Source organism: Pantoea sp. S18 (genome assembly GCF_045689705.1).
Lineage (GTDB): Bacteria > Pseudomonadota > Gammaproteobacteria > Enterobacterales > Enterobacteriaceae > Pantoea > Pantoea symbiotica.
This window is the reverse complement of sequence record NZ_CP142689.1, coordinates 1-57,461: the sequence shown is the minus strand read 5'-3', so window position 1 is coordinate 57,461 and position 57,461 is coordinate 1. Positions and strand designations below refer to the sequence as shown.

General features: G+C 52.2%; 54 protein-coding genes. 17 read left to right on the top strand and 37 right to left on the bottom strand.

Annotated elements, in window-relative coordinates:
* Positions 1 to 403 precede the first annotated feature (403 nt).
* The 3 genes from VIJ98_RS20290 to VIJ98_RS20280 all read left to right on the top strand — a co-directional run bounded on the left by VIJ98_RS20290 (position 404) and on the right by VIJ98_RS20280 (position 3,832).
* Entirely contained in the window at positions 404 to 1,639 is a 1,236-nt protein-coding gene (locus VIJ98_RS20290) for an oligosaccharide flippase family protein (RefSeq protein ID WP_323271257.1), read from the top strand.
* Between the two features lie 5 nt (positions 1,640 to 1,644).
* Positions 1,645 to 2,514 (top strand): ATP-grasp fold amidoligase family protein, encoded by an 870-nt coding sequence (locus VIJ98_RS20285; protein ID WP_323271256.1) that lies wholly within the window; start codon positions 1,645 to 1,647, stop codon positions 2,512 to 2,514.
* Positions 2,515 to 2,752: 238 nt separating this feature from the next.
* Positions 2,753 to 3,832: a mechanosensitive ion channel family protein gene (locus tag VIJ98_RS20280; protein WP_154156678.1), complete on the top strand. Its 1,080-nt coding sequence runs from the start codon at positions 2,753 to 2,755 to the stop codon at positions 3,830 to 3,832.
* Positions 3,833 to 4,024: 192 nt separating this feature from the next.
* Here the strand turns inward: VIJ98_RS20280 and VIJ98_RS20275 are convergent, their stop codons facing one another.
* From VIJ98_RS20275 to VIJ98_RS20240, 8 genes are all read right to left on the bottom strand, one after another.
* Complete coding sequence (locus VIJ98_RS20275; protein WP_323271255.1) at positions 4,025 to 4,351, bottom strand: gamma-glutamylcyclotransferase family protein; 327 nt, start codon at positions 4,349 to 4,351, stop codon at positions 4,025 to 4,027.
* A 142-nt stretch (positions 4,352 to 4,493) separates the two neighbouring features.
* Complete coding sequence (locus VIJ98_RS20270; RefSeq protein WP_407330502.1) at positions 4,494 to 5,357, bottom strand: DMT family transporter; 864 nt, start codon at positions 5,355 to 5,357, stop codon at positions 4,494 to 4,496.
* A gap of 5 nt (positions 5,358 to 5,362) precedes the next feature.
* Positions 5,363 to 6,733, bottom strand: a complete 1,371-nt coding sequence (locus VIJ98_RS20265) for an amidase (protein WP_323271253.1) — start codon at positions 6,731 to 6,733, stop codon at positions 5,363 to 5,365.
* The gene (locus tag VIJ98_RS20260) at positions 6,726 to 6,932 is read right to left on the bottom strand and encodes a hypothetical protein (protein WP_323271252.1); all 207 of its coding nucleotides are present in this window, start codon (positions 6,930 to 6,932) and stop codon (positions 6,726 to 6,728) included. The genes VIJ98_RS20265 and VIJ98_RS20260 overlap by 8 nt, the downstream gene beginning before the upstream one ends.
* A gap of 9 nt (positions 6,933 to 6,941) precedes the next feature.
* Complete coding sequence (locus VIJ98_RS20255; RefSeq protein WP_323271251.1) at positions 6,942 to 7,958, bottom strand: ABC transporter substrate-binding protein; 1,017 nt, start codon at positions 7,956 to 7,958, stop codon at positions 6,942 to 6,944.
* Positions 7,959 to 7,960: 2 nt separating this feature from the next.
* A complete protein-coding gene (locus VIJ98_RS20250; protein WP_323271250.1) occupies positions 7,961 to 8,797 on the bottom strand; it encodes an ABC transporter permease in 837 nt (278 codons plus the stop codon).
* 18 nt (positions 8,798 to 8,815) lie between these two features.
* On the bottom strand, positions 8,816 to 9,598 hold the full coding sequence (locus VIJ98_RS20245; protein WP_323271249.1) for an ABC transporter ATP-binding protein: 783 nt from the start codon (positions 9,596 to 9,598) through the stop codon (positions 8,816 to 8,818).
* A complete protein-coding gene (locus tag VIJ98_RS20240; protein ID WP_323271248.1) occupies positions 9,591 to 10,508 on the bottom strand; it encodes a carbon-nitrogen hydrolase family protein in 918 nt (305 codons plus the stop codon). The genes VIJ98_RS20245 and VIJ98_RS20240 overlap by 8 nt, the downstream gene beginning before the upstream one ends.
* Before the next feature lie 135 nt (positions 10,509 to 10,643).
* Between VIJ98_RS20240 and VIJ98_RS20235 the strand changes: the two genes are divergently transcribed.
* Both VIJ98_RS20235 and VIJ98_RS20230 read left to right on the top strand, forming a co-directional pair.
* A complete protein-coding gene (locus VIJ98_RS20235) occupies positions 10,644 to 11,303 on the top strand; it encodes an XRE family transcriptional regulator (RefSeq protein ID WP_323271247.1) in 660 nt (219 codons plus the stop codon).
* A gap of 347 nt (positions 11,304 to 11,650) precedes the next feature.
* Positions 11,651 to 12,112 (top strand): OsmC family protein, encoded by a 462-nt coding sequence (locus tag VIJ98_RS20230; RefSeq protein ID WP_323271246.1) that lies wholly within the window; start codon positions 11,651 to 11,653, stop codon positions 12,110 to 12,112.
* Position 12,113: 1 nt separating this feature from the next.
* On the opposite strand, the gene VIJ98_RS20225 is transcribed toward VIJ98_RS20230, so the two are convergent.
* The 3 genes from VIJ98_RS20225 to VIJ98_RS20215 all read right to left on the bottom strand — a co-directional run bounded on the left by VIJ98_RS20225 (position 12,114) and on the right by VIJ98_RS20215 (position 16,264).
* Positions 12,114 to 13,190, bottom strand: a complete 1,077-nt coding sequence (locus tag VIJ98_RS20225) for a diguanylate cyclase (protein ID WP_323271245.1) — start codon at positions 13,188 to 13,190, stop codon at positions 12,114 to 12,116.
* 171 nt (positions 13,191 to 13,361) lie between these two features.
* On the bottom strand, positions 13,362 to 15,197 hold the full coding sequence (locus VIJ98_RS20220) for a methyl-accepting chemotaxis protein (protein WP_323271244.1): 1,836 nt from the start codon (positions 15,195 to 15,197) through the stop codon (positions 13,362 to 13,364).
* Between the two features lie 149 nt (positions 15,198 to 15,346).
* Positions 15,347 to 16,264 (bottom strand): LysR family transcriptional regulator, encoded by a 918-nt coding sequence (locus VIJ98_RS20215; RefSeq protein WP_323271243.1) that lies wholly within the window; start codon positions 16,262 to 16,264, stop codon positions 15,347 to 15,349.
* Between the two features lie 110 nt (positions 16,265 to 16,374).
* Here VIJ98_RS20215 and VIJ98_RS20210 point away from each other — a divergent pair, with 110 nt between their 5' ends.
* Positions 16,375 to 16,815, top strand: coding sequence for an ester cyclase (locus tag VIJ98_RS20210; RefSeq protein ID WP_323271242.1), 441 nt, complete (start codon positions 16,375 to 16,377; stop codon positions 16,813 to 16,815).
* 303 nt (positions 16,816 to 17,118) lie between these two features.
* Here the strand turns inward: VIJ98_RS20210 and VIJ98_RS20205 are convergent, their stop codons facing one another.
* The gene (locus VIJ98_RS20205; protein WP_323271241.1) at positions 17,119 to 18,168 is read right to left on the bottom strand and encodes an NAD(P)-dependent alcohol dehydrogenase; all 1,050 of its coding nucleotides are present in this window, start codon (positions 18,166 to 18,168) and stop codon (positions 17,119 to 17,121) included.
* A gap of 111 nt (positions 18,169 to 18,279) precedes the next feature.
* Between VIJ98_RS20205 and VIJ98_RS20200 the strand changes: the two genes are divergently transcribed.
* Complete coding sequence (locus VIJ98_RS20200) at positions 18,280 to 18,711, top strand: helix-turn-helix domain-containing protein (protein ID WP_323271240.1); 432 nt, start codon at positions 18,280 to 18,282, stop codon at positions 18,709 to 18,711.
* Here VIJ98_RS20200 and VIJ98_RS20195 read toward each other — a convergent pair.
* On the bottom strand, positions 18,653 to 19,477 hold the full coding sequence (locus VIJ98_RS20195) for a helix-turn-helix transcriptional regulator (RefSeq protein ID WP_323271239.1): 825 nt from the start codon (positions 19,475 to 19,477) through the stop codon (positions 18,653 to 18,655). The genes VIJ98_RS20200 and VIJ98_RS20195 overlap by 59 nt on opposite strands.
* 103 nt (positions 19,478 to 19,580) lie before the next feature.
* On the opposite strand from VIJ98_RS20195, the gene VIJ98_RS20190 reads away from it, so the two are divergent.
* Positions 19,581 to 20,468: an SDR family oxidoreductase gene (locus VIJ98_RS20190; RefSeq protein WP_323271238.1), complete on the top strand. Its 888-nt coding sequence runs from the start codon at positions 19,581 to 19,583 to the stop codon at positions 20,466 to 20,468.
* A gap of 90 nt (positions 20,469 to 20,558) precedes the next feature.
* Here the strand turns inward: VIJ98_RS20190 and VIJ98_RS20185 are convergent, their stop codons facing one another.
* The 6 genes from VIJ98_RS20185 to VIJ98_RS20160 all read right to left on the bottom strand — a co-directional run bounded on the left by VIJ98_RS20185 (position 20,559) and on the right by VIJ98_RS20160 (position 26,649).
* Positions 20,559 to 21,767, bottom strand: a complete 1,209-nt coding sequence (locus VIJ98_RS20185; RefSeq protein WP_323271237.1) for a DUF6421 family protein — start codon at positions 21,765 to 21,767, stop codon at positions 20,559 to 20,561.
* Positions 21,768 to 21,778: 11 nt separating this feature from the next.
* The gene (locus tag VIJ98_RS20180) at positions 21,779 to 22,306 is read right to left on the bottom strand and encodes a hypothetical protein (RefSeq protein WP_008109138.1); all 528 of its coding nucleotides are present in this window, start codon (positions 22,304 to 22,306) and stop codon (positions 21,779 to 21,781) included.
* Between the two features lie 23 nt (positions 22,307 to 22,329).
* Positions 22,330 to 23,580 (bottom strand): ATP-grasp domain-containing protein, encoded by a 1,251-nt coding sequence (locus tag VIJ98_RS20175; protein WP_323271236.1) that lies wholly within the window; start codon positions 23,578 to 23,580, stop codon positions 22,330 to 22,332.
* A complete protein-coding gene (locus tag VIJ98_RS20170; RefSeq protein ID WP_323271235.1) occupies positions 23,537 to 24,484 on the bottom strand; it encodes an EamA family transporter in 948 nt (315 codons plus the stop codon). Before VIJ98_RS20170 ends, VIJ98_RS20175 begins: the two co-directional genes overlap by 44 nt.
* A 582-nt stretch (positions 24,485 to 25,066) precedes the next feature.
* The gene (locus tag VIJ98_RS20165; protein WP_008109141.1) at positions 25,067 to 25,888 is read right to left on the bottom strand and encodes a Cof-type HAD-IIB family hydrolase; all 822 of its coding nucleotides are present in this window, start codon (positions 25,886 to 25,888) and stop codon (positions 25,067 to 25,069) included.
* A 122-nt stretch (positions 25,889 to 26,010) separates the two neighbouring features.
* A complete protein-coding gene (locus tag VIJ98_RS20160) occupies positions 26,011 to 26,649 on the bottom strand; it encodes a TetR family transcriptional regulator (RefSeq protein ID WP_154156659.1) in 639 nt (212 codons plus the stop codon).
* Positions 26,650 to 26,740: 91 nt separating this feature from the next.
* On the opposite strand from VIJ98_RS20160, the gene VIJ98_RS20155 reads away from it, so the two are divergent.
* Positions 26,741 to 27,409 (top strand): O-methyltransferase, encoded by a 669-nt coding sequence (locus VIJ98_RS20155; protein ID WP_323271234.1) that lies wholly within the window; start codon positions 26,741 to 26,743, stop codon positions 27,407 to 27,409.
* A gap of 34 nt (positions 27,410 to 27,443) precedes the next feature.
* Here the strand turns inward: VIJ98_RS20155 and zigA are convergent, their stop codons facing one another.
* The 3 genes from zigA to VIJ98_RS20140 all read right to left on the bottom strand — a co-directional run bounded on the left by zigA (position 27,444) and on the right by VIJ98_RS20140 (position 30,793).
* Positions 27,444 to 28,664, bottom strand: a complete 1,221-nt coding sequence (zigA, locus tag VIJ98_RS20150) for a zinc metallochaperone GTPase ZigA (RefSeq protein ID WP_323271233.1) — start codon at positions 28,662 to 28,664, stop codon at positions 27,444 to 27,446.
* A gap of 153 nt (positions 28,665 to 28,817) precedes the next feature.
* Positions 28,818 to 29,924, bottom strand: a complete 1,107-nt coding sequence (locus VIJ98_RS20145; protein ID WP_323271232.1) for an ABC transporter substrate-binding protein — start codon at positions 29,922 to 29,924, stop codon at positions 28,818 to 28,820.
* 116 nt (positions 29,925 to 30,040) lie between these two features.
* Entirely contained in the window at positions 30,041 to 30,793 is a 753-nt protein-coding gene (locus VIJ98_RS20140; protein ID WP_008109148.1) for an IclR family transcriptional regulator, read from the bottom strand.
* Positions 30,794 to 31,184: 391 nt separating this feature from the next.
* Here VIJ98_RS20140 and VIJ98_RS20135 point away from each other — a divergent pair, with 391 nt between their 5' ends.
* The 6 genes from VIJ98_RS20135 (at position 31,185) to VIJ98_RS20110 (ending at position 36,002) form a co-directional block, all read left to right on the top strand.
* Positions 31,185 to 31,577 (top strand): RidA family protein, encoded by a 393-nt coding sequence (locus VIJ98_RS20135; protein ID WP_008109150.1) that lies wholly within the window; start codon positions 31,185 to 31,187, stop codon positions 31,575 to 31,577.
* A 142-nt stretch (positions 31,578 to 31,719) separates the two neighbouring features.
* Positions 31,720 to 32,556, top strand: coding sequence for a transporter substrate-binding domain-containing protein (locus VIJ98_RS20130; protein WP_008109152.1), 837 nt, complete (start codon positions 31,720 to 31,722; stop codon positions 32,554 to 32,556).
* Between the two features lie 50 nt (positions 32,557 to 32,606).
* On the top strand, positions 32,607 to 33,344 hold the full coding sequence (locus VIJ98_RS20125) for an amino acid ABC transporter permease (RefSeq protein ID WP_323271231.1): 738 nt from the start codon (positions 32,607 to 32,609) through the stop codon (positions 33,342 to 33,344).
* Positions 33,341 to 33,985, top strand: a complete 645-nt coding sequence (locus VIJ98_RS20120) for an amino acid ABC transporter permease (RefSeq protein ID WP_154156654.1) — start codon at positions 33,341 to 33,343, stop codon at positions 33,983 to 33,985. Before VIJ98_RS20125 ends, VIJ98_RS20120 begins: the two co-directional genes overlap by 4 nt.
* Positions 33,982 to 34,719, top strand: coding sequence for an amino acid ABC transporter ATP-binding protein (locus tag VIJ98_RS20115; RefSeq protein ID WP_265301859.1), 738 nt, complete (start codon positions 33,982 to 33,984; stop codon positions 34,717 to 34,719). The genes VIJ98_RS20120 and VIJ98_RS20115 overlap by 4 nt, the downstream gene beginning before the upstream one ends.
* An 11-nt stretch (positions 34,720 to 34,730) precedes the next feature.
* Positions 34,731 to 36,002, top strand: coding sequence for an alanine racemase (locus VIJ98_RS20110; protein ID WP_323271229.1), 1,272 nt, complete (start codon positions 34,731 to 34,733; stop codon positions 36,000 to 36,002).
* A 100-nt stretch (positions 36,003 to 36,102) separates the two neighbouring features.
* Here VIJ98_RS20110 and VIJ98_RS20105 read toward each other — a convergent pair whose 3' ends face one another.
* Positions 36,103 to 36,792: an aspartate/glutamate racemase family protein gene (locus VIJ98_RS20105; protein WP_154190755.1), complete on the bottom strand. Its 690-nt coding sequence runs from the start codon at positions 36,790 to 36,792 to the stop codon at positions 36,103 to 36,105.
* Between the two features lie 15 nt (positions 36,793 to 36,807).
* Entirely contained in the window at positions 36,808 to 38,865 is a 2,058-nt protein-coding gene (locus VIJ98_RS20100; protein WP_323271228.1) for an FUSC family protein, read from the bottom strand.
* Between the two features lie 254 nt (positions 38,866 to 39,119).
* Between VIJ98_RS20100 and VIJ98_RS20095 the strand changes: the two genes are divergently transcribed.
* Entirely contained in the window at positions 39,120 to 40,067 is a 948-nt protein-coding gene (locus tag VIJ98_RS20095; protein ID WP_323271227.1) for a sulfonate ABC transporter substrate-binding protein, read from the top strand.
* A 37-nt stretch (positions 40,068 to 40,104) separates the two neighbouring features.
* Here VIJ98_RS20095 and VIJ98_RS20090 read toward each other — a convergent pair whose 3' ends face one another.
* From VIJ98_RS20090 to ssuD, 9 genes are all read right to left on the bottom strand, one after another.
* Positions 40,105 to 40,305 carry a hypothetical protein gene (locus VIJ98_RS20090; RefSeq protein ID WP_008109162.1) on the bottom strand — a complete coding sequence of 67 codons (201 nt, stop codon included), beginning with the start codon at positions 40,303 to 40,305 and terminating at the stop codon, positions 40,105 to 40,107.
* Between the two features lie 317 nt (positions 40,306 to 40,622).
* Positions 40,623 to 41,837 carry an acyl-CoA dehydrogenase family protein gene (locus VIJ98_RS20085; protein ID WP_323271226.1) on the bottom strand — a complete coding sequence of 405 codons (1,215 nt, stop codon included), beginning with the start codon at positions 41,835 to 41,837 and terminating at the stop codon, positions 40,623 to 40,625.
* Positions 41,834 to 43,273 (bottom strand): MFS transporter, encoded by a 1,440-nt coding sequence (locus VIJ98_RS20080; protein ID WP_258145537.1) that lies wholly within the window; start codon positions 43,271 to 43,273, stop codon positions 41,834 to 41,836. Before VIJ98_RS20080 ends, VIJ98_RS20085 begins: the two co-directional genes overlap by 4 nt.
* 177 nt (positions 43,274 to 43,450) lie before the next feature.
* Complete coding sequence (locus VIJ98_RS20075; RefSeq protein WP_323271225.1) at positions 43,451 to 44,326, bottom strand: MetQ/NlpA family ABC transporter substrate-binding protein; 876 nt, start codon at positions 44,324 to 44,326, stop codon at positions 43,451 to 43,453.
* Positions 44,323 to 45,021, bottom strand: a complete 699-nt coding sequence (locus tag VIJ98_RS20070; RefSeq protein WP_154156646.1) for a methionine ABC transporter permease — start codon at positions 45,019 to 45,021, stop codon at positions 44,323 to 44,325. The genes VIJ98_RS20075 and VIJ98_RS20070 overlap by 4 nt, the downstream gene beginning before the upstream one ends.
* On the bottom strand, positions 45,018 to 46,037 hold the full coding sequence (locus VIJ98_RS20065; RefSeq protein ID WP_323271224.1) for a methionine ABC transporter ATP-binding protein: 1,020 nt from the start codon (positions 46,035 to 46,037) through the stop codon (positions 45,018 to 45,020). The genes VIJ98_RS20070 and VIJ98_RS20065 overlap by 4 nt, the downstream gene beginning before the upstream one ends.
* Entirely contained in the window at positions 46,034 to 47,428 is a 1,395-nt protein-coding gene (locus tag VIJ98_RS20060) for an LLM class flavin-dependent oxidoreductase (protein ID WP_008109171.1), read from the bottom strand. Before VIJ98_RS20060 ends, VIJ98_RS20065 begins: the two co-directional genes overlap by 4 nt.
* Before the next feature lie 74 nt (positions 47,429 to 47,502).
* A complete protein-coding gene (locus tag VIJ98_RS20055; RefSeq protein WP_323271223.1) occupies positions 47,503 to 48,909 on the bottom strand; it encodes an FAD/NAD(P)-binding protein in 1,407 nt (468 codons plus the stop codon).
* Between the two features lie 14 nt (positions 48,910 to 48,923).
* A complete protein-coding gene (gene ssuD, locus VIJ98_RS20050) occupies positions 48,924 to 50,096 on the bottom strand; it encodes an FMNH2-dependent alkanesulfonate monooxygenase (protein ID WP_154156643.1) in 1,173 nt (390 codons plus the stop codon).
* A 274-nt stretch (positions 50,097 to 50,370) separates the two neighbouring features.
* On the opposite strand from ssuD, the gene VIJ98_RS20045 reads away from it, so the two are divergent.
* Positions 50,371 to 52,302 carry a sigma-54-dependent Fis family transcriptional regulator gene (locus tag VIJ98_RS20045; RefSeq protein ID WP_323271222.1) on the top strand — a complete coding sequence of 644 codons (1,932 nt, stop codon included), beginning with the start codon at positions 50,371 to 50,373 and terminating at the stop codon, positions 52,300 to 52,302.
* Between the two features lie 449 nt (positions 52,303 to 52,751).
* On the opposite strand, the gene VIJ98_RS20040 is transcribed toward VIJ98_RS20045, so the two are convergent.
* The 4 genes from VIJ98_RS20040 to VIJ98_RS20025 form a co-directional block, all read right to left on the bottom strand.
* Complete coding sequence (locus tag VIJ98_RS20040; RefSeq protein WP_008109175.1) at positions 52,752 to 53,723, bottom strand: ParB family protein; 972 nt, start codon at positions 53,721 to 53,723, stop codon at positions 52,752 to 52,754.
* Between the two features lie 7 nt (positions 53,724 to 53,730).
* The gene (locus VIJ98_RS20035) at positions 53,731 to 54,930 is read right to left on the bottom strand and encodes an AAA family ATPase (protein WP_008109176.1); all 1,200 of its coding nucleotides are present in this window, start codon (positions 54,928 to 54,930) and stop codon (positions 53,731 to 53,733) included.
* Between the two features lie 853 nt (positions 54,931 to 55,783).
* Positions 55,784 to 55,972: a hypothetical protein gene (locus tag VIJ98_RS20030; protein WP_154156640.1), complete on the bottom strand. Its 189-nt coding sequence runs from the start codon at positions 55,970 to 55,972 to the stop codon at positions 55,784 to 55,786.
* A 559-nt stretch (positions 55,973 to 56,531) separates the two neighbouring features.
* Positions 56,532 to 57,461 carry a RepB family plasmid replication initiator protein gene (locus tag VIJ98_RS20025; RefSeq protein WP_007886110.1) on the bottom strand — a complete coding sequence of 310 codons (930 nt, stop codon included), beginning with the start codon at positions 57,459 to 57,461 and terminating at the stop codon, positions 56,532 to 56,534.

Genomic DNA, 57,461 nt, shown 5'->3' with positions numbered 1-57,461 from the left:
CCGGGCATAGCTGCCCGGCGCTTCTTGTTCATATGCTCCGCAGTTCCAAAATATTAGTAAATATCGTCTGCAATCCTCATCAGGAAGTGCTGGCGCTATTAAAAAAGATCTTCGTCACATTATCCACAGTCGAGCAGCATTAAATAATGGACTCATTATTTGAGAATGCACGTCATTAATCTGATTAATCAAAAAACTCTTCACTAATTCTATTTCAGCAGCCACACTGTCAACCAAATTAATTAAGTATAAATAAATAATATGACATTGAGCGCTGCTCATATATGAGCATGCTGCAATAAAACATAACATTAGCGCATATAGCAAAAAAGTTTCATATTGCTGATGATTCATTACACGCGCTGAACATCATCAATACTGCTATGGATATGAGAAACGAGCAATGTACTCTAACTCAATATGGATCATGTTAGAAAAGTCGGTAAATATCATCGGGCTCATCTATATCAATGCACTGATGGCAAAATACATTGGCCCTGAAGACTTTGGTAAGATCAACATTTCAACTTCTCTATTTATATTTGTGCAAACGCTGTCGTGGTTTGGTGGTCAGAACATCCTGTTTAAGCGCATGAGTGAAAATACTAAGTCAGGAATTGCGTTAGCGATGCACACGCAAAATCAACGGCGTATTTTCTTCCTGCTGTCATCAAGCTCAGTGTTGATCTATCTCTATTTTTTCACAGACATCATTGTTTTTTTATTTGGTGTGGCCAACGGTATTGCCACCTACTATATCGTGATGGACTTCTTTTCCATCTACAACAACACCCAGTTAAAATCAAAAATCAACACCATCACTAATGTAATTGGCTTATCTGTTGCTCTGGTGATTCGGTTCTATATCTCACACTTTAAACTGCCAGTGTACTACTTCACCCTGCCGATTATTCTCATCCCGCTGATACCTTACATCCTGCGTCTCCTCTATTTTAAATACACCACAAAAGTACACGAGAATCGTAAGGGCGCCGGAATGTATAACCGGCATATGCTGTTTACCGGGGGAGCGCTGATCTTATCGAGTCTTTCTGCGGACATCTACACACAGATATCGAGTATCTTTCTGGCAAAAATCCTTTCTTACTCAAACCTGGGCGTTTATAGCGTCGCGTTAACCATAGGAGGTGCCTGGTCATTTATCGTGCTGGCATTAATAACAAGCTTCTTCTCAAAGATCTACAGCGAAAAAGATCAAATCACCGTTGAAATGCTGCTGATTAAAATCAATCGCATTGTCATCCTGTTTTCGCTTATTGCGTTAGGTGGATTCTATATTTTTGGTGATTACTTTATCCATTTACTGTATGGCGATAAGTATATGGATTCGGTAAATATCATTCCCATTATTATCATTGGTACGATGTTCTCTGCATTAGGCACAATTTGCTATCGCTATATGATAAAAGAGTCCGGATACAGTTACCTGGCTAAAAAGATGTTTTTATGCTGTGTCTTAACCATACCACTATCCTGGCTAATGATTAATGCTTACGGGATTAATGGGGCTGCATACTGTTTTTTGATCGTTGAGATTTTGTCTTGCACTTTACTCAATTACTTTTTCAGAAATAAAACAATCATCAAAATGCATCTTAACATTTTCAAACTGAGATAATTTTAATGAAAATGATAAAACACACAGTCAAATCCGCATTAAAAATCAGCGCTCACATGTACCCAGAATTTTGCGCAAAAACTCACTATTATATTAAGTTCAAGAAAAAGCTTAACTTAACCAACCCGATCAATTTCAATGAAAAAATTCAGTGGCTTAAATTCAATGAGTTAAATGGTGACATTTATACATTGTGCGCGGATAAGTATAAGGTGCGGGAGTATGTTACAGCGAAAGGGTGTGGTGAAATACTTAACCAACTCTACGGCGTGTATGATGATCCGCAGGAAATAGACTACCGCGCATTACCCAATAAGTTTGCCCTCAAGTGTAACCATGGCGCAGGCTATAACATCATCTGTGACAACAAAGCTTCACTGGACATTGAACAAACCAACAAGCAGCTTAATAAATGGTTAAAGCAGGATTTCTCAAGCCATTTTATTGAACCCCAGTATAAGAAAATAGATCGCAAAATCTTATGCGAGAAATACATTGAGAATGAACGTGGAGGTTTTCCTGAAGATTACAAATTTTACTGTTTCAATGGAAAACCTTATGCGGTGATGGTTTGCATGGAGCGAGAAAAAGGCAAACCTAAGTTCTATTATTTTGATATGAACTGGAACCCGCTTCCCTTTGAAGATACTGTTGAATTAATCAATTCCAACAATTATCCGAAAATGCCCGAAGGTTTTCATAAAATGAAAGAGTATGCTGTTAAACTGGCTTCGGATTTTAAATTTGTCCGCGCTGATTTTTACCTTCTCAATGGTAACGTTATTTTTGGCGAATTGACCTTTACGCCGTCTGCAGGACTCGATGTTACATTGCAGGAAGCCGATGCTATTTTAGGCCACCAGCTAAAGTTGTAGTGTCGAAAGTGATTGATTTTCCTTCTATCGAAACAGGTGCGCATCAATGCGCACCCTCCAATCCTTCGTAGGGTCGCCATTTATGGCGGCCGATGAACTTGCCGCCCATCCCCTCCAGCCACAGCGTCTATACTGATATGCGTAAAGAAATAATCCGCAGATAACCGATAAAAGAATGGTTACTGATTTTTTAACTTATCTGACAACCCAGGTTGTTGGCTTAATAAAAGGGAAAGTAATGCCATTATTATTTGATGAGTTATCGGGTGCGCCGACGTGGGTGCCTGCTGTATTACTTGTCACGCTCTCACTCGCAGTGGGTTTTCTGGCACGGTTTATCCTGCTCAGATTCATTCGCTACTGGCAAAATCGTGACAGAAAACTGTTCAAATCACTGGAAAAGCATCTGCGTGGCTCGATGTTTCTGTTCATACCTTTGCTGTTAATCAGTGCAGGGCTTAACTCTGTTAATATCCAGCCTGGATCCCTGAGTTTTATCACTACCACCGTTAATATATTTATTATTCTATCCTTCTGCTCTGTGATAATTCGGTTGATTAATGTGGCGCAGGATATGCTTTTCATTCGCTATGATATCAATCTCTCGAATAACCTTCGCGCGCGAAAAATTCGCACGCAGATAATGTATGTCAAAAAAGTCGCTATCGTCGTATTGGTGACGTTGTGTCTTTCACTGATTCTGCTTAGTTTCCCTGGCGTCCGAAAATTCGGCACCACCATTCTCGCCGGTGCCGGTGTTGCCGGTATTATCATTGGTTTTGCGCTGCAGAAGTCGCTGGTCAACTTGTTTGCAGGTATTCAGATCGCCTTTACGCAGCCAATAAAAATTGATGATGCCGTGGTGGTAGAAAATGAATGGGGTTGGATTGAAGAGATCAACCTGACTTATGTTGTTGTGCGTATCTGGGATCTGCGCCGTTTGGTTCTGCCCATTACCTACTTTACTGAAAATGCCTTCCAGAACTGGACGCGCAATAACGCCCAAATATTAGGCTCGGTGTTTCTTTACCTCGATTACTCCATGCCGTTAGAACCGCTGCGCAGGCATTTTGAAAGAGTGCTCAGCGAAACTAAACTTTGGGATCAGCAAACTCAGGTGCTTCAGGTTACGGATACGACGGACAAAACCATGACGATACGTATGTTGATGACGGCACAAAACTCCCCCACCGCCTGGGATCTGCGCTGTTACGTGCGGGAAAAGATGATTGAGTTTATTCAGCAAAATTATCCGCAGAGTCTTCCTCAGGTCCGGGCGACACTGACTGATGCCGGGACTCGAGAAGCTAGGGATTAAGGTTGTCGTGGCAAATCTTATACAGCACATGCTCAGCAAGAGCGTGATCGGCTGGTAATGCGGGATGCAGAAATGTTTTTTGTTTCTGCATCCCCAATCGCTTCATCAGATTCTCGGACGGAGTGTTACGAAAAACGCGCCAATCCTTTGTAGGGTCGCCATTTATGGTGACCGAAAGACGCAATATTGACGTTACTCTTTAAGCATATAAATGCATGATTTAACGGTTAAACCTTCTTCCGTTACGACATCGACCGGTACTCGCTCATATTCATCGCCCTCGAACTTATCAAGCAAATCCCAGTTTTTCGCCAGATTTTCAGAAGAGAATAAAAATCCTTCAACCCGGTTGCCTGAGTCATCAAGTACGATACCCGGATAGCCCATTTCCGCCCCCCACCCTTTTTCCTGCAGAGAACCGCCAACATTTCCCTTCTGCCAGGAGCCTCCTATGTTTTCCAGAATATGAGCGTTTGGACGGCCAGGTCCCAAAGTTCCATAAACAAATAAGCTTTCCATTCTTTCTCCTGGATTGAAAATGTTAATAGTAACTGCTCATTAATTTATTGATTAACATAGATAACGGATGATTTGAAGCAACAGAAGTTAAATAATCCGGGCGTTGCAAAGCGACCAGTAGTATATTTGCGAGCGCGTTCTTTCAATCAGTAACCAGTCGAAAAAACTGCACTCGCACCACCGCCAGCAAAATGCCGCCAACAATCAGCAGCGTACCGAGCACTTTACTGTGATCGAGGGATTCATGCAGGATCGCCACGCCCATCAGCAGCGCCAGCGCAGGGCTAAGCAGCGACCAGGGTAAGATCTGGCTGGCAGGATAGCGTTTCAATAAGCCGTACCAAAGCGAATAGGCGAAGACCGACGAACCCAACGCGCTGTAAATCACGCCCAACCAGCCGCGCCAGCCCGCCTGCATCAGCAAGGTGAATTGATGTTGCTCGGTTAGCAAGGAACTGATGCCGACCAGTGGAATGGCAAACAGCGATAACCAGCCGGTCATTGCCAGCGGCGCAATCGGCGGTAGACGTTTGATAATCACCGTGCTGCATGCCCAACCACAGGCGCTGATCAGCAGCCACATCATGCCTTGCCAGTTCGTCAGCGCCGGGCTGCCCGCCAGAATAATCACGCCAATAAACGCCACGCCCACGCCACAGATTTGCCGATAGCTAAGCCGCTCTTTGAGGCAAAACGCCGCTAATAGCATGGCGATTGGCGTACCCATCTGGATAAACACAGCAGTGGTGCCGGCATCGGCGGTTTGCATGCCGATCACCATCAAGCCGAAATGCACAAAGCCGAAAGTGAAGGCCAGCAGCAGCATGCCCGGTATCTGGCGACGCGTCAGGCGGTGAAACGGCAGCAGGATCGCCGCCACCAGCATGAAACGCAGCGTCAGCATAAATAGCGGCGGCAGTTCCATCAGGCCAAACTTCATGGCAATGACGTTGAACGCCCAACCGTTGACCACCAGCACCAAAATCAGTACATCGCGTAGCGGCACTGCTTTCACGCGCGCAACCGCGTTGGGGTTTGCAGATGATAGTCGTGGTCCAGCTGGAAACGGCGCGCCAGTGCCAGCAACTGACGTTCGGCGCCGTCGCGTCCAATCAGCTGCATACCAATCGGCATGCCGTCGCGATCAAATCCGGCGGGATGGCTGATGGCCGGTAACGCCGACAAACTCGCCAGCGCGTTGTAGCGCATATTGCCAGTCAGCACGCTCTCTTCGCGGTCGCCCATCTGAATCGCTTCCAACCCTTTATGCGGCGCGGTAAACGGCAGCGTCGGCACCAGAATCACATCCACCTGATTAAGGTGTTGCAGCAGCTGCATGCGTAAACCAGTGCGGAAGCGCTGCGCCTGCAAATACTCCACCGCGCTGATGCCTAAACCGGCCTGCAGCAGTTTGCGCACGTCGGCGCCATACTCTTCTTGTCGCTCTGCCAGCCACGCCGCATGCAGCGATGCCGGTTCGGCGAGGTTGATCAGTACCAACGCGTTAACCGCCTGATCGAGCCCGGTGAAACTCAGCGTCTGGCATCGCGCACCTGCCGCGCTGAACCACTGCACCATTTGGTCGTAAGCGCTGGCAACGTCCGGCTGCACCTGCTGATGCACATCAGGCAGCAGACCGATGCGCAAGCCAGCCAGTTCCGGCAAGGCGCTCAGTTTTCCTGCCTGGCCATCAAGCACATCAAACAGCACTTCGCACTCTTCGGCATAGCGCGCCAGCGGCCCAACGGTATCAAGGCTGGAGGCCAGCGGGAAAATGCCTTCGGTGGAAAGCCGTCCCACGCCAGGCCGCAATCCGGTGATGCCATTCATGGAGGCCGGTAAGCGAATCGATCCGCCGGTATCGGTACCGAGCGAGGCCAGCGCGCTGCGCACCGATGCCGCTACGCCCGAGCCGCCGCTCGATCCAGCGGGAATGCGCGTGTCATCCCACGGATTGCTACTGGCGCCATAGTGGGGATTATTAGTGGTGCCGCCCCACGCAAACTCATGCATGTTGGTGCTGCCGATAATCAGCGCACCGGCCTGCTTCAAACGCTGTACCACCCGCGCATCACGGGTGGCGATGTTGCCGCTGAGGATTTGGCTACCGGCATGCATCTCTTCCCCGGCCAGATCGATATTGGCCTTAATGGCGATCGGCATGCCGTGCAACGGCCCAAGATCGTAGCCCTGTTCCAGCAGGCGCTGGCTGGCTTTGGCGGTTTGACGCACCTGCGAAACATACACTTCGTTAAACGCATTAAGATCGTGCGTGGCTTCTTCGCGCGCCAGGCAGGCTTCCACCAGATCCGGCACGCTGGTTTGCCGCGTGCGCAGCTGCTGCGCAAGAGTCAGCATCGAGACATCAATAAATTCACTCATGCGGCAACTCCAGCGGCGGTTGCAAAGCCGAAACCCAGGCGGTTGCCGGTAATAAGGTCGGCGGGAAATGCGTGGCGGCAAAGGCGCCGACGCCCGCCGCGCGCGTTTCACAATCTCTGAGTAAAGGCAGTAACTCGTCAGCATCGGCCGCGCAGTGGCGCTGAATCAGCGCCAGTCGCAGTGCAATCGGGTCGATCATGGCGGCTCCTTATTTATCACCCATCGCATCCACCGCCGCTTTGGCTTTGGTTGCCAGCTCGGCGTTGACGTTGTTTTGATAAGAGGTGGCTTCCGACGGATAGGCTTTGATGTTTTTGGCGTACAGCGCGATGTTCATGTTGTTGTCCCACGCCTTCTGCGACACCAGCACATTCTCCGGATAGCCTTTGGCATCAATCTCACGCTGCACTGCTTTCTTCACCACCGCTTCCGGCAGCGCCGGGAAGTATTTGCGGGCGATCTGCACCGACTCTTCCTGATGCTTATAGATGAAGCGCGATGCCTGCTCGAATGCCGTCACCACCGCCTGCGCCGCCTGCGGATTTTTGTCGATGTACTGCTGCGTGGTGGTCAGGCTGGAGAAAGCAAACGGATACCAGGATTGCGCCGCCGAGAACGAATACACCACGTGCAAACCGTTCTGTTGCTCAGCCATGGTCACCTGCGGTTCCGCTGCCAGTGCGTAATCCGCTCGCCCCGCCGCCACCGCTGGAATTTCATTACCGATCGCCACATGCACCAGCTTCACGTCTTTCAGGTTGTTTTGTTTGATCAGATAACTCATGAACGCCCAGGTAGTATCGGGCTGTGGGCTGGTGACCACGCGTTTACCTGACAGCAGCGATAAGTTGTCCTGCAGTGAAGCCGCTTCTTTGCCGAAGACAAAGATGGTTGGCGCGTTCTGCACGCCCGCCACCACCACGCCTTTGCCGCCGTTTTCACGGGTTTTCGGCACAAACACCGGATCCTGAATCGAGAAATCCGCCGAGCCGCCAATCACCGCCGCCCAGGATTGCGCCCCGCCGCCGCCGGTGCTGATTTTTACCTCAACGCCCTGCTGTTTGAAAAAGCCCTGCTCCTGCGCCACGTACAGCGGCAGATAGAGCAGAGACTGGAAAGCCTGATTAATGCGTACCGGGGTGTCGGCAGCCAGCACCGTATGCACACTGACCAATGAAGCTAAAGAAACTGCGGCAGAGATCGTAGCGAAGCGAAATGTTTTCATGATTATTTCCTGTCCCAGGAGAGAATGAGGCGTTCAAGAAAAGCCACCAGCGCGTTAAAACAGAGCATCATCAGCATGACCAGCACGATGCCAGCCAGCACAATGTTCATACCGAAGTTGGAGCTGCCGAGCAGGATCATGTGTCCAACGCCCGCATCGGAAGAGATGTATTCGCCAACGATGGCGCCGACCAGCGCAAAACCGACGTTGAGGCGTAAACCGGACAGCACCCACAGCATCGCCGACGGCACCACCAGCTTGAAGAAAATGGTGCCGCGTCCGGCGTTGAAGGAGCGCAGCAGATTAATCAGATCGGGATCGGTGCGCATCGCGCCTTTATAAGAGGTGGTCAGCGATACGACCACGCAGGAGAACGCCACGATCACCACTTTCGACAGCATCTCGGTGCCGAACCAGATGATGGTCATCGGCGCAATCGCCAGCACCGGAATCGAACCAATAGCGGCAATAAAAGGTGCTGCTAAATCCGAGATAAAGCGCGAGTACCACAGCAGCAGACCGAGAATCGATCCACCAATTGCGCCGACCGCAAAGCCAACCAGCGTTTCCAACGCCGTCACGCGGATGTCGGTGAGCATTTCCCCGCTGTTGAAACGCTGTACCAGTACCTCCCACACCTGCGACGGGCTGGAAAACAGAAACGCATTGATATTGCCGCTGCGCACACCAAGTTCCCAGCCGCCGAGCAGCACCACCACAATCGCGATCTGTAACACCAGCAAGGTGTAACGACGCGCGTTAGCCGAGCGGAAGAAGGTTTCGCGTGTGCTGCGGTTGGCGGTCGCAGCGACCGTTGGGCGCGTAGACACCGTATTCATCACCATGACATCCTCTTGTTAGTTAACCGGCTCGGGCTGGGTGCCGATGCTGCGCCAAATGCGCTCGTAATATTCGTTAAAGCGCGGCGCTAAACGGCGCTCGGGAATCGATAGGCTGTCGGTACCGAGATCGACCTCAATCTCCTGCACAATTTCACCCGGACGCGCTTTCATCACGTAAACGCGATCCGACATCGTTACCGCCTCTTCGATATCGTGGGTGATGAAAATCACCGTCTTGTGCTGCTGCTTCACTACGCTGAGCAGCTCGCTTTCCAGCGCGATTTTTAGCGGGTAATCCAGCGCTTTGTAGGCTTCATCCATCAGGATGATTTCCGGGTTGGTCACCATGGTGCGCATCAACGCCACGCGCTGGCGCATACCGCCGGACAGCTGTGAAGGATACTTCTGTTCGTAGCCGCTCATTTTGTAGAGCTCGAACAGTTCACGCGCTCGGGCACGCGCTTCGGCTTTTGCCGTGCCACGCACTTCAAGGCCGAGAATCACGTTGTCGATCACCGTGCGCCACGGGAACAGCAGATCCTTTTGCAGCACATAACCAAGTTCCGCCGATGGCGTGCCGGTAGTTTCACGGTTTTTCAGCAGAATACTGCCGCTGTCGGGCATCAACAGGCCGGTGATAATGTTGAACAGCGTCGATTTACCGCAGCCGCTCGGCCCCACAAATGAGACAAATTCGTTGCGATTGGCGTGGAAGTTGAGGTTGCGTAGCACCGTGACTTCGCCGCCTGGCGTGGGATAACTTTTATGGATGCCTGCGGCTTCCAGAACCTTACTCATGGCTTTCCCCCAAAGGTCGCGCGTGGCGATTGTGAACCGTTAACGGCGAAGGCGGCGCCTGCACCGGAACGTAATCTTTCAGGAAGTGATAACCGAGATAATCGCTGCTGCGCGCATGCAGAATGGCGGATTGGATCTCCACGTTGGCGAGCGCCATGCCTTCGGTGGAGCCGCTGTCGGCGATGATATTACCGAGCGGATCGATAATGCGGCTGTGACCGTGATAGTGCAGATTGCCATGCGTTCCGCACAGGTTGGATTCGACCATCCAGCACTGATTTTCCAGCGCACGAACCCGACCAAACAACGTGTAGCTGTCCACCATCGGATCGGCATCGCCCGCGCTGCCGTCACCGCCGTAACCCCATGCGGTGGGCATGATCATGATATCTGCGCCTTTTAACGCCAGTTCGCGGGTGCTTTCCGGGAACACTTTGTCGTAGCAAATCAGCATGCCGATGCGGCCCAACGGCGTGTTAAACACCGGGAAGTCGCTACCAGGATAGTAAACGTGCTTTTCATCGCCCGGCTGATGTACTTTGCGGTACACACCGACCAAGCCTTGCGGCCCGAGCAGCACCGCGCTGTTAAACAGCACTTCGGCGCGTTCGGGATGGCGCTCGGTCATGCCAAATACCACATGCACGCCAAGTTGCGTCGCCTGCCGCTGCAACGCCAGCACACTTTCACCCTGCGGCACCACTTCGGCCTGCGCCATTTGCCACGCCACGGCTTCACCGTTCCAGTTGAGCGTGTCCGGCAAATAGCCTTGCAGGATCTGCTCTGGAAAGACCACCAGATCGGCACCTTCCTGGGCGGCGTGCTCCATCCAGGCAAGCAGGTTATTGAGATTGCGCGCTTTGTCGTAAAACGCCGCTAGGGTGACACTGGCAATGGTGATGGCGGACATGGCAACAGCTCTCAGAAGTTTTTTTCTAAACTGCTACTTAACTCACACCAAGACCAATACATTTTTCTTATAGGAAATTTTTTATCATATGTGAGAAAGTACTTTTCACGTTACTCGTGGAAGAGACTCAGCATTATGAAAACCACCCGACAGCATGAAGCCTCCGGGCTGGGCGCAGCCACCACCGGCGAGCAGGATTTTGGTATGCGCATCAAGACAATACGTCAGGCGCGCGAACTTACGCTGGAGCAGGTTGCCGAGTTAAGCAGCGTGTCGATCTCAACGTTGTCGAAGATTGAAAAAGGCCAGGTTTCAGCGTCGTTCGATACCATCGCTAAGATCGCCAGCGCCTTTGATTACTCGCTGGCCGAGCTGTTTGCCGAGGAATTACCCAATCAACCGTTAACCAGCGGCGCGATGCAGGGACGGCGCACTTACACCCTGGCAGGCAAAGGCATTGCGTTTACCAATCCGTGGTTTCGCTATGAAGTGCACGCTGCCGAATTGCTGGTGAAGGGCATGATTCCGGTGGTGATGGATATCGAAACTAAGCAGCTGCCGCCACCTGAAGCCTGGTCGCAGCATGCGGGTGAAGAGTTCATTTATGTGCTGAGCGGAGAAGTGATGCTGCATACGCAACTGTATGCGCCGCTGCGTCTGGCGAAAGGCGACAGCGCCTATATCGACAGCACCATGCGCCATACTTTTGTGCGTCTGAGCGACGAGGCTGCCAGTTTGATTTCCATCTGTCAGACGGAAAATCTGGATATCGAGGATTTAGCGGGATTTTCGTAGGGTCGCCATTTATGGTGACCGAAAATCACCGTGACTGGTGTTTTCCAGTTTCGTGCGTACATTGAGATGGTCGCCATGAATGGCGACCATCTCAATGGTTTGGCGGGATTTTCGTAGGCTCGCCATTTATGGTGACCGGAAAACACCGTGACTGGCGTTTTCTAGTTTCGTGCGTGCATTGAGATGGTCGCCATGAATGGCGACCCTACAATGGTTTGGCGGGATTTTCGTAGGGTCACCATTTATGGTGACCGGATAACACCGTGGCTGGTGTTTTCCAGTTTCGAGCGTACATTGAGAGGGTCGCCATTAATGGCGGCCCTACGATTTAAAAAGGAGCTTTTAACATGGCAGCAAAGGAACACCATTATCAGGTCACGGTACGCTGGACCGGCAACCGTGGCAACGGCACTGCATCTTATACCGCTTATGACCGCAACGCGGAGCTGATTGCCGCTGGCAAAGAGAACGTAGCGCTGAGCGCCGATCCGGCGTTTCGCGGTGATGCAGCGCGCTGGAATCCAGAAGAGTTACTGCTGGCTTCGGCCTCGGCTTGCCACAAATTGTGGTATCTACACCTCTGTTCTGACGCCGGGATTGTGGTGGAAGCCTATGAAGATGCGGCGGAAGGAACAATGATTGAGGGCACGCGCGGCCGGTTTACCAATATCACGTTGAAACCGCGTATTGCGCTGCGCGATCCGGCTGATGCGGACCGCGCGCGTGAATTACATCATCAGGCTCATGAAGCCTGTTTCATTGCTAACTCGCTTAACTTCCCGGTGAACTGCGAACCCGAATTCGTGTGACTCAAGCCGCGCCGGCCAGCGACGGTTGCCACAAGCGCACGCCGTTGCGTCCGGCGCGTTTCACCTCATACAGCGCTTCATCGGCATGCCGCAGCCAGTGACGAATCGACTCCGCATGTGCTGCCGATGCAATACCAATACTCACCGAACAACGAAACTCCGCCGACGCAGGTAAGCGCACCTGCGCGATCTTTTCCTGCAAACGTTGGGCCAGCGCCACCACCGATTCATCGCTGGCATGATGCACAATTACGCCCAGCTCATCGCCGCCAAAACGTGCCGGAATATCCTGCAATCCCACATGATTTCGCAGCAACGCCGAGATTTCTGCCAGCAGGAAATCCCCCGCTTCATGGCCCCACGTATCGTTTACCGTTTTGAAATAATCGAGATCCATCAGCAGCAAATAACCGGCGCTGTCACCACGACGCGTGCTGAGAAATTCGCTCTCCAAACGGCGTTCAAACAGGCGACGATTGGGGATTTCCAGGCCGGGATCCATCAGCGCAATGCGTTCCAGCTCACGGTTACGTTTGCGCAATTGCCAGGTGAGATTGTAGGACGTCACGCTGAGCACCAGCATGTAGCAGGTCGCGAGCGGCAAGGTCAGCCAAACGGTTTGTGTGCTGAACGTCAGGTTTACGCCAGCGCCATCCATTAGCCATACCATGACAAAGCCGCAAAGAAATGCCTGCATCGCTGCGATCAACTGCGCGGCACCGCCGGCGGCATAACGATCTGAGGCCAGCACCGCCATGATGACAAATGAAGGCAGCGGACTCAGCGCCATTAGCGCCACCCAAATACCACCAAAGGCGGCGTCGAGGGTTAAATTATGCCGTTCGGTGGTGGTGGAATCTTCGGCCCGCAACGCGCGGCGATACGCCAACCACGGCCAGAGAAACGCATTCACAAATAACAGGGCGCTAAACGCCAGGCCACGATCCATCTCCATCAGTACCGAGAGGATTGGGAAAAAACATAAAATCGTGCCGAGCTGACGCATGATAAACATGCGACGGACGAAGCGTTGCGAACGCCGCTTCAAGTGACTATCGTCAGGTGAGTAGTAGTTCATGCACGGGAAGTATCAGGACGACAAGAATTGCAGTTTAACGGGAAAAGTTATCAGTGGAGCGGAATATTTTAAGAATATTTACCTTGCACTTCCGCAACCGCACAAAAAAGTCGCGCGTAGCTCAAAAGAGAAACAGTGGAAGTCAATCTGGACCGACTTCCACTGTAATTTTTAGCGTGCAGCTCCCTGCAAGCGGAACTGCGCCACCAATCGTTCCAACATCATCGCCTGCTCTTCCAGCGAATTCGCTGAGTGTGAAGAGGCGCTGACCAGTGTGGCGTTCTGCTGTGTGGTGGTATCCAGCTCGCCCACTGCGCGGGCAATTTGCTCAATGCCGCGGCTTTGCTCATCCGATGCTGCTGAAATCTCTTCCATGATTTCATTCACGCGCGCAATGCTGCCGAGGATCTGATCCATAGTTTCACCGGCGCGCGCCACCTGCTGGTGACCATTGCTGATGCGTCCCACCGATTCACTGATCAACCGTTCGATGTCTTTTGCCGCACCGGCACTGCGCTGTGCCAAATTGCGTACTTCGCTGGCGACCACGGCGAAACCACGTCCCTGCTCACCGGCTCGCGCCGCTTCCACCGCCGCGTTCAGCGCGAGGATATTGGTCTGGAAGGCGATGCTGTTAATTACGGCGGTGATATCGGCGATCTTTTTCGAGCTGTCAGAAATTTCGCCCATGGTGTTCACCACATCACGCACCGCGATGCCGCCTTTGTTGGCGTTGTGTGACGCTTCCGCCGCAATCTGACTCGCCTGACGCGCATTGGCGGCGTTATTTTTCACCGTGGCAGTGAGCTGCTCCATGCTGGCAGCGGTTTCCACCACCGCCGCCGCTTGTTGTTCGGTGCGCGATGACAAATCAAGGTTGCCCTGGTTAATCGCGCTGGCCGCCTGTGACACACTGCTAACGCTGCTCAGCACATCGCCGATCATGCTGCGCAGCCGTTCGTTCATGCGTCCCATCGCCGACGTCAGCTTGCCGAGTTCATCATGGCGATCGGTGGCAAATTGCGAACTGAGATCGCCATTGGCGATGCGCTCTGCCAGTTCCAGGTTATGGAATACCGGACGCGTGATTTGACGAATGATGTACCACGCCACCAGCACGCCGAACAGGATCGCCAGACCACCAATCAGCAGTGAGATTGCCGCCGATCCGTTGGCCAGTTCATCGTTGCGCGCTTTGACGATGGTAATGATCTGTTTAATCGCCGCACTGCTTTTATCGCCCGCCACTTTGACGGTATCTTCCGCCGCACGCAGCTGACCATAGGCATCCGCCGCTTGCAGGCTGAGGCTTTTGAATTTTTCAGTGTCCTGCCACAGCGAGGTAAATTCGCCCTGCTGTTCCGGCGGTAACTGTGCCAGCAGCGCTTTCATGCCCAGATCGGCCTGCTGGAAATGGTTCTCCAGCGTTTTACGCAGCGTATCGCTAACGTTAAAACGCAGCGCCCAGGCTTCTTCACGCACATTGCTAATGGCGAACAGCTGTTCGTAGATTTGGTTGGTAAGTTCAGGATTGGTAACCGGAGTGCGAATCAGTTGGGTGTAGCGCGAGGTCATGTCTTGCTGGCTTAAGGCATCAAGCTGCGAGCGCAGGCTATTTAGTTGCTGCGTGGCTTGCGTCATGGCACCAATGCTGTTCTGGAAACTGGTGAGGTGCGTTCCCAGCTCATCCACCCGCGCTCTGGCGCCATCCGACCATGAAAGTTGTTTCGCTTCGCTGGTAAGCTGCTGCGCATGCGTGACGTAATTCGCCATCACCTGACCAGATTTGTCATCGCCATACAGATATTTGAGGCGGTTAATTTTGGCCTGAAACACTTCAATGTTGATGTCATAAATCAGATTAGTTTTCTGATAAATGTCATGAATAGCGTTGAAGCGCTGCACGCTCAATCCGGTTGCCAGTGCCACTAACAACAGCACGATGCCGAATCCTGCCGACAGCTTACGCGTGATGCGCACATTACGTAATCGGGATACCAGCCCCATGTTCCCTGCTCCTGCGATTGTTGTTTTTGTAAAGTTTGTAAGGGAGTTATCGGAGCGGTACGGGAAATGTTTATTCAGGATTGTGCAAAAAGTGATTGCAGGATGTGACGCGCAACCGGAAATGTTGTCGTGATGTGCACGATAAATTGTCAGGTTTGACAAGTGGCAGCAACATCGTTGATCACTTGTCGCAACCATCGATGAGCCGGATTGTCCTGAGTGCGACGATGCCACAATAGATGAAAGGTTATGGTTGGCAGTTCAATGGGTGGCGTTAACACATTGATGAGCGCTTGATTTGCTGTGTGAGTTGCCACACGACTTAGCACGGTGGCGATAAAATCGGTGCCAGGTAACAACGCCGGTACAGAAAACATCGTGGGTAACGTCAAGCCGATATCGCGTACCAGGTTGTGTTCACGCAACTTTTGATCCACCAATCCATAATGATTGCCTTCCGGCGACACCAGAATATGACGCATCGCGACAAAAGATTTCAGGTCGATTCCTTTTTCTGCGACGTCATGGTGGCGTCCAATCATAGTTACAAAATCATCGGTTAATAACGGATGAGAAAGTATCCGGTTTTCAGCCTTGGTCGGCGGCACGCCAATCGCTATATCAATTTTCCCGGCATCTAATAAGGACACCGTTTCATCACGATCGGTAAAATAGCGCACATGAATACTGCAATTCGGCGCTAATAAAGCCAGTTTCTGCGTTAAAGAAGGCAAAAGTACATGGAGTGGATATTCCGTCAATCCCAAGGTAAAACTGCGCGCTTGAGTAACTGGATCGAAAATGTGAGTTGGATTCATCAGGTTTCTCACCTGCCCTAACGCTTCAGCAACCGGCACGGCGATCTCTTGTGCTTTGGCTGTCGGCAGCAAGCCTTCGGCACTACGAATAAACAGCGGATCGTTAAATACGCGCCGTAAGCGAGATAATGCTGCACTCATCGCCGGTTGGCTTACGCCCGCAATGGCGGCGGCTTTAGTGACATTACGTTCCAGCATCAACGCATTAAACGCCACCAGCAGGTTGAGATCGAATCCATCAAAATTCATATTTTATATAATGCTGTATATTAACCATTTGTTGGATTGATAGTGACAGATTCAGGAATACTGCTCAAGCCGGTTAGACACACCCTTAAACTTGATGCAAAGGAACCCTTATGAATGTCACAACCGAATTAAACCAACGCCTTAAAGCAGAGCGTGAAGCGGTAGAAATGCTGTATCGCGCCTTTAGTGATAAAAACCCTGATTTACTGGATTTAGCCGTAACTAAAGATTGGAATGACATTCCTTTAGGCCCGGAGCAAGGTCCGGGACCCGAAGGCTTTAAACCGTTGCTGGCGGGTTTTATTAAAGCTTTTCCTGATATCAACATCACCGTGCACGATATGGTGCAAGAGCCGGGGAAAATCGCGGTGCGCGCCGAAATCACCGGCACGCATCACGGTGAGTTTATGGGGATTGCGCCAACCGGACGCGGCATAAGCGTGCGTCTTCATGAATTTCATCTACTGGATGGTGAACGCGTTACCACAACCTGGCATATGGAAGATTGGCTCGCAATGTTCCAGCAGTTGGGTCAGTTTCCACCGGCTTAACACTATGAATTCTCCGTACTGAATTAACCCCTAATCTGCCCCAGTTTATATATAAAATTTTAACTGTGATTACAGGTCGCTATAGCCAACTTAGTTGCCTGATTAACCAAACCACAGCAGCAAGGCCAGAATTTACGGGGGAAATCATTAAAGTATGTTGTAACTATGTCGTGTAACATTGGGGCACCGGCGAATTTCAATCCACAATGACGGGTAAAGTTCAGCGTCATCAGCACGTTATCGCGCCAGTCTCAGGCGATTTCAGGGTGAAATCGCCTGCAACAATGTGCAGGCGAATAACGTTTACCAGCGCGTCGCTTGCATATCGATAACGAAGCGATACTTCACATCGCCCTTCAACATGCGTGCGAAAGCGGTTTCGATCTCTTCACCGGCAATCAGTTCGATATCGGCAGTGATATTGTGCTGGCCGCAGAAATCCAGCATCTCCTGGGTTTCCTGAATGCTGCCAATCGACGAGCCGCTAATGCTCAAACGACGATTCACCATCGGCGTGACGTTTGGAGACTGGTGCGGCTGCTCGGGAATGCCGACCAGCACTAAGCGACCGTTGGTTTTCAGCGTGGCAAGGTAAGGATCGAGATCGTGCGGCGCTGAGACGCAATCCACGATGAAATCGAGTGAAGTTTGTGCCGCCGCCATCTGCTCCGCATCACGTGAAACCACTACGCGCGCAGCGCCTAAACGCAGCGCATCTTCACCTTTGGCCGGTGAAGTGGTGAACAGCGTGACTTCCGCGCCCATCGCGCTCGCCAGCTTAACCGCCATATGGCCTAATCCGCCCAAGCCGACCACGCCAACTTTATCACCAGCTTTCACGTTAAAGTGATGCAACGGCGACCACACAGTGACGCCCGCACACAACAGCGGCGCAACGCCCGCTAATGGCAAGGTTTGAGGTACGGACACCACGAAGTGCTGATCGACCACGACATTTTGTGCGTAGCCGCCCCACGTGCTGTCGCCAGTGTATTTATCGATGCCGTTGTAAGTTGCAACAAAGCCGGATTCACAATATTGCTCTTCTTTCTGCTGGCAGAAATGGCATTCGCGGCAGGAATCGACCATCACGCCCACGCCCACCACATCGCCCGCTTTGAAATTGGTTACGTCTGCGCCGGTTTCCACCACGCGTCCGACGATTTCATGTCCCGGCACCAGCGGATAGCGACTGACCGCCCATTCGTTACGTGCCATATGCAGATCCGAATGGCACACGCCGCAGTACAAAATTTCAATTTTGACATCCTGCTGCTGCAGCGGGCGCAGTGCAATCTGGCTGGAAGAGAGCGGTTTGGCCGCATCGTGTGCGACTAATGCATTGATTTTCATAGTGCCTCCGAAATGAACTGGCTTTGGCTAGCTGAAGGCGGCAGACTATAGTGAACATGGTGCGAAATTGATAGTAGTTACCATTTGGTAACCATACAGGAGACGTAAACGATGCCCGCAATTGTTGACGGTAAGCTGTTTTTTTATGCGGATTCGCCGCCGCGGCGGCTAATGGATCTGTTTTCAGTGAAATGGAGCAGCATGGTTCTGCACGCGCTGTATCACTGGCCGAACCATCGCGCACGCACCGGCGAGTTGCAACGCAGCCTGCAGGGAATTTCGAAGAAGATGTTGTTTCAAACGCTGAAAGAGCTGGAACAGCGCGGGCTGATTGCCCGTCACGTTTATGATGTGGTGCCGCCGAAAGTCGATTACCGCTTAACGCCGCTCGGCATGACGTTCGCGACACCGATTGAGCAGATGTATCAATGGGGGCTGGAGAATCAGGCGGCGCTGGATGAGATGGAAGCCCACTATCGCGCCGCTACGGACGCGCCATCAGCCGCGCTACACAATCCCGATCGTGCTGCTGGCGCGGATTAAACACCACCAGACTTAAACCCGGTTTGCCTTCAACCGCGAAGGTGCTGTATTCAAGCTCCAGCACACCTTCGTCCGGCAGCCACAGCTGTTTGATGCCTTCGCCATGCTGGCTCACTTCCTGCGATTGCCACAGCTGGCGGAAGGTGTCGCTCATCTCGCACAGCTCTTCTACCAGCGCGCGCACATGCTCGCTGGCGCCGGTTCGCGCCACGTCCGCGCGGAAGTTGGCCACCATGCCGCGTGTCACTTTATACCAGTCCGGGAGGCGCTTCTTCATCTCCTCGTTACGGAACATCATCAGCAGGATATTGCGCTGGGCGGGCGGCAGCTCGGCGTAATCAACAAACACTTTGGTCGCCGCGCGGTTCCACGCCACCACTTGCCACTCTGCGGTTTTCACCAGCGCTGGCGTGTTCTCCATGCTATCGAGTACGCGCTGTAGCGATGGCGAAACATCCACACCCGCTTGCCATGTCACGCCCGGCAGACGATTTTGCGCCAGCAAAAACAGGTGATCGCGCTCGGCAGCGCTCAGCTCCAATGCGCGAGCTAAACGTTCCAGCACTTCTTCCGAAGGCGCGCCGCCTCTGCCCTGCTCCAGCCACGTATACCATGTGGTGCTAACGCACGCGCGCACCGCCACTTCTTCCCGGCGCAGGCCCGGTGTGCGGCGGCGCAGCAAGGTGTAGCCGAGTTTCGCCGCATCAAGCCGCTGGCGGCGTTCGCGCAGATAGTTGCCGAGCACGTTGTCATCTTGCTGAGTCATGCCTTTATCCTGTTAGTGCGTATACCTGTATAAGCTCACGACTTTTCGCCGCGTCGCAGACTTTTATGATAGTGCTTCAACTTTGAAAAAGTGGAGCACCAATATGCGAATTTTTGTGACCGGGGCGAGCGGCTTTATCGGTTCCGCCATTGTGAAAAAACTGCAGGCACGCGGTTATCAGGTGCAAGGTCTGGCGCGCAGCGAGGCTTCCGCAGAAAAATTGCAGCAGCAAGGTGTGCAGGTTATTCGCGGCGATCTTGAAGATCTCGTCGGTCTGCGCAAGGCCGTTGAACAGAGCGACGGCGTGATCCACGCCGGATATATCCACGATTTCAGCCGCATGGATCATGCTGCCGACGTCGATCAACGCGCGATTCTGGCGATGGGTGAAGTATTGGCAGGTTCAGATCGTCCGCTGATTGTCACCACCGGCACCGCGTTAGTGTCGCCGGGACGTCTCGCCACCGAACAAATCAGACCGGCAGCAGGCGCGCATCCACGTTCCAATTCTAACGTCGCCGCGCTGGCGCTGGCCGACAGCGGCGTGCGCGTGGCGCTGGTGCGCTTACCGCCAACCGTGCATGGCGCTGGCGATCACGGATTTATTCCGATGATCATCAATATGGCGAAGGAGAAAGGTGCGGCGGTATATGTCGGCGATGGCGAGAATCGCTGGCCTGCGGTACATCGTGATGATGCAGCTGAACTGTTTTGCCTTGCAGCCGAGAAGGCTGAGCCGGGTGCGATTCTGCATGCGGTGCAGGAAGAAGGAGTGCCGTTCCGTCAGATTGCCGAAACCATCGGCGCCGGATTAGCGCTGCCGGTAAAAAGCCTGACGCTGGAAGAAGCCAAAGCGTGGTTAGGCTGGATGGCGTTCTTCGCGTCTACCGATAATCCGTCCTCCAGCGCGTGGACGCGTGAGACGTTTAACTGGCAGCCGCGTGGGCCGGGATTACTGCAGGATATGCGTGAAAGCGGATATTTTGCATAAAATGTATAATTATTTGCAGCGCACCGTGATTGGTGCGCTTATTTCTACTTTCATCGCATACAGATTCAAATAACACATTGGGATATAGAGTTAAAAGAAAAGAACTGGGACACTAACATTCATGTTCTTTTTATGGATTAGATAATCATCAGGGATATTGTAGCGCTCATTGTCATTCCCGGGCTGAAGTTCTTGCATCACATAATTTTCAACTGCTTGCTTATACGTTGCATTATCCTCAATACTCTCAAGCTCCTCTATTTCTTGTACAAGAATATTCAAACCAATCAAACACTTCTCCAAATTCAGCAGCACCTTTCCAGTATGATTGGAAATGCTAATTCCATGCCCGCGACGTTTAAGCCAGGAAAATAATAGTACACCAGTTGCAGCATCAAAGTTACTCGTCGCATCGTGTTGTGCAGGATAACGAGCTAATCTTTCGAATAAAATGAACTCAGTTACTTCTCGCCACCATGTATAATGATGCTTTTGCACTCTGAGAATGGTTAGACAATCAACTTTAATTTCTTCCAAAACACCAACCCAAAAATTCATTTTGACTTGAATGTTTTTATTAAACGGACGAGGTCCGCAGTGATGATAATAGTCGTGTAAGTATCCCCATACCGTGCGCGCTGCGTAGCAATTCTCAGCGCTTAACAATTGTGATGTTTGCCCTTGAAAATCAAATAAAGATCCTACTCTACGCAATGTGTCTTTTTGGTAGATAGCATGGAATTTATTAAAAAAGAACATCTCAAAGTGTTGTTTATCGACCTTATTTCTTGTTTTAACATTTTCCGGAAAGAAAACTAAACAATGCCCTACGCTGAAACCTGAAGACGAAGCAATGAGTTGCATAGTTTGGCTGACATTTTGTGGATGTGGTAAATCAGCCATAATCGGTAACAAGACATCGGGTTCTTTTCGTTGCGCAAAAAAGCATTCCAGCCAATAACCTTTTTCTTTATGACTATTAGGCGTAATGATTGAAGCCAGGTAAAAAGTTTGACCGCCATCTATAGGAGGAACATAACTCTCTAATGACCGTTTAAAACAGGGTGCATTATTTAGCCCAATTCTTTTCCATTCACCAAGATCTTTATTCAATTGTACGGCATAATCCGATTGTTTTAGAGCATCCAATATCTCAGCAGACAAAGCAGTGATTTCATCTAACAAATACTCAGCTTTATCTAAACTACGTGCTATCGCGCCAGTAGCATTTTGAAATTTATTGAACTCATGTATACGAGGACACAATTCAGTAATAACTTTATTCCTAATCCATTCCATAATGATACTCCTTAGTCTCGATGACCATGGATCGTGAAACACATTGGTATCTCACCAAAGTCTTGCATGATCTTTAAATTATTATCTTGTGCAGCCTTTAACGTTGTAATACATGCGGTAACGTTTCCACTAATACACTCCAGCGCCGCCTGTACATTACTTGATACAAAACGAACATCCTGACTGTATGTATACGCAAGATGGGATGGCGCAGGATGACAAGCTATTGTGAGTTCTTCCATATTTGACGAACTACTATGATTTTTTGCCAATACCATATTCCACGTTGGCATTACAAAACTATCCTGAATCTCTAAAAAGTCCAAGTTCTCAAATACAATTTTATGTAAGTTTGGATAGACGGCACATCCTAATAATAGATCATGTGTATTCTTCCTGACTTCAATGAGAGCATCCTCAAGTGTTGAATAAAGCTCAACATCACCATCGACCTTCTTACTTTCCAGCCAAAGATAACCTGCTTTTTCACAATTGGTTCCTTTTGGCCCCAAAGTGTGAATTTTGATTTTACGATTCATACCACCCTCCATAATCACAGAATCTATAGATATTTTATTTTTAGACTTTTTTGCAAATCATAATAAAAAACTTCACAAGCTGCATGATCCGTATGACGCGTTAAAATAAATCCTGGATAACCTGAAAAATGAGGGTATGGAAGAACTTTATGCCCAGCATCCATAAATTCAAAAACGTATTGCACCTCAGGTTTTTCACGGAGATTAGCTAACCCATCAATCTCGATAAATATTCCACTTCCTTGCACAGGAATAATATAATTTCCGGCAGTAAATATCGACTTAGCCATTAACTCCAATTTTATAGGAATCTCCATGCCAAACGCCTGGCAAATAACCAATTGGAGAAAGTTTATATCCGTGCTCGCTTTCACAATATAATGTGATATTCCGGACCCACCCACGCGTGGTGCGACTTCAATAACAAAAGGCTTTTGCTTATGGTCAATACGTAGTTCAACATGTGCGGGTCCCTCACTAATTCCCAAGGCCTTAAGTGCACGTCTGACTTCATCTGCAATTTCGTCTCGCAGTTTTTCATCAATATTAGCAGGTGCAATATAAACTCCCTCTTCAAAGTAGGGACCTTTGCTATTACCTTTGTCACCGATTGAAAGCACCGTCACTTCACCACAATGAGAAAATGTTTCAATAGCAAACTCTGGTCCATCAATAAATGACTCGAGTAGAACACCTCCCTTGTCATAGATAAAATTTTTCAATTGCGTGTTATTAATTTCCCATACTTTATCTATAGCACTTTTCAATTCATCATGGTTATTAGCTCTGGTAACTCCCTGACTGGAGAAGCCATTAGTAGGCTTGACGACAAGCGGAAATTTAATTTGATCAACATTTGGATATTCTCCTTCTTTTAGCTCGATATAGGATGGTGTATTTAGGCCGTTATCATGCAGAACGCGCCGCGTCATGTTTTTATTTCTACACTGCTCAACCACGTATTCTGGTAAGAAAGGTAATCCTAACTGGTGAGCAATTTTAGCTGCGAAGTCTAACGCCGGTTCAAACAGTGTTAAAACACCATCGATTGGATGTTCTCTATTTGCTAGCATTACTTTATTTATTGCCTCTTCTTCATCGTCGAACAATGGCAAAGCAATGCTTCTGACTACAGCGGGAAGCACGGGCGGCGGCGGCTCATTTTCGTTATAAAAAAACGTAATCTCAACGCCCATCGCTTGAGCTTCATCAAAGACAAATGCCAGTTTTCTATTCTGACAAATTATGGCCAGGTTTTTCTTCTGAGTTGACATTGAGGGTTTCCTTTTTACATTGTGGTAAGATTATTAACATTACTCCGAGGACAACTACTGCCGTACCTATAATTACCGCTATCGTAATTTCTTCATCAAGAATGACGAATCCCATATACAACGCAATAACTGGAGAAATGAATAAATGCGATGTTGCTTTAGAAATATGCCAATGTTTAAGCAGAGTTATATTAAGCGTAAAACCTAACACTGATCCTATTACTGCTAAATAAAGAAGCGCACCTAAACTCTCCCCATTAAAAAAACGGTTACCACTTTCAATCATTAAGCTTGTAATCAAGAGAAAAAAACTGCCGCTAAGCATGGAGAGTGCAACAAAACTAAGAAGAGGAAGTGTTTTAATATGCTTTTGTACTTTTAGCGTTATAGCGGCTGAACTGCCCATAGCGCCTAACACTGCCAACATAGCAATTAAATTTTTTTCATTACCTTGTAAGGATATCCCTTCACCAAAAACCACACAGATACCCATGATGGCGCATACAACGCCTATCAATTGCCTACAACTTGCAGGCTTGCCGCGTAAGAAATGGTTTAGAAGCAGTGCATATACACTAATGCCAGAAGCTAAAACTGCCACCAATCCACTAGGTATATATGTTGATGCCCAGTAAACGGTTCCAAAAGGTATGGAGAAATAAAACAGACCGTTCGCCAAAGCTAGAATGGAAACAGAGTAATTAATACATAGCTTCTTCCTCATCAACAAATAAATTATAATAATGACACTTGCAATTAAAAACCGCATTCCGGCTGACCACAATGGAAGACTGTTATTTAATCCAAGCTTTTGTAATGCCCACGTTGTGCCTCCAATAGAACAAAGCATTATAAAAAACAAATAAACGCGAACTCTCGTTAAAAAGTTAAAAATGGATGACATAATTTGAGCGCTCCCTGCGCTATATATTAATGCGTTAAATTTAAAACTTCATTATTTTAATGCTTGAATTATTAGCGGCAACCGAATCCTTAAGCCCAGCTTATCAGAGCATAATGAAAACTCTAGCCATAATTCAATCACTACCTAATAAAAAGAAAAAACACTTGAATTACCAATCCCGCAGCGAACATTAAATTGACTTATAAATATAGATTGTTATTTTCAGCTGCATTTTATTCCAAAGGCAGTGTAATGATTTAAAGCAAGGGAAATTTCCCACATCAACATAAGACACGTGAAATTATCGCAAGATAGGCTGAATTTAAAACATCGTCCAAACCATTGCATTACAATGATTTTATTTCACCAATGAAATTTAGTGTGAATGTAAAAAATACATATATGTCTTACTAAAAGAAATGATTAGATTCTAACGCTGCCCACGTTCTTAAAATTAGGCGCAAATGCCGTCATAAGAATTCAATAATTTATTATGTGACGGGTATTAGTAAGAGATATGAGTTAGCAGCTGACATTCAGAGTGAGCGTCATTGCCTGCAATGACGCTCCGCATCAATAACATCAACCAAACGGCACTTCGCGCGCCAGAATGCGGGCGATCACGTTAAGTGCGCCTTCGTCATTGTTGCTTTCGGTTCTGTAACGCGACACCGCGCTGACCGGCGCTGCGGCGTTCGCCATTGAGAAGCTGTAGCACGCCTGACGCAGCATTTCGATGTCGTTGGCGCTGTCGCCTACCGCCACCACTTCACAATCATCAATACCCCATTTTTCCTGCAGCAGCGCGATGCCGTGCGCTTTGTGGCAGCCGGGAATGATCAAATCAACAAAACCAAAACCGCTGGAAACAGGATGCATAATGTTTTCAATTGCGCCCAGCTCAGCGTGCAACCGCTCCATCAAGGCATCAACCCCTTCGTGCGCCAGATTCAGCGAGAACTTAAAGATGGTGTCGTCGATATCGTAGAGATTGTCGCGCTTTTCCAGACGATGGTAGTGATTCGCCAGCATGGCAATCACTTCGTCGGACATTGACGTATGCACGTACGCGCCGTTGCGACCACAAACCACGGTGCTAATGTCCGGTTCTTTGGCGAGAATATCGAGGATTTGATGCACGCGTTCCTGCGCCAGTTCGCCGCAGAAGATCTCTTCATTGCTGTCAGAAACCCATGCGCCGTTTTCCGCGACAAAAGCGATCTCATCTTTGATGTCAGGAAAGTAGCGCAGCAACTGATAATACTGATTGCCGCTGGCGACCACGAAACGAATGCCCTTCTCTTTCAGCAACGCATACTGACGCGCAAAGCGCTGCGCGTTGTACTGTTTGTTGTCATCGAGAAAAGTGCCATCCATATCCACCGCAATCATCTTCACTGCCATTTTGCTCTCCCGTTTGCTCATTCGACTCAATAAAGGTTTTGTTAAGCTTACTCGCGGTGTGGATTATTGAGAATGTGAATAATGAGTTTGTTAACCGCTTTCAGAGATTTCCAGTCCATCTTTTACTGTAAATCGGCGCCTTTTTCCCTGATCCAGGCACAAAACATCTCCGCCATCTCTTGCGCGTAAGCCTGAATCTCTGCTGGCGTGCGCGGCGATTCGGAAAAGTGTTTCCCAACATTGCCCAGCGTACTGTTCAATAAATCTGCGGCGCGCGCCCGTTCGCTCTCCTGTGACTGCGGTAATACTTCACGCAGAAAATCACTGATGACGTTTTCACCTGCCGCGCGCGCTTCCTGCACTTCCGGCGCGTCACGATACAGAGGCGCGGCGTCATTCAGCGCGGTGCGCATCGCCGCCTCTTCACATTCGGAGTGCAAAAACGCCAGCGTGAGATCGTGCAGTCGCTGACGCGGTGTGTTGGCGGTATTACGCAGAATCGCGCCTAACAAATTGCCGGTGCGCTGCCATTCCTCGCTTTGCAATCTGAAAAGAATAGCCGCCTTATTGGGAAAATATTGATACAGCGATCCAATACTCACGCCCGCGCGTTCCGCCACCCGCGCCGTGGTGAAACGCGCGGCCCCTTCCAGTTCCAAAACCTGAGTAGCCGCTTGCAAAATGGCGGAAACCAGCTCGCTGGAGCGTGCCTGCTTGGGTCTTTTTCGCTCTGAAATCTTAGTGTTACGTGGCTCAGCCATCATCATCCCCTGAACACGAATAGTGAAACGCGAATAATTCATCGTATTCTGTTGGCACAGCAAAATCCACTTGGTATGCCCGGAGAACAACATGAATACCTTAACTTCTGCGCCACTGGCGCCGCTGCTGAATTACCTGTTTGAGCTGGCCGATAATATGGCGCATCCAACCAACGATGCGTTCAGAACGATGTCTGACGCCGAACAACATCGCCTGCTGCACAGCAAAACCGATTACCTGGAACTTTACGGACATTTAAAAGAGGTCCCATTGGCGGTATCACGTGAAACCGGCAAATTGCTGTATATGCTGGCGCGCAGCAGCCATGCCAAAACCATCGTTGAGTTTGGTACCTCGTTCGGCATTTCCACGTTGCATCTGGCGGCGGCGGTACGCGATAATGGCGGCGGCAACATCATCACCTGCGAATTTGAGCCGGGGAAAGTGGCGTTAGCCCGTAACCATTTCGCCGATGCAGGCGTCAGCGATTTGATTGAGGTGCGCGTGGGCGATGCGTTGCAGACATTGAGCTGCGATCTCCCGGCCACCATCGATATGCTAGTGCTGGACGGCGCAAAAGCGATCTACCCGGAGATTGTGACGCTGGTGCAGCCGTTTTTGCGTCCCGGCGCGCTAATTGTTGCCGACGATGCCGATTTCAGCCCGGAATATCTGGAGCTGGTGCACAGCAGTAGAGGGTTTATGTCGCTACCGTTTAATGATGGAGTTGAGGTTTCGATGTGGTTGGGAAAGGTGTAATTAAAAAAGGTCGCCATGAATGGCGACCCTACAATCAGTTAAACCATGGCTGGAAGGGATCGGGGAATTCAGCCCAATTATCGGGACCGAGCGCCATTTCCTCATCGGTTAGCAGCGCCTGTTGCAGTTTGTTTCGCAGCGCTGTTTCATCCATGTCGATGCCGATAAACACCAGTTCCTGACGCGCATCGCCGGTACCGTCAACCCAATTCTCTAGAATGTAGCCAAGGTTTTCCGCATCTTCTGGCCAGCGATCTTTGGGTACGCTGGCCCACCACATCCCGGCTAAACCCTGACGCGACACGCCGCCCGCCTGCGACCATGAACCGGCATGACGCGGACGGCTGGCGAGCCAGAAGTAGCCTTTAGATCGCACCACGCCGCGCATCTCGTTTTCAATCAACTGGAAAAAACGCATCGGATGGAACGGGCGACGTGCGCGGAACACGAAGTTACGAATGCCGTACTCTTCCGTTTCTGGCGTGTGTTCACCACGCAACTCCTGCAGCCAGCCCGGCGCCTGTGCGGCGGCATCAAAATCAAACAAACCGGTGTTGAGCACCTGATCCAGCCCGACTTTGCCGAATTCAGAGGTAATGATGTTGGCGCGCGGATTGAGCGACGTCAGGATCGCCATTAATCGCGCTTTTTCCGTCTCATCAATCAGGTCGGTTTTGTTGAGGATCAGCACATCGCAGAACTCAATTTGATCGACCAGCAGATCCACCACCGTGCGCTCATCCTCCGCGCCCAAGGATTCACCGCGCGACTGAATGCTTTCGTTCGATTCATAGTCGCGCAGGAAGTTGAAGCCATCGACCACCGTCACCATGGTATCGAGCGCCGCGACTTCAGACAGACTTTGCCCGTCTTCATCGGCGAAGGTGAAAGTCTCCGCAACCGGCAGCGGTTCAGAAATACCGGTCGATTCGATCACCAGGTTATCGAAACGCCCATCTTTTGCCAGCCGATTCACCTCCAGCAGCAAATCTTCACGCAGCGTGCAGCAGATGCAGCCGTTACTCATTTCCACCAGCTTTTCGTCGGTGCGCGACAGCTCTGCCCCGCCCTCGCGCACCAGCGCGGCATCGATATTCACTTCCGACATATCATTGACGATCACCGCCACGCGACGGCCTTCGCGGTTATTAAGAATATGATTGAGCAGCGTAGTTTTACCTGCGCCGAGAAAGCCGGAAAGCACGGTGACGGGAAGTTTTTTAAAACCATGCTGGTTTTGGGTTAATGCTGACATAGCAACTCCTCTGAATGACAACGTTCACAAGGCGTATAGGCATACGCGCAGTGCTGTTTTTAGTTATGTTATAATATAACAATTATCGTTGTCATTGAGGAATGTTGATTGAAAGGATGGGTCGCCATAAATGGCGACCGTGAAAACCCGCGATTACTGATTGTTCGGGTAACTTAAATCAATCGCGTTATCCGGCAACGTAGTGAAGTTTTTAACGATGGTGCGGAAATCTGCATTCGGCTTCAGATCGGCAAACTGTTGCGGATAGAGATCTTTCGCCAGGATTTCCATGCCGATGATGTTGTACGGATGGTTATAGAAATGGTGATAAACACCGTACACGCGGCCCTGTTTCACCGGCTCAATCTGCGCCAGGCCGGTGCGCTTCAGCAGCGTCTGGAAGGTGGCTTTCACTTCCTGCGGTTGCACGCCATAACCAAACGGCAGCACATTGCCGTTCGGACGCTTCGATCCAGTCATGATGTAAACATCCGGTTTCATAGCGATGATTTTCTCCAGCGCGACAAATCCGGCGTTGCCCGGCAACAATTCAGAGCCGATATTTTTACCGCCCACCGATTCCACCAATCCGCCCCAACCATTGTGGCTGTGCGTGAAGCAGCAGTTGTCGCTATTCCCGGCGATCGGTTCGATAAACACCGTTGGCTTATTTTTCACTTCTGCCACGCCCTGTGTAATGCGCGCGAATTTCTGCTGATAAAAATCGGTGTAAGCCTTGGCCTGGGTTTCGCGGTTCAGCACTTTACCGAGCAGTGTCACGCTCGGTGCAGTGTTCTGCGCCGGGTGCAGTTCGTAATCCACGAACACCACAGGAATATGCAGATTCTGCAACGTAGCGAGCACGCCCGATTGCTGAAGCGCCGGTTTGGCGCGCAATTGCGCAATCATCAAATCTGGTTTTTGCGCCAGCACGCTTTCAAGGTTGACCTGGCCCTGATCGTTAAAGCCCATATCAACGATTTTCGTCGCTTCCGGCCAGCGACCTTTCAGCAGATCCCAGGTTTGCGTGTCCTGCTTTTTCGGCAGATTGTTCCACGCCACCACGCGCTTAAACGGGTCGTCGCGGTCCAGCAGCGCCAGCGTCAAAATGTCGCGGCCATCCTGCAGAATAATGTGCTGCGGCTCTTTACTGATGGTTTGCGTGTTGCCGTCCATATCGGTGACGGTCAGCGGATAAGTGGAGGCGGCAGCCGCCGTTGAAGCCAGTAATCCCATTGCCAAAAGCAGGCGCGTTTTCATCCCATAACTCCGTGGTAAAAAGAATAGTTATTATTATCAATTACCTTAACACAACCTTAAGTGGCGAGAATAAACGCCACTTCAATCAGGTGTAACGGAGTTTTACGAGAGCGCTGTCAGGTGAAATCAGACAGTTTTTGTCCGGAGGTGATCAATTCCTGCAGCAGCATCTGCCGACGTTCCTGCGGCGTATCGCGGCTGACCATAAAGCAGATAGCAGCAACTGCCTGACCGCTGCGTGAACGGATCGGCGCCGCCATGCAGCAGGTAAAGCTTTCAGATAAGCCTTCCGTCATGCAATAACCGAGTTTTCCGGCGTGATGAATTTCATCAAGAAACGCCTGCTTATCGAGGATTTGGCCGCTGGCGAGGCGATAATCCTCCTCCGGGATCAGATCCAGAATCGCGCTATCCGACCAGTTACTCAGCAGCAAGCGGCCGGTCGCGGTCCAGGTAATTGGCACACGCACGCCGATATCCGAGGTAATTTTGAACGGATGCGCATTACTCTCAGAGAGCACCACGGTGTATTTATTGCCTTCCAGCATACAGAGCTGCACGGTTTCGCCGTGGCGCGCCACAATTTCCACCATCAATTGATGCGCCCGACGGATCAGATCGTTGTGCGCCATATAATCCGCACCGTAATAGTGCATCTCACGGCCAAAGAACACCGCGCCTTCGGCATCCAATTCTACCAAACCGGCTTCACTCAACAGGCTGACTAATTCATAGATGCTGGAACGCGGTGCGCCGGTTGCGTCGATCAACGCGCGCATCGACATCGGTTGGCGTGCGCTGTGCAACTGCCGAAAGATATCAATAACCCGGTCAACGCCGCGCGCCCGCGAGGTTTTTTCATCCGGCATAAACTCACTCCTTGGTGGCATGGCTATAAAAGGCATAGGCATTGAAAGAGAGGCATGATACACCGCGCACCAACATTTACCCATCCCGGATTAAATAAATATTAATCACCCGCCATTTATTAGCACGATCAATTTTGGTGCCTCATTATGGCGCATCACGCTCACAGAACTTTTATAAAAATACGATAGCGATCACACTCCAATTTAAATACGCACTCAACTTAAATTTATTTTGCGATCCGGACGACATCACAAAAAATTAAATAGCGGTGCACATATTGCAAAAGAAAATTTCCTGTGCAAATCTTGCCCTATCCAGTATTGCAGATAGCAGTCTGGTATATCAGACAACATAGTAAGCAGATTTTCGCTGCAACAGGAGCAGGAACGGATGACGATTAAACGTTATGGCGTCGAAGGCGGAACCGGCACCGGCGGGCAGAAACTGCCGTTTGCCCGCGCGGTTGAAGCCGATGGCTGGCTTTACATCTCCGGCCAAACGCCGATGCGCGACGGCGAAGTGGTGGAAGGTGGCATTATCGAACAAACTCAGCTGGCGTTCGAAAACTGTCTCACCATCATGCGTGAAGCCGGTTATCGCGTGGAAGATGTGGTACATGTCACGGCGGTATTAACCGACGCGCGTTATTTCAGTTCATTTAATAAAGTATTCAGTGAGATATTTAGCGGAAATCCACCGGCACGTATTTGTAGCGTGCAGGATTTAGTAGTCGACTGCAAAGTCGAAGTCGATATGAAATGCTTCCGCGCCGATCGTAAATAAATATTACGGTTAAAACAGGCTGGCGAATGTTTACTTTCTCCGCCCACACCAGGACAGCCTGTTATTAATTGATGCCTTTCTATTTTGCTGTGAAATAACGGTATTACGCCGTCTCGTCAAAATTTCTAAAGAGAGCATAACAATGAAGACAACATCGCTAAAAGTGAGTCTCAACGCGCTAGCCGGCGCGCTGGTATTACTGACGCTGGCGGGCTGTACGCCAACCGAAGAGAAAAAAGAAGCGGGCGCCGCACCGCAGTCAGCGCTGCAAACCGTATTGCAACGCGGCACGCTGCGCGTCGGTGATTGCCTGAGTTTCGCCCCGTTTGGGTTTTACGATAAAGACGGCAACCCGGATGGCTACGATGTTGATCTCGCCAAAGCGCTGGCCAAAGAGATGGGCGTGAAGCTGGAAATGGTCAACACCACCAGCGCCAACCGTATCCCTAACCTGCAAACCAATAAAGTGGATGTGGTGTTCTGCAACTTCACCCGCAATCTGGAACGCGCCAAAGAGATCGGCTTCACCAATCCGTATGTGGTGGCGAGTGAAGCGATGCTGGTGCGTAAAAACAGCGGCATCCAGTCAGCACACGATATGGGCGGCAAAACCATCGCCACGGTGAAAGGCTCAACCAACGGCGATGAAGTGCGCAATCTGGGCATTGACGTGAAAATTCAGGAGTACGACTCATCGCAGGCGGCCATCCTCGCGGTGAAACAGGGCCAGGCCGATGCGATGATCGAGGATAACAACTTCCTCGCCTATCAGGCCAAGCTCGACCCGACATTGACCGTAACCAACGAAGCGCTGGTGCCGCTGGAATACAACGCCTTCGGTGTGAAACAGGGCGATCAGGTGTGGACCAACTACCTCAACGAATTCCTGTTTGAAATTAACGCCTCCGGCGAAAACGCCCAGCTGTATCAGAAATGGTTCGGCAATAAACCGCGTTACCCGCTGAATCCGCAATATTGATCCCCACGCGGCGCGGCAGCTGATGCTGCGCCGCCCGAAGGAGCAGAACCATGAGTTATCAATGGCTAACCCTGTGGCGCTACGCCGACACTTTTCTTGACGCCGCGTGGCTCACCTTGCAGGTGACGTTGCTGGCGTTTGCGCTGGCGGTGGCGCTCGGTTTGCTCTCGGCGCTGGCGAAAGCGTCGCCGCTGGCCCCGCTGCGCTGGATCAGTCACTGCTACGTTGAGTTCATCCGCAACACGCCGGTGCTGCTGCAGATCTTCATCATCTTCTTTGGTCTGCCGTCGCTCGGCATCACCATGAGCGCTTTTACTGCGGGCGTGCTGGCGCTGGGGATTAACGTCGGTGCCTATCTCTCCGAAACCTTCCGCGCGGGCATTCAATCGGTGCCGAAAGGCCAGCTTGAAGCCGCGTGGGTGCTGGGCATTCCCCGTCGTCAGGTGTTTCTCACCGTGGTACTGCCGCAGGCGGCGCGCGCGGTGTGGCCCGCTATTATCAACAACCTGATTCAATTGCTGCTCGGCACCTCTTTGCTGTCGGCGATTGCTCTGCCTGAACTAACCGGCACCGCCACGGTGATCAACGCGCGTACGCTGCTGTATATCCAGACCTTTAGCGTGGTGGCATTGGTGTATCTGGTGCTGAGCAACCTGTTCTCCTGGCTGGGTACGATTGCAGGACGGCGCATGTTCCACCCGCCGCTGGTGACCCCGATAAAAAAGTCCGCCTGGGGGTGGGCAAGAAAATGGTTGACTAATCCAGTGAAACGGGAGAACGCGCTATGAACGAGTTAATCATCAGTTCGTTACCGATTCTGCTAAAAGGCCTCGGTATCACGTTGCTGCTGTCGGTGGCTGCGATTATTGGCAGCACACTGCTGGGCTTGCTGGCGGCGGTGTTGCGCACTAGCCGTCTGCCAGTCTTAAAGCAGATTGCGGTGATCTACACCGAACTGTTTCGCGGCACGCCGGTGCTGATCACGCTGATGTTCATTTACTTCGGCGTGGCCTATTTCGGCTATGACATCAACCTGTTTGCCGCCGGTATTCTTGGCCTGAGCATCTATCAGGGCGCGTATATCGCCGAGGTGTTCCGCGCCGGTATCGAAGCGGTGCCGAAAGGCCAGTGGGAAGTGTCATGGATTCTGGGCCTGTCGAAACGTCAGACTTTTATGAGCGTGATCCTGCCGCAAACGCGCGGCATCGTGCTGCCGCCGCTGGCGGGCCAGTATCTTTCCCTGATCAAAGATACCTCGATCGTCAGCATGATCGGCATGTCCGAACTGATGCATCAGGGCCAGGCGATTGTCGATCGCATCGGTCAGCCGGTGGTGGTTTACGGTCTGGTCGCCCTGCTCTACTTCGCTGTCTGCTTCCCGCTTTCCCGTTGGGTTCAACATCATCAAACCAGGAGCCAAATTTCATGAGCAAATCCGCCATTACCTTAAGCCGGATAACCAAATCGTTTGGCGCAACCCAGGTGCTGAAAGAGATCAGCCTTGATGTTTCACCGGGTGAAGTGCTGGTGCTGATTGGCGCGTCCGGCTCCGGCAAAAGTACCGTGTTGCGCATCATGAGCGGACTGGAAGTGGCCGACGGCGGTGAAGTGTGGGTCAACGACGTGCCGCTGCACCAACGCAAACGCGCCAGTGAAATTTGCGGTCACGTTGGCATGGTGTTTCAGCAGTTCAACCTGTTCCCGCATAAAACCGCGCTCGGCAACGTCACGCTGGCGCTGATCAAAGCGCAAAAGCTGTCGGAAGCAGAAGCCACAAAACGCGGCATGGCGGCGCTCACGCGTGTCGGACTCGCCGAGCGCGCGCATCACTATCCGGCGCAGCTTTCCGGTGGTCAGCAGCAGCGCGTGGCGATTGCCCGTGCGCTGGCGGTAGAACCGAAAATCATGTTCTTCGATGAAGCCACCTCGGCGCTGGATCCAGAACTGGTCGGTGAAGTAATGGAAGTGATGCGCAGCCTGGCGCGTGAAGGCATGACCATGGTGGTGGTAACGCACGAGATGGGCTTTGCGCGCAAAACCGCTGACCGCGTGGTGTTTATGGATCAGGGCGTGATTGCCGAACAAGGTTCGCCCGAGCAGATCTTCGTCAATCCGCAGAACCCGCGCACTCAGCAGTTCTTATCGCGCGTACTTGAGCACTAACAGGAGGATCTATGTCGATTCGCTTTCCGCTGCAGGCGGATGGATTACTGGATGCGCAGCAAACCGCGCCACGTTTTAAATCGGTTGCGGGTGCCGGTGAGTCGCCGCTGGCTGTCGGCACCGCAGTACTTAGCAGCGATCAGGTGTTCTCGCCGCTGATGATCATGAAGCAGTCGGCGCTGGAGAATAACCTGCGCCAGCTGGCGGACTTCTGCCGTGAAAACGGCGTGATGCTCGCCGCGCACGGGAAAACCTCGATGTCCCCCGCCATTCTGCGCCGCGCGATTACCGAAGGCGGCGCGTGGGGTTTGGGTGCCGCCACACCTGCGCAGGTGCGAGCACTGCGCCAGTTCGGCATCCGCAATGTGTTTCTCGCCAATGAACTGGTCGATCCGGCGGGCATTCGTTGGATTGCGCAGTGGCAGCAGCAGCATCCCGATCACGGCTTCCTGTGCTATGTCGATTCGCTGCAAGGCGTGAAGCTTTTGGCACAGAACCTCGGCGACAGCCAGATTTCGGTGCTGCTGGAGATGTCAGTAAGCGGCGGCCGCACTGGCTGTCGTTCTCAGCTGGACGCAGTGGCGATTGCCGAAGCGATCGCCGCCTGCCCCGCGCTCAAGCTGGTGGGCGTAGCCGGATATGAAGGCGCGCTCGGCGCAGGCCGCGATGAGAGCGGCATTCAGCGCGTGAAGGATTACTGCCAGATGATGATCGCTACCGCTGAATTGCTGGCGGAAAAGCAGCTGTTCGGCAGCGATCACATCATCCTCAGCGCCGGTGGCGGCGCCTGGTTTGATGTGGTGACAGCCTGCTTTACCGCAGCAAAACTGCCGCTGCCGATGACGCCGCTGATCCGTTCCGGTGCCTATATGGCGCACGACAGCGGATTGTATGCGCGCATCGCGCCCTTTGCTCAGCCGGGCGCAACACATCATTTTTCTGCCGCGCTGGAGATTTGGGGCCGCGTGTTATCGCGTCCAGAACCGGGCCTGGCGTTCGTAGATTTTGGTCGTCGCGATGTACCCTTCGATCAGGATCTGCCGAATCCGCTGTGGATCCGCAACGCCGATGGCAGCGCACCGCGCGCGGCAACGCATCTGCGTATCAGTGATGTAAACGATCAGCACGCTTATCTGTTATTACCGGATGATGAGCCATTGCAGGTGGGCGATTGGGTTGGCTGCGGTATTTCGCATCCTTGTACCGCATTCGATAAATGGCGCTATCTACCGCTGGTGGATGATGATTATTGCGTCACAGATTCACTGGAAACAGCGTTTTGATGAGTTTTTGTACCTTTTATGTAGGGTCGCCATTTATGGCGACCCATTGTGCATAGATTTGTGCGTTATGAAATGTGGATGGTCGCCATAAATGGCGACCCTACAAAAGCGCGAGTTTTACGGCGTCTTGTGCGTGGATCAAGGTGGTATCGAACAGCGGAACGCTGGAATCTTCCGTCTTCACCAGCAAAGTGATTTCGGTGCAGCCGAGAATGATCGCTTCTGCGCCCTGCTCCACCAGCTCGGCAATAATCTTGCGGTATTGCGCGCGTGATTCATCGCGGATCACGCCAAGACAGAGTTCCTGATAGATGATGTCGTGCACCACTTTGCGGCCTGCTGCATCGGGCACCAGCACCTCAATCTCCGACTGATTAAGCCGGCCTTTATAGAACTCCTGCTCCATGGTGAACGCCGTCGCCAGCAAACCGACTTTTTTCACGCCCGCCTGACGAATGCGCTGCGCCGTGGCATCGGCGATATGCAGCAGCGGAATGCTGACCGCATCGGTGATCTGCTGCGCGACTTTGTGCATGGTGTTGGTACAGAGCACGATAAAATCTGCACCACCTTTCTCCAGGCTAACAGCCGCTTCTGCCAGAATTTCGCCCGCTTGTTGCCACTCGCCTGCGGCCTGCAACTTTTCGATTTCATGAAAATCAACGCTGTACATCAGGCTGCGCGCGGAGTGTAAACCGCCTAGCTGCTGCTTCACCTGCTCATTGATAATACGGTAATAGAGCGCGGTGGATTCCCAGCTCATCCCGCCAATCAAACCGATCATTTTCATCTGCTTAACTCCGTTTTAAACATGCTGTTCAGCACTGTAATGGTTTTCCGGCCAGCGCGCCGCAGGAAACAGCGATAAACGAATATTGAACAGGTGGAACATGGGCGCAAACAGCGTGTTCTCCTGCAGCGCCGCCGTTTCCAGTCGCAGCAACAGCGTGTTCAGTTCCACCAGCAATTCCGGTTGCGGCGTGGTTTGCAGCGACTTCAAGCGGCGCTTAAGGAACTGACTTAGCTCATGGAACATCGCTGCACTTTCAATGTGATGCGCCAGCAGCAGCTCCCGATGACGCGTGTAGTAGTCGTAGCAGTTTGCGCCCAGCCAGGCTTCGGCAATCAAATTGCCACCGGAGACCAACTCTGGCACTGGATCGACACGTTTACGCGGCAGGATGATGTTGACCTTATCCAGTGTGCGCGAAACAAACTGCTGCCGCGCGGTCAGCGTGACGCTGTTGAGCCGCACCGTGGCGATAAAATGCAGCAGCTCGCGGATACCTTTGCGCACCGCACGTTTGGCGGTCCACGACGGACGCTTGTTGCGAATCAGCGCCGTGATCACCTCCGCGAAGGTAATGCCCACCAGCGTCGAGAGGATAGCGTTCACTATAAGCTGTAGATCGGGCTTAAAGTTGTGGCTCATGCCAATCAAGCCAGGAATCTGCGTGGCGACAATCAGGCCAATCAGGTTGGTCGACGGATTAGCGATAACCAATCCCAGCGCCAGCAAGCCCGGCGCAAGGCAGATCACCAGCGCTTCGAAGGTCACCGCCTGCGGGATCAGCAAGGTGATATACAACAGGCTGATCACCACGGAGATCAGCACACCTTTCAGGAACAGCTTCATCGGTGCAATTGGGCTGTCCATGCCGGCGAAGAAGGAACACAGCACCGCCGCCATCATCGGCGCGGTGGCGCCATCCACCCAGCCGCTGCCGATCCAAAATACGCAGGTGACGAAGGTGGCAATAAAGGCGGTGAACGACGACAGCAGCAATAAACCTTTATCGACGTGTTTATGCGCACGCGCCATCTTTCCGGCTTTGACGGCGGGCGTCCATTCACTGACGCGTTCGCTAACGCTTTGATAGGCATCAGCGATGCGCACAAAATTGAGCAGGCGTTCCAGTAATCCCATCAGCAGAATGCTCTCTTCGCTGTTGAGCCTGCCCTCTTGCCACGCCTGTTTCAGCTGCTCCTGCGCGTGGCTGAGCTTGTCGCGCACCGGCAGCTGATCTTCACCGTTTAGCCACAGCAAAAATTGCTGGAAGACTTCAGCGATGTAGTCGGGAAAACGGATTTGCTGCTGCGCCAGCAGATTGAGGCGCGACTCGATTGCCGTCAGCGTTGGGATGAAATAGGAGAGATGCTGATATTGCACGCTAACTAAACGCACCAGACGTCGCGCGGCATCGCCTTCATACACACAATGCGTGATGAGCGTTTCGACGTTGAGCGGATAGTTGGCCATCTGAATCAGGATATCTTCGCGCTCCACCGACTTTTCAGCGGGCATCACCGTGACCAGCTCGCTGCACAGCTTGCGCGCATTTTGATACCACTGGTTAACGCTCTGCTCTAACAGATTGCGCATCGAGACCGGCCATAGCAGGCGATGTACCAGGCTGCTGCAAACAATCGCCACGGTGATCTCCTCAACGCGGGAAATCACCGTATAAGTGATGGCCGATGGCGACACCACGTCGGGAAAACCCATGATTGCCGCGCTGTAGCCCGCCAGCATAAACACGTAGCTCTTCGGCGTGCGGTCGTGCAGCGAAAGATAGAGACAAACCGCCACCCAAAGTGAGATGCACAGGCTGAACAGCAGCGGATCCTGCACCGTGGCGGGATAGATCAGCAGCGTAAACAGCCCGCCCAGCAGGGTGCCGAAGAAACGGAAAACCGATTTCGATACCGTCGAGCCCGAATAGAGCTGCGAGGCAACGTACACTGTAGTCAGTGACCAGGCCGGTTTATCGAGATTGAGTTCCAGAGCAATGTAAAAAGCCAGAAAGGCGGCAAGACAGGTTTTGGCAGAAAACAGCACTGCGCTTCGTGAAAACCACTTCATAGAACGGGTAAGACCTTATGCAGGCAGCGGAATTACTTATCCTGACAGAAGCTTTTAGTAATGGCATTTTGATTTGTTATACAAATTATTACCGTGCTAATTATATAGGCATCTATGGAAATCCAAACCCTGTTTGCTGATTACAGTGAATGATCCAGATCACATAAGCAATGGTTATAAGCGATCGAAATTAGTTATTTATTGGTTATATAAGGGCTTTGCTAAGGTGGCAAAAAAACCACACGAGAATCATCATGAAAGCAAAACTTCCTGTCCTGAGCGCTTTAGCTCTCAGCGTTGGCCTGCTCTCCACACACGCCTTTGCCACTAACCCAGAAACCGTCACCATCGGCTATCAGAAAGCCAACATCTTTGCTCTGCTGAAATATCGCGGCACGCTGGATGAAACCTTTAAAAAGGAAGGCATTGCTATCCGTTGGGTGGAATTCCCGGCTGGCCCGCAGATGCTGGAAGGCTTAAACGTCGGCAGCATTGATTTGGCGGCTACCGGCGATGCGCCGCCCGCCTTCGCGCAGGCCGCGAAAGCCGATTTGATCTATCTCGGTCATTCTCCGGCTAACCCGAAAACGGAAGCCATCGTGGTGCCGAAAGATTCCGCGATTAACAGCGTGGCCGATTTGAAAGGCAAACGCGTCGGCCTGAACAAAGGTTCTGACGTTAACTATCTGCTGGTGAAAGCGCTGGAAGATGCGGGGCTTAACTACAAAGACGTGACGCCGGTGTATCTGCCGCCTGCCGATGCGCGCGCTGCGTTCCAGAAAGGCGCAATTGATGCGTGGGTGATTTGGGATCCGTACCTGGCAGAAGTGGAAGCCAACGCCGGTGCGCGTGAAATTCGCAACGCAGAAGGATTGGTGCCGCATTACACCTTCTATCTCGCCAGCCGCCCGTTTGCGGAAGGACATCCTGATACCGCGAAACAGGTGGTCGATGAGCTGAGTAAACTCAGCGATTGGGCGAACAAAAATCCGGATGACGCGGCAGCGATTCTGTCGAAATCGACCGGCCTGGATAAAGCCATCTGGCAAACCACCATTAAACGTCTGCCTTATGGCGCATCGCGCATGTCACCACAGGTGTTTGATGAGCAGCAGGCGTTAGCGGACACCTTTACGCGCGTGGGCCTGCTACCGGTGAAAGTGGATGTGCGTAGCGCGACCTGGTCGCTGGATAAGAAGTAAATTATTAATTAATCCGGGCCTGATAAATGGCCTGGATTTATCTTTTATTCGTAATACGCACAAAAACGGCCTGAGACAGGTTGAGTTTTTCGCCTACATCACGCAGCTCCTGTGCCGCGATGGTGACGGACGCGCGCTTGCTGACCTTGTAGGTCATGAGCGTGATTTTTCCGTCTTGATGATCTTTCAGCTCCTGCATACCCGTCATTAGTTCACTGAAAATATCGCGTTCAGTCATGTCTCAGCCCCCTTTTAATCACGGTCCGCGCCTAACCTAAGGCGTCGCGCTGATTGCATTCTGTTGCTCCCTATTATTGATATCCATTCAAAAAAATCAGGGCCAATCATAATTAATAAATCAGCAATCGAGAATATAAATTTTGGCTTAAAACTGAACAGTTTTAAATTGGTTTCTGATTCACATTGTGATGTAACGTGATGATTTGAGAGGTTTGTGAGTTATGGTCGCCATAAATGGCGCCCCTACAATTCAGGGATTCGTAGGGTGCGCATTTCAAGGTTTTGTAGGGTGCGCATTCATGCGCACCTGGTTTATCAGCCCTCGCCTCTGCCAATCTGCCAAATCCCCGTCGGGGCGGTGCCATTCACTTTCCAGTCGCCGATATCGCGCGCTTTGTACACCACCGGATTATGTGACGATACGGTTCGCGCGTTGCGCCAGTGACGATCCAGCGCTTTGCTGACGCGCGTATCTGATGCGCCCAACGCGTTGAACAACTCGGTAGCGGCGCGCGTTACCAGTTCGCTAGCGATCACCTGTGCCTGGCCCGCTTCGGCTTCGGCCAGCACATTCGCTGCGGCAACTTGCGCTTCATCGCTGCTCACGTGGGCAACATATGCTGATTGCAGTGAATGTGTCGCGCGGATCACCGTGGCTTCTACCGCAAACGCCAGGCTGGTGATCTCCCCGATGACCTGCAGAATCTGCGCATCGAGGCGCACAACGCCGCCGTTGCCGTGGCTGTAAACCCGATTTCGTGCCGCCACCGCCTGCGCACCATCGCGTGCCACCGCACGACCAATTCCCGCCAGCGTTGCCAGCAACACATGCTGATAGAAGGCGGTTTGATAACGAAAGCGAGTAGCGAAATCGTAGACGTGTTCCTGCTCGACATGGGCATTAGCGAAACGCGTGGTGCCGCTACCGGTTAAGCGCTGGCCAAATCCGTCCCAGTCGTCTTCACGCGTCACGCCGGGTTGGTGAGTGTTCACCAGAGCGATGACATCGCCCTGGTTATCGTTACGGCGCGCATAGACGTCAATCCAGTCGGCGAACAGCGTGCCGGTGCTGTAAAACTTCTCGCCGCTCAGTGTCCAGCCGCTTTCGCCTGGCGTGATGCGCGTAATGACATCGCCGAGTTTTACCGTGCCAATTTCCGTCCAGCCGCTGCCCACCAGCTCGCCATCGATAAAACGGCCAAACCAGCGATCGCGTTCCGCGCTGTCCGGCTGGTTCAGCCGGTCTTCGACAAATGCGAAATGGGCGCGCAGCGCCTGCGGCAGATTGGAGTCGGCTTCCGCCAGTTCGGTTAACAGCTGGAACAGCTGCGGTAGCGATGCACCCCAACCGCCCTTCTCTTTTGGAATGCGCACCGTGCCGAATCCCGCCTCTTTAAGCCAGCTAATCGGCTGATGCGGCAAAATGCGTTCCCGCTCGCGTGCTACCGTTTCTTCAGCGATGCGCGCGAAGATCGGTCGGAAGTGCGCTGTCAGCGCCTCATAATCGGTACCCGTTGCCAGTAAACTCATGGTGACTCCTGATGTGAAAGATCGTCGATGTCATGCAGCGTGGGCTCGTGGCGCACCGCCAGCAGGAAGAAGATGGGGATAATCGCCGCCAGCGAAACCACCCAGAACATGTTGGTGCCGAGTGCAGCTTGCAGAATCGGCAGGATGAACAGCGCTAACGCACTGCCGATGCCGGAAAGTGCGCGGCTGAAGCCCACGCCGGTCGCGCGAATCGAGGTTGGATAGGAAAGCGCCGGATAGACCATCAGCTGCGCGCCCGGGCCGAAGCCTTCAGCAAACAGCCACAAACCGAGCATCAATACCGCAAAGACGATTCCGGCGATGGCTTCCGGATGACCTATCAACGCCAGCGCGATCAGCGCAAAGAATTGCAGGGCAAAGCCAGCGATGGCGACGTGGCGCGACGGATATTTCCACGCCAGACGCATGCCGAGCAGGCCACCGGTGAAGGCGAACAGTGCGTTGAGGCCCAGCGAGGCGGAGATGGTTTCAAACACGCCCGCGCCGAGGAACTGCGCCAGAATCGACGGCAAGAAGAAAGCAATGGCGGTGTATTCAAATGAGATACAGATGTTCATCACACCCGCGACGATGGTGCGTTCGCGCCACGGTTTCTCAAACAGCACGCGGAAACTCACTTTCGGCGCTGCAGCGGCCGGTGGCGCCTGATGTTCCGCTTCATGCGCGTGAATGCCGTAGGAATCACGCAGGATGCGCACTGCCGATTTCAGATCGCCCTGATTCGCCGCCCAAAGGGGCGATTCGTTCATGAATTTGCTGCGCACCGCGATGATTAGCAACGCCGGTACCGCACCGAACAGCAGCGACGCGCGCCAAAGCCAGTCAAGATGCTCTTTTGGCAGCAGGAAGTAGAGCGCGAAGATCAGCAGGAAGCACAGCGTTGACGCGGCGTACCACATCGGGCACCAGGCTGCGAGCCGTGCGGCTTTGTTGCCTTTACCGGCGAATTTGGAGAACTCCGCCAGATAGGACATCGCCACCGGCAAATCGATCCCGACGCCAACGCCCATCAGGAAGCGTGCGCCAATCAGCACCCAAACATTCGGCGCTAAGCCCGCCGCAATCGCTGAAACCACAAAGAACAACATATCGGCCATAAACACCGAATAGCGACCATATTTATCCGTCAGCCAGCCACCCACCAGATTACCGACAATGGTGCCAACCATAATTGAGGAGGTCACTAAACCGGTGAGCAGCGGTGAGAGCTGAAACTCACGCACCACATCATCGATGCCGTACGAAAGCGTGGTGAGATCGTAGGCGTCGAGGAACACGCCGCCGAGCGCAAGGAACACAATCATGCGCGCGTAGTTGTCATTTTTGCTGCGAGTGTTGATCAGTCTAGCCACGTCACTGACCGAACGTACCGGTTCGGAAACCGGGATGGTGTTTTCTAAAGGAAGAGAACTCATAACGCCTCACGTTGTTGTTTTGTAATGCAGGTGAGGTTGTTATAAGCGTTTTATTGGCTGTACCAAAACAACAATTCTTGATATTAATTTACATTAAAATCAATTAGATAACTTAATTTTCGCCAACACAAAAACCCGGACCCGCCTGACGCGTCCGGGTGTGCAATCAACACAAAATTAGTCGGCTGAGACCGGCACCAACACGCCTTTTACCAGCGGATCGTCGGTGGTCTTTAACCACTGCTGGACGCGCGGATCGGAGAAGGCTTTTTTCAGCTTCTCGATGTTTTCCTGGTCCAGATAAGGTGTGCCAATCACCAGCTGAGAGGCGAAAGTGCGCGGTGCAGGCGGGAAGAGAATGCCTTTTTCGCGCGGCACTTTACCGGCATCAAATTGCGAGACGTAACCAATCGCCGCATCCACCGAGTTAAGCGCACGCGGCATAGTCAGCAGATCGAGCTCTTTAAACACGAAGCCGTGCGGATTGCCGACAATGTTCTTCAGTTTGGCCGTGCGCGGCTCAACGTTGGGGTCGAGCGTGATAAAACCCTGACGCGCCAGCAACCATAATGCCTGGCCCTGATTGGCGCCGTCATCCGGCACCACAATGGTCGCGCCCTGCGGTAAATCCGCCACCGATGTGTAGCGATCGGAGTAGATACCAAACGCCCACTGGAACAGCGGCAGCGTTGAGGTCAGCGCAAAGCCGTTGGCATCCACCACTTGCTTCAGCCACCATTGGTGCTGATATACCGTTGCAGCATACTGTCCTTCCGCTACCGCGCGGTCGGCTTGCACCGGATCCTGCACGCCCACCGCTTCCAGCTTCAGACCGTAATCCGGCGCGATGTGCTCACCAACGTATTCAATCAGCTTCTGCTCACCGGCCATCGCCGGTTCAAAATGCACCTTCAGCGTGGTACCAAATACCACCGCCTGCGCCTGTTGGCCGCGCCAGAACCAGCCGCCTGCAGCAAGTACAACGACCACTATAATCAGTAGTAGCCACGGCCAGCGGCGGGTTTTACGCAGTTCGAAATCTTGTGTTGTCATAACGATGTCCCCTGAGGATGGCGTAATGCGGTGACCAAACGGTCGCCGAGAAATTGGATGGTTTGAATGAGGGCGATTAGCACCACGATGGTGGCGATCATGATGTGGTTGTCGAAGCGCTGATAACCGTACACCACCGCCAGATAACCGATCCCGCCCGCGCCGATGGTGCCGGCAATCGCGGAGTACTCAATCATTGAGATCAGGTTGAGCGTCACCGCCGCAACAATCGCCGGTAGCGCTTCACTGAGTTGTGCCGAGCGGATGATCTGCCAGCGCGATCCGCCGCACACCAAACCTACCGCCGTGACTTCACCGGGCAGCTCACGCAGCGCGTTGTCCACCAGACGTCCAAAGAACGGAATGCCGGCGGCGATCATCGGCACAACGGCGGCGGGAATGCCGATGGTGGTGCCGGTAAGCCAGAAGGTGAACGGAATGATGGCCGCCATCAGCACCAGAAACGGCAGCGAACGACCCATATTCACAATCCAACTCAGCACCCGGTTAATACCGCGATGCGGAAACAGACCGCGCGATGAGGTGTTAAACAGCACCACACCGACGATGCCGCCGAAGGTGACCACGAACAGCATCACGATCACCACCATCAATGCGGTTTCGCCCAGAGCGGGCAGCATCAACGCCGGGATTTCTGGCCACGGCGTATCCTGACTCATCACTGATACGCTCATACCGCCTCCCGCAATGGCAACACGCTGCCGGAAACACTGGCAACTAAGCCCAGCTGTTCCAGCTGCGACAGCAAACGCGCCAACGGCACGCGTTCCTGCTGATAGTGTATGCCCACCTTTAGGCGGCCCGCTTGCAGACCGTTCACCTGCTCAACGTGCGCGCCGAGCAGATCAATACGCAGACCAAACTGCTGGCTGAGGCGCGATATCCAGTCGCTGGCGACCGGCACATCGGTGCGATAGCTGAGCTGCAACACCAGCTCGGCATCACCCGCCTGCGCCGCCAGCGGGAACAGGCGCTGTCCCAACAGCGAATCCGGCTGCGCCAGCAACTCTTTCACCACGCCGTACTGCACGATTTGGCCGTCGCGAATTTCCGCTACCGCATCCGCCGCCTGACGTACCGCATCCATTTCATGGGTGATCAGCACAATCGCCAGCTTGTAGTCATCTCGCAGTTTTTTCAGCAGGTCGAGTACGGTGACGGTGGCTTCGGGATCGAGTCCTGAGGTGGCCTCATCCGCCAGCAACACCGAAGGGCGCAACGCCAGCGCCCGCGCGATGCCAATACGCTGCCGCTGACCACCGGAAAGCTGGCCGGGATAGGCTTTGGCTTTGTGGCTGAGACCTACGCTCTCCAGCAATTCGCCCACGCGTGCGGCGATATCGCGATCCACCACGCCGAGATAGTGCAGCGGCAAGGCGATGTTCTCCCACGCGGTTTTGCGTTGCAGCAGCGCGGAAGACTGGAAAACGGTGCCAATCGAGCGACGCGCCTGACGCAGTGCTTCGCCATCCAGCCGCGAGAGATCGCTGCCGTTAACACGGATGCTGCCGGCGCTCGGTTGCTCCAGCAGGCTGATGCACTTCGCCAGCGTCGATTTACCCGCGCCGCTCGGCCCAACCACTGCGGTAATGTTGGCTTGCGGCACCTGCAGGCTGATGGATTTCAGCACCTCGGTTTGGCGGCCGTCGGGCGCGCGATAGTGTTTGCTGAGGTTATCTATTTCGATCATGAGACCTCCTGCAGCGTGGAGGATTTAACGCGATAGCCTGCGCCCGGATGCGGTGCCTGCAGCTGCGGACCGGCGGCGAATAACTTCTCGCGCAGCGTGCCCTGCGCGTACTCTTTTTTGTAGACGCCGCGCTTTTGCAGCTCCGGGATCAGCAGCTCCACTACATCTTCAAAGGTTTCATGTGTTAGTGCGTAGGCGAAGTTGAAGCCATCGACGTCGGTCTCTTCCACCCAGCTTTGCAACTCGTCAGCGACGGTTTCCGCGCTGCCGACAATCAGCGGACCAAAGCCGCCAATCCCAACCCAATCCGCCAGCGCTTTTACCGTCCACTGACGATCGGGATCGGCGGTGGAGAAGGTTTCGACCGCCGATTGAATGGCGTTGGTGTGGATATATTTCAGCACCTGATCCGGCTGATACTGGCCGAAGTCGATGCCGGTCCAACCCGACACCAGCGCCAGCGCGCCTTCGTAGCTGACCCAGCTGGTGTACTCTTTCCACTTCGCCTGCGCCGCCAGATCGGTTTCGCCGACAATCACGGTTTGCAGATTGAAGATTTTGATGCTGTAAGGATCGCGCCCCGCTTCCGCCGCGCGGCGGCGAATATCAGCGACGGTTTTCTTCAGCAGCACTTTTGACGGCGCAGCAACAAACACGCATTCGGCATGTTCTGCCGCAAACTGTTTGCCGCGACTCGATGCACCCGCTTGATACAGCACCGGCGTGCGCTGTGGTGACGGTTCACACAGGTGAATGCCCGGCACGTTGAAGAAGGTGCCCTGATGATTGATGGGATGGATTTTGCGCGGGTCGCTGAAAATGCGGCGTTCACGGTCACGCAATACCGCATCCTGCTCCCAGCTGCCTTCCAGCAGCTTGTACACCACTTGCAGATACTCGTCGGCATAATCGTAGCGGCTGTCGTGATCGGTCTGGGTTTTATGCCCAATGTTGCGCGCCCCGCTCTCCAGATACGAGGTGACGATGTTCCAGCCGATGCGGCCTTTGGTCAGGTGATCGAGCGTCGATAAGCGGCGCGCAAACGGATAGGGATGTTCAAACGACAGCGACGCGGTGAGACCAAAGCCAAGATGTTCAGTGACCAGCGCCATTGGCGTAATCAATGCCAGCGGATCGTTGACCGGTACCTGCGTCGCCTGGCGGATCGCCGCATCGCCGTTGCCGTTGAGGACGTCGTAAACGCCGAGCACGTCGGCGATAAACAGGCCATCAAATTTGCCACGTTCCAGCAGGCGCGCCAAATCGACCCAATACTCCAGATCTTTGTATTGCCAGGAACGGTCACGCGGATGCGCCCACAAACCCGGCGACTGGTGTCCGACACAGTTCATATCAAATGCGTTCAAGCGAATTTCACGTTGCGATGGCATAGCAATCTCCATAGCGAGGCCGTGATCGTGTTACGACCCGGCGTTCGTCAGTTAATTTTTAGGATGTTGAGAGATTAAAGCGCTGAAGGGGGACATCGCTCGGCATGAGCGATTTGCAGTTCTTGTAAAATATGCTTCGCCACGTCGGCGGCGTGATCGGCGACCTGCGGCAATCCCATCAGTTCACCGAAGCGCGCACGCGCAGCGGGACCGACGACAAACAGTCGCGCGTTGGGCTGGCCGCTGAGATTGAGCGTGTGCGACTGGCTGTCAACATCAATACCAAAACCGAGCCGGTCAGCGCGGATTAAACCTTGCTGGCTGAGCGATTGCAGCAGTGGCTGGCTGGCGGTTAAGGCTTCATGGCCAGGACCGGTGGTGACAATCAGATGATCGAGGCGATGGGTTTCGCTGGCACCATCGCGCGTGCGTAGCGTTATTTGCAGCTGATTGCCGAGTTTAGAGATGTCGATAAGGCGCGCGGCCAGCACCTTCAGACTGCCCTGTTGCCGACGTGCGTTGATCACCGCTGATACCTGCGGTGCTATACGATAGCGATGCACATCCCACCACGAGCGCAAATGACGGACGAAGCGCTGCTGCTCGCGCAAAGGCAGCGATTGCCAGATATCCTGACCATGCACACGCACCTGATCGAGCACACGCTGCCACGGCAAATCCTGTTCAGCGGCACGCGCAACCTCGGCGCGGATATGTCGCAGCCACAGACGCGCGCTGGACGCATCCTGCGGGGCTAACGTCCATTCAGGCCACTCACCGCTTAGGTTGTCGCGTGAGAGCTGCCCACGGCGCGAGAATGCGATTAACGGGCCACGATGCTGTCTGGTGCCCAGCGAAGCCACCACATCGGCCATACTCAAGCCGGTACCGATAATCGCCACTGAGGATTGAGGATCGATGGCGTCCAGTACGCCGTGTTGCCACGGATTGGCAATCAACGCCGGATGTGTCGAGAACGGTTGCAGCGCACGCGGCAACGAAGGCGGCGGATGACTGATCGCTAACGCCATCACATCACCTTGCAACGTTTCGCCGTTGCTAAGTAAAAGCTGCTCGCCTTCCCAGGCTATGGCGCTGGCCTGCACATGGCGCAGCGTGACGTGTGGATGCGCCTGCGCCGCTGCCACAAACTGTTCTGCCAGATAGCGACCAAACAGGCTGCGCTGCGGATAGACCGCGCCGTCGTCGCAGTGCGCTACTGAATCCAGTGAACATTCCGGCTGCTGGCGATACCAGCGATCAAACGCGCCCTGCTCTTCTCCGCTTAACTGCATGCGCGAAGCGGGCACGTTGATGCGGTGCGCGGGCTCCTGCGTGGAATAGGCAACGCCGCCGCCGAGACTGGCGTGCGGTTCGACCACTGTAATCAGTAATCTGCTCGATGAGGTTCGTGCGAGATGAATTGCCAACGCTGTGCCACTAAAGCCACCGCCAACAATGATTACCTGTGTCGTTGCCATTGCCTTCTCCTGCATTAGCTGGCGCTCGTCTGTTTTGAAGGTCGCTTATCGCCACCAATGGTTTCACCAAACGGCCCGGTATTAATGGTGCGTTCACGCTGCTGTTGCGCATTCGCCAGTGGCAGCAGCGGCAACAACAATTCGGCCACGCGATGCGCTTCTTCCAGATGCGGATATCCAGACAGAATAAAATTGGTGACGCCCAACGCCTGATATTCACGGATACGTTCAGCCACTTGCTCAGGGCTGCCGACCAGCGCAGTGCCCGCGCCACCGCGTACCAGACCAACGCCAGCCCACAGATTCGGCGAGATATAAAGATTGTCGCGCGAACCTTGGTGCAATGCGCTCATCCGCGCCTGACCGGCAGAATCCATACGCGCAAAGATTTTCTGCGCCTGCGCAATAGTCTCTTCATCAAGATGGCCAATCAACTTATCTGCCGCCGCTTTGGCTTCTTCTTCGGTCTCGCGCACAATCACGTGCAAACGAATGCCGTATTCCAGTTTACGTCCGCGCTGTTGCGCACGCGCGCGCACCACTTCCAGCTTCTCGGCAACCTGCGCTGGCGGCTCGCCCCAGGTGAGATAGGTATCGATCTGTTCCGCAGCCACATCAATCGCCGCCTCTGATGAACCACCAAAATAGAGCGGCGGACCATTCTCCTGCACCGGCGGGAACAGCACCTCCGCACCTTCAACGTGGATATGTTTGCCTTCGTAATCCACTTTCTCCCCGCGCATCAGGCGGCTGTAGACATCAAGGAATTCTTTAGTGACTTCATAACGTTCACTGTGGTTGAGGAAAATGCCGTCGCCTTTGTTCTCAACGGGATCGCCACCGGTCACCACGTTAATCAATAAACGTCCTTCGGACAGCCGATCAAGCGTTGTCGCCATGCGTGCTGCCAGCGTTGGCGGCTGCAAGCCAGGACGCACCGCTACTAAATAGCGCAGACGTTTGGTGATAGGCGCTAACGCCGAGGCAACCAGCCAGGAATCCTCGCAGCTTTTACCAGTAGGAATTAATACGCCGTAGAAGCCGAGATTGTCGGCGGCTAGCGCCACTTGCTGTAAGTAGGGTAAATCGACCGGGCGTCCGCCTTGGGTGGTGCCGAGGTAGCGTCCATCACCGTGCGTCGGTAAAAACCAGAAGACATTAATTTTATCGTTCGCGGAATCGGCCATTATGCTTTTCCTATATAACTTTATTAAAAAATGATCATTTTGAACTGCTTATTTGGTTATATAGCTGTTAGCAGAAAGCGTGCCAGGTTGTTGATTAGCGTGAAGTGCCGCATTTCAGAGAGTTAACGTTGTTGGTTACGGTATATCGAGTTGCAATTGCAACTCTGACGCAACAGCTATTGCTGCATATGCAACTGCTTATGCTTTTTACATGGTGTTAATAGTCAGCGTGAGCATTTAGCGTAGCGATATGCTCGTTACCGGACTCAATGCCATGCTAACCACCTTTAATAATCACACCGATTCTCCGCGCTTAGTCGATCCCGCCTCTCTGGCGTTTCAATCGCTGCTGGATAAATTCGCCCCCACGGATGCCACCGTACTGATTGTCGGCGAAACCGGCACAGGCAAAGAAGTGGTGGCGCGTTATCTGCATCATCACAGCCAGCGGCGTCACGGTCCTTTTCTGGCGGTTAACTGCGGCGCACTAACGGAAAGCCTGGCTGAAGCCGAGTTGTTTGGCCATGAGAAAGGCGCCTTTACTGGCGCGACACAGTCACATCCCGGCTGGTTTGAATCCGCACAAGGCGGCACCTTGCTGCTGGATGAGATTGGTGAACTCAGCCCTTCATTGCAGGTTAAATTGCTTCGCGTATTGCAGGAGCGCGAGATTACGCGCGTGGGATCGCGTAAAGCGATCAAGGTGGATGTGCGGGTTATCGCGGCAACGCATGTGGATTTGGCGCAGGCGATTCGCGAACGCCGCTTCCGCGAAGATCTGTTTTATCGGTTGAATATTGCGGTTGTTCCATTGCCGCCGCTGCGTCAGCGTCGTGAAGACATTCCTCTGCTGGCGCAACACTTCCTCGCTCTCTACGCACGACGCTTAGGCCGTCCGGCACGGCGTCTCTCACCTGATGCGCTTGAGGCGCTACGCGAATACAGCTGGCCGGGCAATATCCGTGAACTGGAAAACACGCTGCACAACGCCGTGTTGTTGAGCCGCGAAGAGACGCTGACGCCCGCACAGCTGCGACTTGCTGGTTACAGTGAACATGGTTTTAGCGAGTCAAACGATTCTACACTCGACAGTTTTCTTCAGCAGCAGCTAGCCAGCCAGCCGCAGCAACTTTTTGATCGCGTTATTAGCAGCCTGATTAGCAATGCGCTATCGATGACAGATCAGAATCAAACTCAGGCCGCAGCGCTATTAGGTATCAGCCGCCACACCTTACGCACGCATCTGGCGAATCAGGGAATGATTAAAGGACGCCGCAAAGCGCTTGTTTCTACGTCTTCATCCAATGCGCATGGAACGCAGGAACGCGAGTTACGAATCGGATATCAGAAGTTTGGTAATCTCGGCGTGTTAAAAGCCCGCCAAAGCCTCGAACACTGCTTCGCTCAGCAAGGCATTAGCGTGCTGTGGAGTGAGTTTCCTGCTGGGCCACAGCTGCTGTATGCACTGCAAAACAACGAAATCGACTTTGGTACTACCGGCGAAGTGCCGCCGATCTTCGCCCAGGCGAGCGGCAATGCGGTGACTTATATCGCGTGGGAGCCACCGGCGCCAAGCAGCGTTGGCATTGTGGTGCCGCATGACAGTGATATTCGCACCATCAGCGATCTGCGCGGTAAGCGCATTTCGGTTAATAAAGGCTCGAACGTTCACTGGCTTCTGCTGCAGTTACTGGAAGAAGCAGGCATTGGTCTGGATGAACTCAAAGTGGTGTATACGCCGCCTAAGTATCCGCTGACCGCCAGTGATTATCTCTCGGTTGATGCGTGGATGATGTGGGATCCGTTGCTCAGCGCTGCGGAGAGTAATCCCGAGCTGCGGATTTTGGTTAATGGTGAAGGGCGCGTACGCAATCATCAGTTCTATCTGGCGCGACGTGATTACGTCGAACAGCACGATGACATTCTCAGGCAGCTGGTGGAGAGTTTGCAGCAAACGGGTTTGTTCATCGATAGTCATCGTTACGAAGCTTCAATATTACTGGCTCAGGAGCTGGGATTGGAAGTTGCGTCAGTAGAACGCGCATTGACACGTCGCAGCCACAAAACGCGTGCGATGGCCTTCGAAGTGATTAAAGAGCAGCAGACAATCGCCGATCGTTTTTATGCGTTGGGGCTGATTAATAAACCGGTGCGGGTGCGCGATGCAGTCTGGCAATTTTCATCAGCGCTGGCGTTGATTGAGTAAGGTTAGTCTTGAAAGTTATCCACGCTTTCTGTGGATAAATCGTTGAATATCATCTGGCTAATCTCGCTTTGGGTCTTGAGTTGATGGCTGAAATTACAATCTTATCTGGCGATTTCAGCCTGAAATTTTATTTAAAAAGCTATATTTTTCATGGCAATAGAGATGAAATCACTTGGGCGAATGGTTGAAATTCTATTCGGTTGTTGCTCGGCTTTTATGCCTTCACTGGCGATTGCCGGTTTAGCGCGCAGCTGGTTAAATTGGCTGCAGTTAGTTTATCGGTATTGGTGAGTTAGAACCGGATGCCTTTTAGCTGCTGGTTGAAATGATGGCGATTTCAGCCTGAAATTTCCGCAGCGACAATCGATATTTCATACAGTTAGCGCTGAAATTGCGCTGGCGAGGCATTGAGAAGGGCATAAAAAAACCGCCCGAAGGCGGCATTTCGCTTACTGATTTAGATACTTGTTGAGCGTCTCGTTAATCACTCTATCCAGCTCTTCCTGCAACTCTTTTGACTGGCGATTAAACTCGTAGCTGAACATGCGTCCGCGCGTTTTCTTGCGCGCAAAACGATCTTTATCGGCGAAGCTCCACAAAGGCGTCGCAACGGTTTTGTCTTTCGCCGGTGACTGAATCAGCGTCTGGCTGCCGTTACGCACTAAACGCAGAATGCCGTTCTTCACTTCATCTTCCGCTAAACCATCGCGTGCGCATACGGTATCAACATCCATGCCGATGGTATCGATCAGTGCATCAACCGTTTGTCCGGTTTCCTGCAGCTTCTCGTAAGCTTGCAGCAGCGATTTATAGTCTGGATAAGTCAGCTCAGAATGATTCGGGAACAGCGTCACCAGCTCAAGCGGCACGCTTGCGGCTTGCAATGCACGCGTTACTTTGGCCTGAGAAAGTCCTTCGCTTTGCGCAATTTCTTTTTGCGATAATCCGCCATCTTTAAGTGCCAGCAAACGCATGCCCACTTCACGCAGGTTGTGCTCGCGCGCGGTCTGAATATCCTGCGCTAAACGACGCGCTTCTTCCGCAGAGATAGCCACTTCAGTGACCAGCACATCCAGCCCGGTTTTGCAGTGAAGAGCCGCAGCACGACGGCGTGAACCATCGAGAATCTCAATGCGGTCGTCACGCTTTACGCCAATCGCCGGGAAAAATTGCTGCAATTTAATAGTACGAATGATGTCGCGCAGCGATTCTGGTGTCAGGCCGGACTGATCGCGGCCATTGGTTTCCATCTTAACGAAGGTTTTCTCTTCGATTTCTTTCGCAGGGATGTGTTCCAGCGTGAACAGGGCGCGTTTGCCCGTCGCCAGGATAAAGGTCTGAGAATGGCCATCGGCGCTTTCCTCAGTCTGCAATGGTGTCTGGCTGAAGGTTCGGCCAATGGTGATTCTTTTTGCGCTCATAGTAACCTCAGTTCAGGCGAATGAATTCAATACGGTCAAATACGGCTTTCGCGAAATCTTCCGCCGCTGAACGCGCATTCTTTAAGGCTTCGGTGCTGCCCACATAGGTTGATGGATTGGCCGAGATAACGGTATCAAACGACTCTCCGCAGCGCTCAAAGCCATCCAGACGCGGTAAGGCAGCATCAAGCATATCGCCACCAAAAATCTCTTTCGCCAGGCTGTGACACAGCTTGTGGTCCGCTTTATTCGATAGTTTAGACATAAAGCCGATGTTGCCCTGCAAACGGCAGGCTGCACCCGATTCTTCAATGATGCCAATCAACTCCGGTAAACGCGTTAAGTACTTCAGCGTAGAGTGGAAATCTACCTGCGCGGGAGGCACTGGCGTCATCAGCAAGTCCGAAGCGGCAATGGCGTTCTTTAGGAAGGCATCAAGATGCGGGCCGCTGTCGATAAAGATAAAGTCATAATCTTTCTTCAGCTTGGCCACGACATTGTCATACAGCACCGCGTGGATGTTTTGATCGGGCAGGTGAGCCGCACACAGCTCTTCCCAACGCGAGGCAATAAAGGCGTCATCAATTGACGCCGGCAGCACATCAACGCCCGGAATAATCGATGAAACGATAAATTCGTTGAGCAACTCTTCACGGCTGACGTTCTGCAGCATCGCCTGCGCAGCGGTAGCTTCCACTAATCCTACTGAACGTTGGTGGTTCAGGAACATGGTGGCGGAGGATTGCGGGTCCAGATCGATGACCAGAATACGCAAATCTTCAAACAGCAGATGCGGATGGGCGCGCAATGCATGTGCCAGCGAAACGGTAGAGACCGTTTTCGACACGCCGCCTTTAAGGTTGCCGACAAAGATGCTGAAGGCTTCATGATGGCGATCGCGATATTTAGGCACGCCGCGATGGTGATAGATATCAATGATGTTCTGAATCGACATCGCATACTTGGTTGAGCTGCCCGCTGCACGCTTATCGAACGGATAACCGTTCTCTTCCATCTCGTTTACAGCGTAATCCACGCTCGCACGCGTCAATTTTGGCAGTTTGGCTAACGCCGCTTTAGCGTAAACCTGATAGAACGTGTTTTCCCGCAACTCTTCTTTCTGCGCCTGAATCTGTTCTGTCAGGCTCATCAGCATTCTTTCTGAACGTTGTGCAACCTTCAGAACTTGCTTCTCATCGTTAGCCATACTTGCTCCACACATGTAGGATTTATGACTTTATACATAAATCCAGCACACGAGGCAAATATATCTCTTCTGCACAGGAAGAATCAGTTATATGGAAACACCTTGATTAAGAGCAGTTTAACGCAAAGATTCACTGTAATCAGTGCTCGTTATTTAGCCATTACGTTTATTTGTACAACTTTGAACCGCTGTTTTCTTGCTCATTGGGACAAAGGTTCACTGTAATCAGTAGCTGGTTTTTCCTTGGAAGGCTTTCTGATAGAGAAAGGAGAAGGGCGCTTGCGGCTGAAATTGCTGGAACGTTCACTGTAGTCAGCAAGCAGAAGAGGGCAAATGTTCACTGCAATCAGTAAAAGGTTCACTGTGATCAGTAAATCGCGGGCGAAGATTCACTGTAATCAGTAGAGCCTATGTGGACGAAAGGAGCAGGCAAGCGAGCAACGACGAAGTTCGCATTGTTGGGATGTTCACTGTAATCAGTAAAACTTGATGACATTTCATTCTCAACGCCTAACGTTCACTGTAATCAGTGAAAGCCTTATGCTCATCATCAAAAAAGATTCACTGTAGTCAGTAGATGCTTATCGCGCTTCGATTAAACGTTCACTGTAATCAGTAAGTCAAATCTGCAAGTTCGACAGAACATTCACTGTAATCAGTAAAAGTTATGACCCGGTGAAGAACGTTCACTGTAATCAGCAAAGCTTGTTTAGTACTTTGATACGAGCGTTCACTGTAATCAGTAAACCGATCTTTGCCGTCAAATGGATGTAGCTGAAATCGCCATAAACGATTCACCGAAATCAACGGAACGCCCCCTCCGACATTCACTGTAATCAGTACATGCATCACGTTAAATGGCTTTCTTGATGACAGCTGAGTGATGCTGATGTTCACTGTAATCAGCATCTACGTTCACTGTATTCAGTAAAAGCGACGCGATGAGCTGTTGATTGTCATGCTGCAAAACCGGCGGGGCAGGGGAAGTGGTGACAGCGTTCACTGTAATCAGTGACAGCGTGACGTGCACTTCAAGCAGCATATAAGAGTCAGTACGAACTTCCCTCGCTTTCGTTCACTGTAGTGAGAAGGCAGGCCAAACGTTCACTGTAATCAGCTTAGTGACCAACCCTGTCACTTTTACTGGCTGTATTAACAGTTCATCTGCTGATTACAGTGAATCACGTTGGACCTGGCTTTATTGATACATATAAATCAAGAAGTTGCATTTGATCGTTCACTGTATTCAGTACGCAGCCCTGCGATTAGCATTCACTGTAATCAGTGAAAGCGAGCGCTTGAACAAACGTTCACTGTGATCAGTAGAAAGGCAATGAAAAGGGAATTTGAGTGAAGCGGTGCCGCCCTTGTAAGTACTCACTATCTTTAAATGTAGCTTAGAAAGGGCGCAACGCGGTTGAAGACATCGCAGAAGACATGACAAAAGCAGAAGGTTTCTGATTACAGTGAACGTTGCTGATTACAGTGAATTGCTTGCGGGTGTCTGATTACAGTGAATGCTATGAGAAAAGCATGTGTCACTTTTGCTCAAAAAGTGACACTGCTTGAGGGCATTTGCTGACTACAGTGAACGTGTAAAATCACTCTTCGAATTCGATATCTTCCAGCGAATCGATACTTTCGAGGTTGCTGATGCCATCGAGTTTTGGCGTCCTGCTATGGATGATGAAGAACACTGAGCGGCCACGTTTCACTTCCGAGTAGTCGAGATAGCCGATCTCTTTGAGCTGCTCCATCGCACGTCGAACCACGTGATTTTGCGTGGTGGTTTTCGAGCCCAGGTTTAAACGCATACGCAAACGCGCCAGAGAAATTGGCGCCGGATTGGTCGGCAAACTTTCGAGATAGGTATACAACGCCTGAGCTGATTCTTTACGCTTCAAACGCGAAATGGCCCGCAGCTGCAGTAACACTTTGTGGTCGAAGTTATAGAGCTCGAACAACTTAGGATCGGCCTGAATGCGGACCAGATCCTTTTCACGATCGTAATACGCCGATTGCACAAGGTGAGTGTGATAGGCTTTGCCATTACCTTCAAAGGACAACGTATTGGTGGCAATGCGTCTCAGAGAGGCATCTAAACGCTTACGTAACGCGGCCGAAGAGTTTGCCGAAGGGATCCCGCACATCTTAACGAAATCGATAAACGGCAGCGTCACAGTGTCGCCCTTTGAGGGATAACGCGAGAAAGACTGAATAATACCGGCCCAGGTTTTGAAATCATTATCCATATCCAGCCTTGCGCCGGTAATGGTAATCTTTTCATAACCTTCCGATTTTACTAAAGAAAGGTTCTTCAGCTCTTTCGTTGCATCTGTCGATGCCATCGCGCCTGATTTACCGCGCGCTGTGGATTTCAATGTAGGAACAAACAGACCCAGGCGCATTAAAGCGACCGGTTGTACGGTGTTATTTTTATTGGGGTGGAGTTGAATAACTTCACCGCTGTTTTTTGTCACCGACAGAAAAGGCTCGAGTAACGCCTTGTTTTCACTCTCTTTATCTGCCAT

Coding starts and splice junctions, on each gene's coding strand:
- VIJ98_RS20160 (WP_154156659.1), bottom strand. CDS start 26,649: ATGGCTGAGCCACGTAACACTAAGATTTCAGAGCGAAAAAGACCCAAG.
- VIJ98_RS20265 (WP_323271253.1), bottom strand. CDS start 6,733: ATGAGTGAATTTATTGATGTCTCGATGCTGACTCTTGCGCAGCAGCTG.
- VIJ98_RS20030 (WP_154156640.1), bottom strand. CDS start 55,972: ATGCTGCTTGAAGTGCACGTCACGCTGTCACTGATTACAGTGAACGCT.
- VIJ98_RS20080 (WP_258145537.1), bottom strand. CDS start 43,273: ATGAGTTCTCTTCCTTTAGAAAACACCATCCCGGTTTCCGAACCGGTA.
- VIJ98_RS20090 (WP_008109162.1), bottom strand. CDS start 40,305: ATGACTGAACGCGATATTTTCAGTGAACTAATGACGGGTATGCAGGAG.
- VIJ98_RS20110 (WP_323271229.1), top strand. CDS start 34,731: ATGTCGATTCGCTTTCCGCTGCAGGCGGATGGATTACTGGATGCGCAG.
- VIJ98_RS20155 (WP_323271234.1), top strand. CDS start 26,741: ATGAATACCTTAACTTCTGCGCCACTGGCGCCGCTGCTGAATTACCTG.
- VIJ98_RS20210 (WP_323271242.1), top strand. CDS start 16,375: ATGAATGTCACAACCGAATTAAACCAACGCCTTAAAGCAGAGCGTGAA.
- VIJ98_RS20230 (WP_323271246.1), top strand. CDS start 11,651: ATGGCAGCAAAGGAACACCATTATCAGGTCACGGTACGCTGGACCGGC.
- VIJ98_RS20255 (WP_323271251.1), bottom strand. CDS start 7,958: ATGAAAACATTTCGCTTCGCTACGATCTCTGCCGCAGTTTCTTTAGCT.
- VIJ98_RS20170 (WP_323271235.1), bottom strand. CDS start 24,484: ATGTCATCCATTTTTAACTTTTTAACGAGAGTTCGCGTTTATTTGTTT.
- VIJ98_RS20290 (WP_323271257.1), top strand. CDS start 404: ATGTACTCTAACTCAATATGGATCATGTTAGAAAAGTCGGTAAATATC.
- VIJ98_RS20245 (WP_323271249.1), bottom strand. CDS start 9,598: ATGAGTAAGGTTCTGGAAGCCGCAGGCATCCATAAAAGTTATCCCACG.
- VIJ98_RS20060 (WP_008109171.1), bottom strand. CDS start 47,428: ATGCCATCGCAACGTGAAATTCGCTTGAACGCATTTGATATGAACTGT.
- VIJ98_RS20185 (WP_323271237.1), bottom strand. CDS start 21,767: ATGGAATGGATTAGGAATAAAGTTATTACTGAATTGTGTCCTCGTATA.
- VIJ98_RS20180 (WP_008109138.1), bottom strand. CDS start 22,306: ATGAATCGTAAAATCAAAATTCACACTTTGGGGCCAAAAGGAACCAAT.
- VIJ98_RS20250 (WP_323271250.1), bottom strand. CDS start 8,797: ATGAATACGGTGTCTACGCGCCCAACGGTCGCTGCGACCGCCAACCGC.
- VIJ98_RS20220 (WP_323271244.1), bottom strand. CDS start 15,197: ATGGGGCTGGTATCCCGATTACGTAATGTGCGCATCACGCGTAAGCTG.
- VIJ98_RS20115 (WP_265301859.1), top strand. CDS start 33,982: ATGAGCAAATCCGCCATTACCTTAAGCCGGATAACCAAATCGTTTGGC.
- VIJ98_RS20215 (WP_323271243.1), bottom strand. CDS start 16,264: ATGAATTTTGATGGATTCGATCTCAACCTGCTGGTGGCGTTTAATGCG.
- VIJ98_RS20120 (WP_154156654.1), top strand. CDS start 33,341: ATGAACGAGTTAATCATCAGTTCGTTACCGATTCTGCTAAAAGGCCTC.
- VIJ98_RS20145 (WP_323271232.1), bottom strand. CDS start 29,924: ATGAAAACGCGCCTGCTTTTGGCAATGGGATTACTGGCTTCAACGGCG.
- VIJ98_RS20130 (WP_008109152.1), top strand. CDS start 31,720: ATGAAGACAACATCGCTAAAAGTGAGTCTCAACGCGCTAGCCGGCGCG.
- VIJ98_RS20140 (WP_008109148.1), bottom strand. CDS start 30,793: ATGCCGGATGAAAAAACCTCGCGGGCGCGCGGCGTTGACCGGGTTATT.
- VIJ98_RS20165 (WP_008109141.1), bottom strand. CDS start 25,888: ATGGCAGTGAAGATGATTGCGGTGGATATGGATGGCACTTTTCTCGAT.
- VIJ98_RS20280 (WP_154156678.1), top strand. CDS start 2,753: ATGCCATTATTATTTGATGAGTTATCGGGTGCGCCGACGTGGGTGCCT.
- VIJ98_RS20225 (WP_323271245.1), bottom strand. CDS start 13,190: ATGAACTACTACTCACCTGACGATAGTCACTTGAAGCGGCGTTCGCAA.
- VIJ98_RS20175 (WP_323271236.1), bottom strand. CDS start 23,580: ATGTCAACTCAGAAGAAAAACCTGGCCATAATTTGTCAGAATAGAAAA.
- VIJ98_RS20285 (WP_323271256.1), top strand. CDS start 1,645: ATGAAAATGATAAAACACACAGTCAAATCCGCATTAAAAATCAGCGCT.
- VIJ98_RS20190 (WP_323271238.1), top strand. CDS start 19,581: ATGCGAATTTTTGTGACCGGGGCGAGCGGCTTTATCGGTTCCGCCATT.
- VIJ98_RS20025 (WP_007886110.1), bottom strand. CDS start 57,461: ATGGCAGATAAAGAGAGTGAAAACAAGGCGTTACTCGAGCCTTTTCTG.
- VIJ98_RS20095 (WP_323271227.1), top strand. CDS start 39,120: ATGAAAGCAAAACTTCCTGTCCTGAGCGCTTTAGCTCTCAGCGTTGGC.
- VIJ98_RS20205 (WP_323271241.1), bottom strand. CDS start 18,168: ATGAAAATCAATGCATTAGTCGCACACGATGCGGCCAAACCGCTCTCT.
- VIJ98_RS20035 (WP_008109176.1), bottom strand. CDS start 54,930: ATGGCTAACGATGAGAAGCAAGTTCTGAAGGTTGCACAACGTTCAGAA.
- VIJ98_RS20240 (WP_323271248.1), bottom strand. CDS start 10,508: ATGTCCGCCATCACCATTGCCAGTGTCACCCTAGCGGCGTTTTACGAC.
- VIJ98_RS20275 (WP_323271255.1), bottom strand. CDS start 4,351: ATGGAAAGCTTATTTGTTTATGGAACTTTGGGACCTGGCCGTCCAAAC.
- VIJ98_RS20100 (WP_323271228.1), bottom strand. CDS start 38,865: ATGAAGTGGTTTTCACGAAGCGCAGTGCTGTTTTCTGCCAAAACCTGT.
- VIJ98_RS20040 (WP_008109175.1), bottom strand. CDS start 53,723: ATGAGCGCAAAAAGAATCACCATTGGCCGAACCTTCAGCCAGACACCA.
- ssuD (WP_154156643.1), bottom strand. CDS start 50,096: ATGGCCGATTCCGCGAACGATAAAATTAATGTCTTCTGGTTTTTACCG.
- VIJ98_RS20045 (WP_323271222.1), top strand. CDS start 50,371: ATGCTAACCACCTTTAATAATCACACCGATTCTCCGCGCTTAGTCGAT.
- VIJ98_RS20195 (WP_323271239.1), bottom strand. CDS start 19,477: ATGACTCAGCAAGATGACAACGTGCTCGGCAACTATCTGCGCGAACGC.
- VIJ98_RS20055 (WP_323271223.1), bottom strand. CDS start 48,909: ATGGCAACGACACAGGTAATCATTGTTGGCGGTGGCTTTAGTGGCACA.
- VIJ98_RS20125 (WP_323271231.1), top strand. CDS start 32,607: ATGAGTTATCAATGGCTAACCCTGTGGCGCTACGCCGACACTTTTCTT.
- VIJ98_RS20075 (WP_323271225.1), bottom strand. CDS start 44,326: ATGACAACACAAGATTTCGAACTGCGTAAAACCCGCCGCTGGCCGTGG.
- VIJ98_RS20260 (WP_323271252.1), bottom strand. CDS start 6,932: ATGATCGACCCGATTGCACTGCGACTGGCGCTGATTCAGCGCCACTGC.
- VIJ98_RS20065 (WP_323271224.1), bottom strand. CDS start 46,037: ATGATCGAAATAGATAACCTCAGCAAACACTATCGCGCGCCCGACGGC.
- VIJ98_RS20105 (WP_154190755.1), bottom strand. CDS start 36,792: ATGAAAATGATCGGTTTGATTGGCGGGATGAGCTGGGAATCCACCGCG.
- VIJ98_RS20235 (WP_323271247.1), top strand. CDS start 10,644: ATGAAAACCACCCGACAGCATGAAGCCTCCGGGCTGGGCGCAGCCACC.
- VIJ98_RS20085 (WP_323271226.1), bottom strand. CDS start 41,837: ATGAGTTTACTGGCAACGGGTACCGATTATGAGGCGCTGACAGCGCAC.
- VIJ98_RS20200 (WP_323271240.1), top strand. CDS start 18,280: ATGCCCGCAATTGTTGACGGTAAGCTGTTTTTTTATGCGGATTCGCCG.
- zigA (WP_323271233.1), bottom strand. CDS start 28,664: ATGTCAGCATTAACCCAAAACCAGCATGGTTTTAAAAAACTTCCCGTC.
- VIJ98_RS20070 (WP_154156646.1), bottom strand. CDS start 45,021: ATGAGCGTATCAGTGATGAGTCAGGATACGCCGTGGCCAGAAATCCCG.
- VIJ98_RS20135 (WP_008109150.1), top strand. CDS start 31,185: ATGACGATTAAACGTTATGGCGTCGAAGGCGGAACCGGCACCGGCGGG.